This is a genomic window from Pseudomonadota bacterium, assembly GCA_011049115.1.
Classification (GTDB): Bacteria; Desulfobacterota; Anaeroferrophillalia; order Anaeroferrophillales; family Tharpellaceae; genus DSCM01.
This window is the reverse complement of the sequence record DSCM01000051.1, coordinates 1-56,641: the sequence shown is the minus strand read 5'-3', so window position 1 is coordinate 56,641 and position 56,641 is coordinate 1. Positions and strand designations below refer to the sequence as shown.

The 56,641-nt window shown below is 51.7% G+C and carries 57 protein-coding genes, 1 tRNA gene and 2 pseudogenes; 54 read left to right on the top strand and 6 right to left on the bottom strand.

Annotated features, from left to right (window positions below):
• Positions 1-550: 550 nt before the first annotated feature.
• The 6 genes from ENN66_04375 to rpoD all read left to right on the top strand — a co-directional run bounded on the left by ENN66_04375 (position 551) and on the right by rpoD (position 9,292).
• On the top strand, positions 551-1,555 hold the full coding sequence (locus tag ENN66_04375; protein ID HDS15842.1) for a DmsE family decaheme c-type cytochrome: 1,005 nt from the start codon (positions 551-553) through the stop codon (positions 1,553-1,555).
• 1 nt (position 1,556) lies between these two features.
• Entirely contained in the window at positions 1,557-3,482 is a 1,926-nt protein-coding gene (locus ENN66_04370; GenBank protein ID HDS15841.1) for a hypothetical protein, read from the top strand.
• A gap of 45 nt (positions 3,483-3,527) precedes the next feature.
• Positions 3,528-3,905, top strand: coding sequence for a hypothetical protein (locus ENN66_04365; protein HDS15840.1), 378 nt, complete (start codon positions 3,528-3,530; stop codon positions 3,903-3,905).
• Positions 3,906-4,452: 547 nt separating this feature from the next.
• On the top strand, positions 4,453-5,325 hold the full coding sequence (locus ENN66_04360) for a DUF2520 domain-containing protein (protein HDS15839.1): 873 nt from the start codon (positions 4,453-4,455) through the stop codon (positions 5,323-5,325).
• 24 nt (positions 5,326-5,349) lie between these two features.
• Positions 5,350-7,194 (top strand): DNA primase, encoded by a 1,845-nt coding sequence (dnaG, locus tag ENN66_04355; protein HDS15838.1) that lies wholly within the window; start codon positions 5,350-5,352, stop codon positions 7,192-7,194.
• Between the two features lie 142 nt (positions 7,195-7,336).
• Complete coding sequence (rpoD, locus tag ENN66_04350; GenBank protein ID HDS15837.1) at positions 7,337-9,292, top strand: RNA polymerase sigma factor RpoD; 1,956 nt, start codon at positions 7,337-7,339, stop codon at positions 9,290-9,292.
• A 157-nt stretch (positions 9,293-9,449) separates the two neighbouring features.
• Here the strand turns inward: rpoD and ENN66_04345 are convergent, their stop codons facing one another.
• Both ENN66_04345 and rsmB read right to left on the bottom strand, forming a co-directional pair.
• Positions 9,450-10,103, bottom strand: coding sequence for a ribulose-phosphate 3-epimerase (locus tag ENN66_04345; GenBank protein ID HDS15836.1), 654 nt, complete (start codon positions 10,101-10,103; stop codon positions 9,450-9,452).
• Positions 10,104-10,126: 23 nt separating this feature from the next.
• The gene (gene rsmB, locus ENN66_04340) at positions 10,127-11,575 is read right to left on the bottom strand and encodes a 16S rRNA (cytosine(967)-C(5))-methyltransferase RsmB (GenBank protein HDS15835.1); all 1,449 of its coding nucleotides are present in this window, start codon (positions 11,573-11,575) and stop codon (positions 10,127-10,129) included.
• A 205-nt stretch (positions 11,576-11,780) separates the two neighbouring features.
• Here rsmB and ENN66_04335 point away from each other — a divergent pair.
• The 31 genes from ENN66_04335 (at position 11,781) to ENN66_04185 (ending at position 39,139) form a co-directional block, all read left to right on the top strand.
• A tRNA-Thr gene (locus ENN66_04335) sits at positions 11,781-11,856 on the top strand.
• A 661-nt stretch (positions 11,857-12,517) separates the two neighbouring features.
• Positions 12,518-12,979: a DUF1285 domain-containing protein gene (locus tag ENN66_04330; protein ID HDS15834.1), complete on the top strand. Its 462-nt coding sequence runs from the start codon at positions 12,518-12,520 to the stop codon at positions 12,977-12,979.
• Positions 12,980-13,105: 126 nt separating this feature from the next.
• Positions 13,106-13,861 (top strand): cytosolic protein, encoded by a 756-nt coding sequence (locus ENN66_04325; protein HDS15833.1) that lies wholly within the window; start codon positions 13,106-13,108, stop codon positions 13,859-13,861.
• A gap of 3 nt (positions 13,862-13,864) precedes the next feature.
• Positions 13,865-14,380 carry a hypothetical protein gene (locus ENN66_04320; protein HDS15832.1) on the top strand — a complete coding sequence of 172 codons (516 nt, stop codon included), beginning with the start codon at positions 13,865-13,867 and terminating at the stop codon, positions 14,378-14,380.
• Entirely contained in the window at positions 14,380-15,552 is a 1,173-nt protein-coding gene (locus ENN66_04315; GenBank protein HDS15831.1) for a hypothetical protein, read from the top strand. The genes ENN66_04320 and ENN66_04315 overlap by 1 nt, the downstream gene beginning before the upstream one ends.
• A gap of 149 nt (positions 15,553-15,701) precedes the next feature.
• On the top strand, positions 15,702-17,114 hold the full coding sequence (locus ENN66_04310; protein HDS15830.1) for a dephospho-CoA kinase: 1,413 nt from the start codon (positions 15,702-15,704) through the stop codon (positions 17,112-17,114).
• Positions 17,115-17,230: 116 nt separating this feature from the next.
• A complete protein-coding gene (locus ENN66_04305) occupies positions 17,231-17,935 on the top strand; it encodes a hypothetical protein (protein HDS15829.1) in 705 nt (234 codons plus the stop codon).
• A 219-nt stretch (positions 17,936-18,154) separates the two neighbouring features.
• Entirely contained in the window at positions 18,155-18,358 is a 204-nt protein-coding gene (locus tag ENN66_04300; GenBank protein ID HDS15828.1) for a 4Fe-4S dicluster domain-containing protein, read from the top strand.
• Between the two features lie 9 nt (positions 18,359-18,367).
• Positions 18,368-19,447, top strand: a complete 1,080-nt coding sequence (vorB, locus tag ENN66_04295) for a 3-methyl-2-oxobutanoate dehydrogenase subunit VorB (GenBank protein HDS15827.1) — start codon at positions 18,368-18,370, stop codon at positions 19,445-19,447.
• Between the two features lie 2 nt (positions 19,448-19,449).
• Positions 19,450-20,202, top strand: a complete 753-nt coding sequence (locus tag ENN66_04290; protein HDS15826.1) for a 2-oxoglutarate oxidoreductase — start codon at positions 19,450-19,452, stop codon at positions 20,200-20,202.
• Between the two features lie 152 nt (positions 20,203-20,354).
• On the top strand, positions 20,355-20,897 hold the full coding sequence (locus ENN66_04285) for a 2-oxoacid:ferredoxin oxidoreductase subunit gamma (protein HDS15825.1): 543 nt from the start codon (positions 20,355-20,357) through the stop codon (positions 20,895-20,897).
• Positions 20,898-20,951: 54 nt separating this feature from the next.
• Positions 20,952-21,515 carry a cupin domain-containing protein gene (locus ENN66_04280; GenBank protein HDS15824.1) on the top strand — a complete coding sequence of 188 codons (564 nt, stop codon included), beginning with the start codon at positions 20,952-20,954 and terminating at the stop codon, positions 21,513-21,515.
• Positions 21,516-21,799: 284 nt separating this feature from the next.
• Positions 21,800-22,573: a motility protein A gene (locus ENN66_04275; GenBank protein ID HDS15823.1), complete on the top strand. Its 774-nt coding sequence runs from the start codon at positions 21,800-21,802 to the stop codon at positions 22,571-22,573.
• Positions 22,574-22,587: 14 nt separating this feature from the next.
• Entirely contained in the window at positions 22,588-23,340 is a 753-nt protein-coding gene (locus ENN66_04270; protein HDS15822.1) for a hypothetical protein, read from the top strand.
• A 12-nt stretch (positions 23,341-23,352) separates the two neighbouring features.
• The gene (locus ENN66_04265) at positions 23,353-24,102 is read left to right on the top strand and encodes a hypothetical protein (protein HDS15821.1); all 750 of its coding nucleotides are present in this window, start codon (positions 23,353-23,355) and stop codon (positions 24,100-24,102) included.
• 38 nt (positions 24,103-24,140) lie between these two features.
• Positions 24,141-24,644 (top strand): flagellar basal body protein FliL, encoded by a 504-nt coding sequence (locus ENN66_04260; protein ID HDS15820.1) that lies wholly within the window; start codon positions 24,141-24,143, stop codon positions 24,642-24,644.
• 193 nt (positions 24,645-24,837) lie between these two features.
• Positions 24,838-25,812, top strand: coding sequence for a flagellar motor switch protein FliM (fliM, locus tag ENN66_04255; protein ID HDS15819.1), 975 nt, complete (start codon positions 24,838-24,840; stop codon positions 25,810-25,812).
• 10 nt (positions 25,813-25,822) lie between these two features.
• The gene (fliN, locus tag ENN66_04250) at positions 25,823-26,359 is read left to right on the top strand and encodes a flagellar motor switch protein FliN (protein ID HDS15818.1); all 537 of its coding nucleotides are present in this window, start codon (positions 25,823-25,825) and stop codon (positions 26,357-26,359) included.
• Between the two features lie 31 nt (positions 26,360-26,390).
• The gene (locus tag ENN66_04245) at positions 26,391-27,575 is read left to right on the top strand and encodes a hypothetical protein (GenBank protein HDS15817.1); all 1,185 of its coding nucleotides are present in this window, start codon (positions 26,391-26,393) and stop codon (positions 27,573-27,575) included.
• 14 nt (positions 27,576-27,589) lie between these two features.
• Complete coding sequence (fliP, locus tag ENN66_04240) at positions 27,590-28,339, top strand: flagellar biosynthesis protein FliP (GenBank protein HDS15816.1); 750 nt, start codon at positions 27,590-27,592, stop codon at positions 28,337-28,339.
• A 55-nt stretch (positions 28,340-28,394) separates the two neighbouring features.
• The gene (fliQ, locus tag ENN66_04235) at positions 28,395-28,664 is read left to right on the top strand and encodes a flagellar biosynthesis protein FliQ (protein HDS15815.1); all 270 of its coding nucleotides are present in this window, start codon (positions 28,395-28,397) and stop codon (positions 28,662-28,664) included.
• A gap of 28 nt (positions 28,665-28,692) precedes the next feature.
• Positions 28,693-29,487, top strand: coding sequence for a flagellar type III secretion system protein FliR (fliR, locus tag ENN66_04230; protein HDS15814.1), 795 nt, complete (start codon positions 28,693-28,695; stop codon positions 29,485-29,487).
• A 2-nt stretch (positions 29,488-29,489) separates the two neighbouring features.
• Positions 29,490-30,563, top strand: coding sequence for a flagellar biosynthesis protein FlhB (gene flhB / locus ENN66_04225; GenBank protein ID HDS15813.1), 1,074 nt, complete (start codon positions 29,490-29,492; stop codon positions 30,561-30,563).
• A gap of 60 nt (positions 30,564-30,623) precedes the next feature.
• Entirely contained in the window at positions 30,624-32,747 is a 2,124-nt protein-coding gene (gene flhA, locus ENN66_04220; GenBank protein HDS15812.1) for a flagellar biosynthesis protein FlhA, read from the top strand.
• Complete coding sequence (gene flhF / locus ENN66_04215) at positions 32,737-33,945, top strand: flagellar biosynthesis protein FlhF (GenBank protein HDS15811.1); 1,209 nt, start codon at positions 32,737-32,739, stop codon at positions 33,943-33,945. Before flhA ends, flhF begins: the two co-directional genes overlap by 11 nt.
• Before the next feature lie 18 nt (positions 33,946-33,963).
• Positions 33,964-34,833: a MinD/ParA family protein gene (locus ENN66_04210; GenBank protein ID HDS15810.1), complete on the top strand. Its 870-nt coding sequence runs from the start codon at positions 33,964-33,966 to the stop codon at positions 34,831-34,833.
• 22 nt (positions 34,834-34,855) lie between these two features.
• On the top strand, positions 34,856-35,581 hold the full coding sequence (locus tag ENN66_04205; protein HDS15809.1) for a FliA/WhiG family RNA polymerase sigma factor: 726 nt from the start codon (positions 34,856-34,858) through the stop codon (positions 35,579-35,581).
• Between the two features lie 181 nt (positions 35,582-35,762).
• Positions 35,763-36,140: a response regulator gene (locus tag ENN66_04200; GenBank protein HDS15808.1), complete on the top strand. Its 378-nt coding sequence runs from the start codon at positions 35,763-35,765 to the stop codon at positions 36,138-36,140.
• A 101-nt stretch (positions 36,141-36,241) separates the two neighbouring features.
• Positions 36,242-37,327, top strand: a complete 1,086-nt coding sequence (locus ENN66_04195) for a PAS domain S-box protein (protein ID HDS15807.1) — start codon at positions 36,242-36,244, stop codon at positions 37,325-37,327.
• The gene (locus ENN66_04190) at positions 37,324-38,712 is read left to right on the top strand and encodes a sigma-54-dependent Fis family transcriptional regulator (GenBank protein HDS15806.1); all 1,389 of its coding nucleotides are present in this window, start codon (positions 37,324-37,326) and stop codon (positions 38,710-38,712) included. Before ENN66_04195 ends, ENN66_04190 begins: the two co-directional genes overlap by 4 nt.
• Positions 38,713-38,815: 103 nt before the next feature.
• Positions 38,816-39,139 carry a hypothetical protein gene (locus ENN66_04185; protein HDS15805.1) on the top strand — a complete coding sequence of 108 codons (324 nt, stop codon included), beginning with the start codon at positions 38,816-38,818 and terminating at the stop codon, positions 39,137-39,139.
• A 14-nt stretch (positions 39,140-39,153) separates the two neighbouring features.
• Here ENN66_04185 and ENN66_04180 read toward each other — a convergent pair whose 3' ends face one another.
• Positions 39,154-39,573: a metal-dependent transcriptional regulator gene (locus tag ENN66_04180; GenBank protein ID HDS15804.1), complete on the bottom strand. Its 420-nt coding sequence runs from the start codon at positions 39,571-39,573 to the stop codon at positions 39,154-39,156.
• A 285-nt stretch (positions 39,574-39,858) separates the two neighbouring features.
• Between ENN66_04180 and ENN66_04175 the strand changes: the two genes are divergently transcribed.
• The 14 genes from ENN66_04175 (at position 39,859) to flaF (ending at position 52,330) form a co-directional block, all read left to right on the top strand.
• Entirely contained in the window at positions 39,859-40,635 is a 777-nt protein-coding gene (locus tag ENN66_04175; protein HDS15803.1) for a flagellar hook-basal body protein, read from the top strand.
• 60 nt (positions 40,636-40,695) lie between these two features.
• Positions 40,696-41,484: a flagellar basal-body rod protein FlgG gene (flgG, locus tag ENN66_04170; protein ID HDS15802.1), complete on the top strand. Its 789-nt coding sequence runs from the start codon at positions 40,696-40,698 to the stop codon at positions 41,482-41,484.
• A gap of 24 nt (positions 41,485-41,508) precedes the next feature.
• Positions 41,509-42,252, top strand: a complete 744-nt coding sequence (flgA, locus tag ENN66_04165; protein HDS15801.1) for a flagellar basal body P-ring formation protein FlgA — start codon at positions 41,509-41,511, stop codon at positions 42,250-42,252.
• Positions 42,253-42,404: 152 nt separating this feature from the next.
• On the top strand, positions 42,405-43,142 hold the full coding sequence (locus ENN66_04160) for a flagellar basal body L-ring protein FlgH (GenBank protein HDS15800.1): 738 nt from the start codon (positions 42,405-42,407) through the stop codon (positions 43,140-43,142).
• 30 nt (positions 43,143-43,172) lie between these two features.
• Entirely contained in the window at positions 43,173-44,279 is a 1,107-nt protein-coding gene (locus ENN66_04155) for a flagellar basal body P-ring protein FlgI (protein HDS15799.1), read from the top strand.
• Between the two features lie 100 nt (positions 44,280-44,379).
• A complete protein-coding gene (locus ENN66_04150) occupies positions 44,380-44,727 on the top strand; it encodes a hypothetical protein (GenBank protein HDS15798.1) in 348 nt (115 codons plus the stop codon).
• A gap of 84 nt (positions 44,728-44,811) precedes the next feature.
• Positions 44,812-45,129 (top strand): flagellar biosynthesis anti-sigma factor FlgM, encoded by a 318-nt coding sequence (gene flgM / locus ENN66_04145; protein ID HDS15797.1) that lies wholly within the window; start codon positions 44,812-44,814, stop codon positions 45,127-45,129.
• A 153-nt stretch (positions 45,130-45,282) separates the two neighbouring features.
• Positions 45,283-45,768: a hypothetical protein gene (locus ENN66_04140; GenBank protein ID HDS15796.1), complete on the top strand. Its 486-nt coding sequence runs from the start codon at positions 45,283-45,285 to the stop codon at positions 45,766-45,768.
• Positions 45,769-45,802: 34 nt separating this feature from the next.
• Complete coding sequence (flgK, locus tag ENN66_04135) at positions 45,803-47,572, top strand: flagellar hook-associated protein FlgK (GenBank protein ID HDS15795.1); 1,770 nt, start codon at positions 45,803-45,805, stop codon at positions 47,570-47,572.
• A gap of 32 nt (positions 47,573-47,604) precedes the next feature.
• Positions 47,605-49,326, top strand: a complete 1,722-nt coding sequence (locus ENN66_04130; GenBank protein HDS15794.1) for a hypothetical protein — start codon at positions 47,605-47,607, stop codon at positions 49,324-49,326.
• A gap of 450 nt (positions 49,327-49,776) precedes the next feature.
• Positions 49,777-50,631, top strand: a complete 855-nt coding sequence (locus ENN66_04125) for a flagellin (protein ID HDS15793.1) — start codon at positions 49,777-49,779, stop codon at positions 50,629-50,631.
• A gap of 286 nt (positions 50,632-50,917) precedes the next feature.
• The gene (locus tag ENN66_04120; protein ID HDS15792.1) at positions 50,918-51,556 is read left to right on the top strand and encodes a hypothetical protein; all 639 of its coding nucleotides are present in this window, start codon (positions 50,918-50,920) and stop codon (positions 51,554-51,556) included.
• Between the two features lie 14 nt (positions 51,557-51,570).
• Positions 51,571-51,966 carry a flagellar protein FlbT gene (locus ENN66_04115; GenBank protein HDS15791.1) on the top strand — a complete coding sequence of 132 codons (396 nt, stop codon included), beginning with the start codon at positions 51,571-51,573 and terminating at the stop codon, positions 51,964-51,966.
• Entirely contained in the window at positions 51,950-52,330 is a 381-nt protein-coding gene (gene flaF / locus ENN66_04110; protein HDS15790.1) for a flagellar biosynthesis regulatory protein FlaF, read from the top strand. The genes ENN66_04115 and flaF overlap by 17 nt, the downstream gene beginning before the upstream one ends.
• Before the next feature lie 42 nt (positions 52,331-52,372).
• On the opposite strand, the gene ENN66_04105 is transcribed toward flaF, so the two are convergent.
• The 3 genes and pseudogenes from ENN66_04105 to ENN66_04095 form a co-directional block, all read right to left on the bottom strand.
• Positions 52,373-52,912 (bottom strand): tetratricopeptide repeat protein, encoded by a 540-nt coding sequence (locus tag ENN66_04105; GenBank protein ID HDS15789.1) that lies wholly within the window; start codon positions 52,910-52,912, stop codon positions 52,373-52,375.
• 345 nt (positions 52,913-53,257) lie between these two features.
• Positions 53,258-53,545, bottom strand: a pseudogene (locus tag ENN66_04100) (glycosyltransferase).
• Positions 53,546-53,581: 36 nt separating this feature from the next.
• Positions 53,582-54,592 (bottom strand): tetratricopeptide repeat protein, encoded by a 1,011-nt coding sequence (locus tag ENN66_04095; GenBank protein HDS15788.1) that lies wholly within the window; start codon positions 54,590-54,592, stop codon positions 53,582-53,584.
• A 253-nt stretch (positions 54,593-54,845) separates the two neighbouring features.
• Between ENN66_04095 and ENN66_04090 the strand changes: the two genes are divergently transcribed.
• From ENN66_04090 to ENN66_04080, 3 genes and pseudogenes are all read left to right on the top strand, one after another.
• Positions 54,846-55,967 (top strand): glycosyltransferase, encoded by a 1,122-nt coding sequence (locus tag ENN66_04090; GenBank protein ID HDS15787.1) that lies wholly within the window; start codon positions 54,846-54,848, stop codon positions 55,965-55,967.
• Positions 55,963-56,448 (top strand): annotated as a pseudogene (locus ENN66_04085) (NAD-dependent epimerase/dehydratase family protein). The gene ENN66_04090 and the pseudogene ENN66_04085 overlap by 5 nt, the downstream one beginning before the upstream one ends.
• 63 nt (positions 56,449-56,511) lie before the next feature.
• The coding region (locus tag ENN66_04080) for an IS256 family transposase (GenBank protein ID HDS15786.1) at positions 56,512-56,641 on the top strand (130 nt) is incomplete at its 3' end.

Here is a 56,641-nt window from a genome sequence, read left to right as displayed (position 1 = left end):
CTTAGCAAAAATAGACGGGGAATACAAGCGAAAGGTTGACTTGTATGATCAGGGGATGGCGGTCCCGAAAGGAGCGAACGGCCTTTGACTGCGAAGCGGTTGCAGTGGTGTTTTGAGCCCCTTGGGGTGGCCGGCAGTTGGTGGCGACGAGTCTATAGCGTAGTGTAAATATTTGAATATAAAGATGTTGTAGTGAAAAAAAATTCACAACAAGATTAAGATCAGACTAATTTTAGTGATTGACAGAAGGTATAAAATAATTTAATACAATCGGTGCGGCCGATGACGAAGCGGAAGCTTTTGCAATGATATTCAGCTGTGTGACGCCTGTCTGAGATGTATTTGTCATGCATTTATAATGTATGGTTCGCAGCGGCTGGTCGAGAAAAAATAAAATGTATTCCAGTTAATTTTATTCTGAAAGGAGGTGACGGGTCCTGCTGTATGCTGCCGAAGATTTCCGGGAGGGAAATCGGTTTCGGACAGGCCTGTTTCGCGAAGCGGGCGGGAATTTTTTTTCTAACGAAGGAGGAAGAGAGAGGTTATGAACATGAGAAAGCATTGGATTCTGCTGGGTGCAGGACTGCTGATGGCCTTGGTCATGAGCTTTGCCGCCTGTACTACTTTGAGTAATCAAAGAGCCAGCGTTCTCAAACTGCCGGTGCCCGTTGACGGGGCGCAGTTTGCCGGTAGCGAGTCTTGTGCTGACTGCCATGATCAACTGGCGGCAGCTTTCAGCGGCTCGATCCATGATCGAATTCTGGCGAAAGAGACGGCAATCGGCATGAAGGGTTGTGAAACCTGTCATGGCCCGGCCAGTCTGCACACTGAATCCGAAGATCCGGGCCAGATTATTTCTTTTAAGGAGCTGGAGCCTGGAACGGCGTCTGCGGTTTGTTTGCGCTGCCACAGCGATGGCGCTCATTTTGACTGGGCCGGTACGGCGCATCCGATGAACGATGTTGGTTGTCTCAGCTGTCATAAGATTCATGCTCCCGCCGTGGCCGAGAATCTGCTTGAAAAAGCCGAACCCGAACTCTGCTATGAATGTCATGCCCTGGAGCGGGCAAAAATGTACTATCCTTCCCACCATCCGGTCAAGGAGGGCAAGATGGTCTGCAGCGACTGCCATGCCAATCACGGTTCGATGGTCAAGAATCTGAAGACCGATGAGCGGCTCAACGATCTTTGCCTCAATTGCCATGCCCGTTATCAGGGACCCTTTGTTTTTGAGCATTCCCCGGTTTCCGATGACTGTACCATCTGTCATGATCCGCATGGCACGGTTTCCAATAATCTCAAGAAAGCCAATGAACCTTATCTTTGCCTGCAGTGTCATGAGCCGCATTTCCACGCCGGTCGGACCTCGAGTCCGTCGGGTATGATTACTGACTGGATGGGCAATCCGGTGGATGCGGATGCGACCTTCAATGGCAATAAGAATCTCTGGGCCCAGGCTTACGCGACCAAATGTACGCAGTGTCATTCCCAGGTTCACGGTAGTGATCTGCCATCCCAGACAGTTCCCGGACAAGGTCGGGCTTTAACCAGATAATATGACGGAAGGAGAGATCATGAAACGTTTTGCACAATGCACGATTCTGGCCCTCTGCCTGGCGCTGGTACCGGTTCTCTCGTGGGCGGGACAGACTACGGGCAGCGTCGGGATCGGGATTCAGGGGGTTGATATCGACGACTCGCGGGAAGGTGCGGCCGAGTACCTGACGGCGGATCAGGGCGGCAATGCCACCTTCGAGATGTCGATTAACGGCAATCAGAGCGGTATCAAGTACGATTTCGGAATCAACTATCTGCATGAGGATGATCTCGGCGGACGGGTGGATCTCGATTTGAAGCGCTATTTCCGCACCAAGAACAGCTACCAGAAGTTTATTCACTGGCTCGAAAACGATGACATGGTCAACTACAATGTCGACCCGGATTTTACCTTTCCGACCGGGATGTCGCTGACTCAGCCGTTGTACACGGCGGCCGGGACGAAGGCGGCTTATGGGGCTCCGACCAAGATGGGGGCCAACGTCGCCGTGGTCAGGAACGAATCCTGGGGCGATGATCTGTACGTGACCCGGGAAGAGCTGGTGTCCGAGAACGAGTTCCTGATTCCCGGGGCCGAGTTCATCAAGATTCATGCCAAATACCGGATGGAACAGCGCAAAGGCTACGAGCAGACCCGCACGAGTAGTAAATGTGGCGGCTGTCATCTGGCGGCCGACAAACACAAGATCGATGAAAAAACCCAGGATTTTTCCATCGGGGCGACGGCTCACTTAGGTCTGGTCACCCTCGATTACACCTTTCTGCGTCGGACCTTTGACGAGAATTCGGCTCCGCCGGTTAATCAGTATGTGACCGTCGGCGCCATGGATTCAAAGTTTACCTACTTCGGGAATGAAGGCGATATGGTTTATTCGTCGACCCCGGATTCGGAAAAGGATTCGCATATCGTCAAGGCCCAGGTGGCTCTGCCGCTGAACACCACCCTCTTCGGCAGCTATGTGCATACCCAGATCGACAATAACACGGCTACCGACAATGTCGTTGGTGAGGATCTGGCGATCAGTGACGACCCCAGTTACGATTACGATGCCTACGCCTTACGTCTGACCTCGTCGCCGGTGTCCTTTATGACCATGTCGTTCAAATATCGGCATGAAGATCTGGATGCCGACGACGTGGTTATCAGCTACGACGACAGCAGTTACGATCCTCTGGGGGCCGATTCCCAGGCGGTCGATCCCACCCTCTATGGTCTGCATGGTTATTCACAGGAGCATGACGGCTGGCCCTGGACCCGGGAATCGACCTTGTCGCGTGACACCGATACCTATGGGGCGGAATTCAAGTTTAAACTCTTTAAGCGCACCAATCTGGTGGCCGGGTGGGAGCGGGTGGTCGATGATCGCGACGCCGAGTGGAAAACCACCACGGATACCTATTCGCTGGCTTTGAACAGTCGGGCCGTCAAGAATCTGAGCCTGCGTCTGAAGTATGAATATGAGAATATTGACGATCCCTTTATGCACGAGCATGCCGCGTACGCCGATCCGGTGGCGATGATCGCCTGGCTGAAAGCCAACGTCGATCCGGTGGGTTGTACGCCGACGACCTGTTCGGTGCCGAACATGGCTCTTTCCGGTTCGCCGAAATCGGCGGAATACTATGTCATGTACAACAGCCGTAGTCTGGACCTGACTTCCGAGCCGGAGAGCGCGCATAAACTGAAGGCTCATCTGACCTACAATCTCAGCCCGAAGATCACGCTCAGCGGGCATGCGCACTATACCCTGGAAGAGGTCAAAATGGCCGTTCCCGGACATGGTGATAACTTCGACAAGGAAATGTACGCTTTGGGAGCCGATCTCTTTTTCGCTCCGCTTGACAATCTGACTTTTACGATTGCCTACAATTACATGGATATGGAGGACCAGGCCTTTCTCTCGGCGGTGGCCTATGGCGGCTGAGCGGGCTCCTTCGCGTCCCCAAGTTTTGGGTACACACTGTCGGATATGGAGTACAAGACCAACGTTCACACCCTGCTGTTCGGCGCCGATTTTGAAGCCAGCAAAAAGCTGAAGTTCAATGGCGGAATTATCTTCAACTGGGGCGAGGCCGAGATGGACAATCTCAGCGCCGCCTATTTCGAAGGCAAACAGCCGGCGACCTTTGGCTATGATCACGGCCTGGCTTTCAGCGTCTGGGAAGACAACAGCGATCTTAAAATCAAAGAGGTTGAGTACTATCTGGGTTGTTCCTATGATTTCAATGAACGGCTGACCCTTAATCTTAATGCCTCCTACACTGATTACAATGATGACGAGCCCTATCTTTACGATACCAGCGGCGACCTGCTTCTGGTCAATGCCGGGCTGACCTTCCGTTTCTAGTGAAGGGGCGCCGCCTTTTAGAGGGCGGAGTAATCAAAAAAGGTACCGAAGCGTAGGCTTCGGTACCTTTTTTTTGTGCCCGCGGGTCTGGCGACCGACCGGGAAGAAGCGATGTTTTTAGATCACTACCTTACAGGTTGTTTTCTTGTTTTTTTCGACATTTTTTCAACCACAACAACAAGAAACTTATCCAGCTCTGCTGGGCCAGATAAGAGCACTTCATTGTGACCAAAGGAAATACCTTTTGGTACGGGCCGTGAAGGACATTTTGGGTTGCGGGATTATTCCCGCAGTAGCGATTTGTAAATATTTTGCGTTCCGCAGCTTGACAGTCTGATGCTGGCCGGTTATCTTATACTCAGTTTTAACCTTGAAGATCAAACTCGGTCCGCGGGTTCGCGCTTCATGAATCCGTAAAATTATTGTACAAGGGAGCTTCCTTGCCTGATTTTATTGGGGATGAAGGATCACGGATTACCATCAGCCGTCGGCAAGGCCGGCGGCTCTTGTTTTTTATGCTTAGTAAGTATTTCATGGCGGCTGAAGCTTGAAATCAATCGCGATCATCGGATTAGGGCGGGTGGGCCTGGCATTGGCGGTCTTATTGTGGCGTCAGGGTTGGACCGCGCTGCGGGTTTACGATCGCAATCCTGAGAAAGTACAGCTTCTGAACCGGTGGATAGAAGGGGTCCCGGTGCACTGCGGCAGCCCGGCCGCCGCAGTGGCGGAAAGTTCCCTGGTGTTTCTGGCGGTGCAGGATCGCAATATCAAACCGTTGGCGCTGGCTTTGGCGGCCTCGCAACCGGCCGCGAATTTCTCCGGAATCTTTTTTGCTCATCTCAGTGGGGCCTTGACCTCGCTTGAGCTTTCCTCCCTGCAGGCTCTGGGGGCTTCGACCTTTTCTCTGCATCCCCTGCAGAGTCTGGCGGATCCCGCCGGCGCGATCAAGGCGTTGCCGGGAAGTTTTTTTTCCTTTGAAGGTGACGAACGGGCTTTGCCGCTGGCGGAGGAACTGGTGCGCGCGCTTTCCGGTCACTTGGTGCGCCTGGCGGCCGAGGATAAGGTTCTTTATCATGCCGCGGCGGTGGTTTCATCTAATTTTTTTATCGCTCTTGAAGGCATGGCCATCAGCATGATGGCCGGGATCGGGGTTGATGAAAATACCGCCAGACGGATGCTGTTGCCCCTGATTCGCGGCAGTTTTGAAAATCTGGAGCGGGTTTCTCCGGCCGAGGCTCTGACCGGACCGATTGTGCGGGGTGACGACGCCACGATTAGGGCTCATCTGGAAGCCTTGCGGCGGCAGTTTCCCGATTATCTTAAGGCTTATCGTCTGCTGGCCGGACTCAACCTGGAACTGGCCATGCGGCGGGGCCGGATTACGCCGGCTGATTTTCCTTCACTCGAACCGGAAGCGTGAGTTGCAGCGCCGGATTTTTCAATAATGACGTCATATTTTTTTCCACCTGAATTTGTCAATGATCTCAGGGCTCGCATTGATATTGTCGAGCTGATCAGGGACTACGTGGCTTTGACTCAGGCCGGAGTCAATTTTAAAGGGTTGTGCCCCTTTCACAGCGAAAAAACACCCTCCTTCACAGTCCATCAGGGAAAAGGGATCTTTCATTGTTTCGGGTGCGGGGTGGGAGGCGACGCCATTGCTTTTCTGAAAAGGATTGAAAATCTCTCCTATCCCGAAACCCTGGTGCGGCTGGCGACTCGGACCGGGATTGATATTTCCGTTTATGAGCAGCGCAGAGGCAGCGCCGAAGAACAGGCCCGGGCTCGTAGTGAACGGGAAAAACTGAGCCAGGCCGTGGCCGCGGCCCACGCTTTTTTTGTTCGTCAGCTGCAGGATAATTTATCCGGCAAGGCCGGGCATTATCTGGTGAAGCGAGGTATTACCCCAGCTCAGGCGAAAAACTTCGGGCTGGGTTTTGCCCCGGATACCTGGTCGGGATTGAAAGATGAGCTGCGTCGGCGCAAGGTTGCGGAAGCGGTCGCCGTCAGGGCCGGACTTTTGGTGCTCAAGGAGGGCGGCAGCCATAGTTACGATCGTTTTCGTGATCGTTTGATGTTCCCGATTCGGGATGTTTCCGGACAGGTTATCGGTTTTGGCGGGCGTTCTTTGGGTGATGCCGAGCCTAAATACCTTAACAGTCCGGAGTCTCCGTTGTTTAACAAGCGGCGTCTGCTTTATGACCTGCACCACGCTCGTTCGGGGATCGCCACGCAGGGCATGGCCTTTCTCGTCGAAGGTTACATGGATGCCCTTTCCCTCTACCTGCGGGGGATTGATAATGTCGTGGCGACGTTGGGCACGGCCTTGTCGGAGGAGAACGTCGCCGCGGTAAAACGTTATACCGGTCGGGTGGCGGTGTTTTTTGACAATGATAAAGCCGGCCGGGCGGCGGCATACCGGGCTCTGCCTCTGTTTATGGGGGTCGGTATCATGCCCGAGATTGTGCTGTTGCCGGAAGGTATCAAGGACCCGGATCAGCTCGCCCGGGGACGGGATGTCTCCGGGTTGATCAGGGCCCTTGATTGCCGGAGTTCCCTCTTTGATCTTTATCTTGAGGAAAAAGGGGCGGCGCTGAATGCTTATAATGACCGCTTGCAGTTTCTGACTCAGGTTCTGGAGATGATTATGCGGCTGCCGGATAACTCGTTGCGGGGGATGGCTTTGCGGACCGTGGCGGAGAAATTGCGGATAGCCGAAGAGATTGTGCTTGACGAATATCGTCGAATCAGGCAGAAGCGGCCGTTTCCCGGGGCTGATCCTTTCGGGGCCGCAGGGGAGAGCGCCGTATCGGGTGGCCGGGGCTCGAACCTTGCCGCGATCCGCCTAAAGACAGCGGTTTTGCCCGAGGAGGAAATTCTCGCCGCCTTGTTGCGTTACCCGCAGCTTCGGCAGGAGGTCGCCGGAGAATATCTGGAAATTGTGGAAAATCAGCCGTGTCGTCGTTTTTTTAAGGTCCTGGCTGATTATGAAGACGATCGCGAAAATGCTGATTGGCTCGGGCGACTGGCGGCTGAGGGTGAAGATGATGAGCTGGGCTCTCTGTATGCCCGGTTGGTACATCTTCCGGTTCAGGCCGAAGACGCGGAAATGGCCCGCAAGGTTGTGGCAGACTGTTTTTACAGTATGCGGCGGCGTTTGGCCCGGGATACGGGGCGTTCGCTTGATCGTGAGTTGCTCGGTTGTCGGGACGAAGAGCAGATGTTCGCCCTTCTGCGCCGTAAAATGGAGTTGAAAAAAACCTGCTGGGAACAGGCTTCCAAGGTTTGAGGTGATTTTTAATCCAGGGCCTGAATTTATTTTGGGATTTGGGGCTTGAACCTGCAGGTTTGCTGAAAAATGATTTCCTGTTAAATCTAATTCGGGCGCCGCTTTCTCGAAGCAGATTATCAACCATGTTGGTGAGGTGAAAATGTCGGTAATATTAAAAGGCGCCGTAGCGCTTGCCGGTAAGGCGAAGGGTTCGGAGACGATTATTAATTCGGATGATATCAGAAACTTAATCATCCAAGGCAAGGAGAATGGTTTTCTTTCCTATGCCCAGATCAATGATGTTCTTCCGCCTGAAGCCGTGTCCCCGGAAAAGATTGACGAAATGCTGATGCTCTTTGCGGAGATGGGTATTGAGATTATCGATGGAGAAAAGTCTCCAAAGCTCTTGGAGGCCGGAGACCGTGAAGGTAAAAATGAGCTGGGTGTCGGAAACTCGGATTCGGGCTCCGACGGCTCGTCGGAGCGTCATCATGATCCGGTGCGCATGTACCTTTGGGAAATGGGCTCGGTGCCGCTTCTGACCCGCGAAGGTGAAGTGGATATTGCCAAAAAGATTGATGAAGGCGAAAGAGAGGTAATCAAAGCCCTGCTGAAATCCGTACTGACGGTGAACAGCCTCAAGTATTTTGGTGAGTTGCTTAAAGCGGAGAAAATCAGTGTCAAATCAATCAGTCGTGATATCGAAGAGGAAGTGGAAATCGAAGAAGACCTTGATGTGATGGTCTCGCTTGATGACGAGGAAGTTGATGGTGACAGCACGGTCACGACCGACGATGATGAAGCTCTCGAAGAACAAAAAGGGGTCGCCGAACTGATTGCTTCGGAAAATGAAGCTGATCAGGATGATGAAAGTCTGGCTCAGAGAATTATCAGCGGGATTGAGAGCATAACGGAGCTTTTCTATGAGAATCGCAGTCTGCGTAATCGTCTGAAACATCCGGATGGAGATCTGCGTTATTCCGTGCAGAGAAGCTCAATTCGAGGGCGTTTGAAAGCCAATGAGCGTGAGATTATGGCCCAGTTTTACGCCATCAAGCTCAGGCCCGCGGTGATTGAAGATATTATTGCCAGCCTCAAGAGTTATGTCGACATGGGGCGTAATCTGGAGAAAATGATTGATCGGCTTGAAGCCCGCTATCAGACGCGTTTACGTAACCTGCGGATTCTGTGCCGCAATTGTCTTAAGGACGAAAGCCAACGCCAGTCTTTTTGCCGGCAGTACAAGCTGGATGCGGACAGTTTTGATGATCTCTGGTTCAGGATCGATAATCTCAGTGCCAAACTGAAAAGAATCAGCGACGAAACCGGTTTGAGCCTGGCAGATCTGAAGCGGGTGGATCAGCAGATTTCGGTGGGGGAACGCAAGGCGGAAAATGCCAAAAACCAGCTGATTAAAGCCAACCTGCGACTGGTAGTCAGTATTGCCAAGAAGTATACTAACCGCGGTCTGCAATTTCTGGATCTGATTCAGGAGGGTAATGTCGGCCTGATGAAAGCGGTTGATAAATTTGAGTACCAGCGGGGCTACAAATTCAGCACCTACGCCACCTGGTGGATTCGTCAGGCCATTACCAGGGCTATTGCCGATCAGGCGCGCACCATCCGGATTCCCGTCCATATGATTGAGACGATTAATAAATTGATTCGGACCTCCCGGGTTCTGCTGCAGGAACTGGGCCGGGAACCGACTCCGGAGGAAATCGCCGAACGTATGGATATCGCCATTGACAAGGTTAAAAAAGTCCTGAAAATCGCCAAGGAGCCGATTTCCCTGGAAACCCCGATCGGGGAGGAAGAGGATAGCCATCTGGGTGATTTCATCGAGGATAAAAAGGCGATCAACCCTCTGGATTCGGTGGTCAGAGGGGATCTCGCGACGCAGACCCAGCAGGTTTTGGGCAGCCTGACTTCAAGGGAGGAAAAGGTTTTGCGCCTGCGTTTCGGTATCGGTGAACGTTGCGATCACACCCTGGAAGAGGTGGGCCAGGATTTTGAGGTGACGCGGGAGCGGATTCGTCAGATCGAGGCCAAGGCGCTGCGTAAACTCAGGCATCCCAGCCGCAGCCGCAAACTGCGTGGTTTCCTGGAGTATTAGTCTGGTCGGTGGCTGCGAGGGCAGCGTCTTCCGCGTGGATGACCAAGGGATTGAGTTCTATCCGCAGGCCAACCCAACGTTTTCAGCTTAACGGTTTGGGGTCGATTATATGGGGTAGCCTGTTAAAGGAGAAGGCCAAACTATAAAAGGCTGGGGTTTACAACCCGGCTTTTTTTAGTTTGGCGATATTGGTTTCGTAATCAGGAGAGCTGAAAACTGCGGAACCGGCGACGAAAATATCGGCGCCGGCGGCTTCGGCCCGAGCGATATTTTCGGCGTTGATGCCGCCGTCAACCTCGATCAATAGGGGCTTCTCCCGGTTCTCGGCCAGTTTTCTGAGCCGGGAAATTTTGTTGAGGGCGGCGGGAATCATCTGCTGGCCGCCAAAGCCCGGATTGACGGTCATCACCAGGACCAGGTCGATTTCGGCGATGACATCCTCCAGCATGACGGCCGGAGTCGCCGGGTTCAGTGAAACTCCGGCTTTGAGCTGGTGGGCTTTTATCATTTGCAGCAGCCGGTGCAGATGAACCCCGGATTCCTGATGGACCGTGAGAATGTCGGCTCCGGCCGCCGCGAAGTCATCGATGTAACGCTCTGGCTCGGAGATCATCAGGTGCACGTCGAAGAGAAGTTTGCTGTGGGGGCGTAAAGCTTTGACGACCCCGGCGCCGATGGTCAGATTGGGGACGAAATGGCCGTCCATGACATCGATATGGATCAGATCCGCTCCGGCCTGGTCGAGGGCCCGAATTTCCTCGCCCAAACGACTGAAGTCGGCCGATAATATAGAAGGGGCGATCATGCGCATAGTTTTTACCTTGAAGTCTGGTTTTAGCAGGTTCTGATCAGCCGGGCGGCAAAAAAACCGTCCATGCTTTCTTCGTCGAGAAAGCTGGTTTCAAGAAAACCCTGCCGGCTGATCAGCCGACGCAGGTGGGCCGGCTCAATTTCATCGCGGCTCTGCAGTCGAAAAGCGGGGTTGCGAGCTAAAAATCTCTTCAGATTATCCTGGTTCTCCGGCTGGCTGACGGTACAGGTGGCATAGATCAAACGCCCTCCGGGGCGCAGATATCTAGAACAATTTTCCAGAATTTGCAATTGAATTACGGCCAGTTCGGCGATTTCCCGAGGACTTTTGCGCCAGCGCAGATCGGCGCGCCGGCGGATGACGCCCAGGCCGGAACAGGGGGTGTCAAGTAAGATGGCGTCATAGCTTTGCGGCCATGCGGCCGGCAACGGTTGAGTCAGATCAAGGGCCGCCGGCGTGATGGACGAGAGCTGCAGACGCAGGTTGTTTTCTGAAATCAGGCGCAGGCGTTTCCGGTCTCGATCGGCCGCGAAAATATGGCTTTGGTCCCGGCTGAGTTCCGCCAGATGGGCGCTTTTGCCGCCGGGAGCGGCGCAGGCGTCGAGAATGGTTTCTCCGGGTTTCGGGTTGACCAGTTCGCCGATGAGCTGGGCCCCCTCGTCCTGCACACTGATAAATCCCTCTTTAAACCAGGGTGAGTCGATCAGGGCGGAGGCCTGCGTGGTGCTGAAAGCGCCTGCGCTGCAGGAACCGCGGCGCAGCCCGCTGGGGCCTGCAGCGACCAGCCGGTCTAACAGCTCCGCGCGTGAAATTTTGAGCTGGTTAACCCGAAAAGTGGTGCCGGCAAAGATATTGGCCTGGCGGCAGAGCCGGCGGCATGGTTTTAGGCCGAATTCTTGTTGCCATTTTTCGACCAGCCACAACGGCAGGGAATAGTGCAGAGAGAGGTTTGCGGCCAGGTCGTTGTCTTCCGGGAGTAGTTCGGCGCTGCCCCGGCGCAGGAAGTTGCGCAGGATCGCGTTGACATAACCTTCCCGGCCCGGGGCTATGATTTTGCACAGGTTGACCGCTTCCGACACGATGGCGAATGATGGGCGGGGCCGCGCTCCCTGAGCCTCGAGTTCAAAGAGCGCCAGGCGCAGGAGGTTCTGCATGCCCGGCTGGTTGGCGCCGCCGGTGCGGCTCAGCCGGGCAATGAAATGATCAAGGCGCAAACGCTCGCGCACAACCCCGGCGATCAGGTTGGTGGCCATGGTTCTCTGGGGTGGGTTGAGATTCTTTTTCCCCAGGCGGAGAAAGTTTTCGAAGCTCGGCGTCAACGGTTGCGGTTGTTTTTCCCAGGCGACCAGAAAAAGGCAGATAGTTTGGCGAACTTCCTGGTCGCTCATGGTTGTCGGCATGGGTATGGTTTTCGACACAAAAAAACAATCGTTTGAGGGGTTGGCGGAAAATCCAAGAGAGGCGCTCTTCATAACACATTGTCGGCGTCAAGAGAAATGAATAACCGCGATTTTCGCGCGGCGCGCAGGAGGATTTTACTTTTAGCTTGCATTTTTGCCGGAAACCAACTAGAAAATCGCCCCTGAGCACGGATACAGTCCGCCTTCTGTTTTTTTGATACGGATCAGGTTCAGGTGGGTTGACTGTGACCGGGTGCAGCAGAATGATTGGTTTCCTGCCGGTGTAGCTCAGGTGGTAGAGCAACTGATTCGTAATCAGTAGGTCCGCGGTTCGAGTCCGCGCATCGGCTTCAGTAAAATCAAAGGGGTTAGGCGAAATCAACGCTTAACCCCTTGTTTCGTTTTTGGCGTTTTCTCGCCCCATCGACTGGGCGTTCCTCGGCGGGGCCGCGAAGTATCCGGATATCGGATTGCGAGGTGCCGGTTTTTTAGAGTGTGATACCTGAAAAACCTGATAAATTATGTTGCAATACTGGTAAAAGTCTGGTAATTTTCCCCCATGCAACACCCTTAATATCAGAAAAAAATCGGGCTGGTAAACCGAAAGGTTAATTTGCGTTCGCAGTTGCTTATATACTGAAAATTTTCAATTAACGGCCATGTAACCCCGTTGCTATCAAAGCCAATCAATAAATTGACTAAGATAGCTGTCCTGTGCGTTGAGCGCTTTGTCGCTGGCCCTAATGTGTGGCCGCGGTAGCGGTCTTAGGGCGCTATTCAGCGCAGATAGTTTCAGCTTGTGTTGAGACGTGAACATCAGGAAAATCGGGGACATGTCCTGATCTCTGCAAAAAATCGGGAAGGAATCGGGATCGTCCCCCCTGATTTTCCGGATTGGCTGAATAGTAACTTTTCGTTCTTCAATCTTTAAAATTAGTTGATTGATAGATCTTGCCCAGTTTAATTAGGGTTGTGCTTTGCGGGATTTATATATATTAACTCAAGAAGGTCAGCATGGAACAGACAGAGGATTATATCTTGATCGATGGTCAGGGACAATGGTGGTATGAAGGCAATCAGATTATTCATCCTGAGGTTCTTGCTCTCTTTAAGTCTTCGCTGATTGTCGATCCGGCCGGCGGCAATTATTTTATTGATTATAAGGGTAAGCGAGCTCCGGTCAGGGTTGAGAAAACCCCTTTCTTCATTCATGATATCGAGGTGAAAAGAAATGGTGAGGGCGACCCGCTTGAAATCATCCTGGTTTTGGATGACGGCACCCGGGAAATCCTCGTTCCGTCGACTTTGGCGCTGGATGATTCAGGGGCTCTGCGGGCGCGGGTGAAGAATGATCGTTTTGCCGCCCGTTGTCTGCCGACGGCCCATTTTCGTCTGGCAGAGCTGTTGCGGGAAGATGAGGGCGTCTTTTTTTTGGTTTTGGCGGGCCATAAATACCGATTGGAAAGCCGTACTTGATTTTGGGACCGAGGCGCAGCCCGGGGCTGATTATGCGTGCTTGAACCGGAGTAAAAATGTTTTGGCAAACAGATAATCAAAGGCTTGCAAAAGTAATATTTCTTTAAAAGTAAAGGGAGGTTGGCGATGAACGACATGAGTAAAATTATCAACGAAGCTGACGATGCGTTGCTGGTCAAAATGGTGATTGATTCCTTTCGTCGGACCATGGTTCACTACGGTTGCTGGTTTGCCGAGGTTGAACATCAGCTTGGAATGGAAAAGGCTCTGGCGGTGGAAAAGAAAGCCTGGGCAGGCAGTTTCAGTAATCAGCTCAGTCGTCTGGCCAAGATTTTTGGGTTCGAACTCAAAGACGGGGTGCCGGCCCACTTGTCCGGACTTTCCCGGGAAGCTTTGATTGATCTGTTGAAGAATCTGGGGGTCAACTGGCTGGCGAACGATGGCATCTGGTTTCAGGCGGTTGAAAGTGAGTTTGGCATGATTGATGCCAAACGCTGCAATGACACCTGCTGGACCCGCTATTCCCCTTATGAGGCGGAGCGTGTTAAGGAACTTCTCGGTTTGCCGGATAACGGCGGCATTCCTGCTTTGAAACAGGCCTTGGCATTTCGTATGTATGCCTTGATCAATAAACAGTCGATTGAGGATGTTGATGCGAACACGATTATTTTTCGCATGAATGAATGCCGGGTTCAGGTCGCCCGGCAGCGCAAGGGACTGGAAGATTATCCCTGCAAATCGGCCGGGATGGTTGAATACCCCTATTTCGCTCGGACGATCGATTCCCGGATCGCAACCGAGTGTCTTGGTTGTCCGCCGGACAAACATCCGCAGGAGTGGTTTTGTGCCTGGAAATTCACGCTGAGCGAGCAGGTAAAGTAATCCATGGCCAATAATATTCTTAAATATTCCATGAATCGCGGCACCAGCGTCGAGAAAATAAATGAAAATGATTTACTTTCGGTTTGTCGCTTACGTGATACTCTGACCGATGCCGAGGTCAGGCTTGAGGTGAAAATGCCGGATCTTGAAATTGTCGGCATCTCTGGTCATTATACGCACGCATATCATGATGAAATAGCCGATCTGGATCAGCGGCTACAAAAGGTCCTGGGGGTGCGAGTGGGTACCGGCATGCTGAAAATCATCAAGGGTCTGCTGGGAGAAGATAAAAACTGCGACGAGCTGGTCTATATGGTCGAGGAATGTTGTCATGGGATTATTCTGACCTTGACCAAGAAGGTACTGCTCAAGGCGCCTGACGACGAGGCCGGCAAGATCGTTTTTTACTCGGAAATGGTCAAAAAAAACATTCGTCTTTACGATCGCTGTGCAGCTTTTGCCAAAGGGACGCCGTTGGTGGCCGAGCTTGAGGCGGAATCGGCGGGAGGGCAGGGCTGATGTTGAAATTTATGCGCAACAAGATTGTGAATGTTGCTCGTCTGGATCAGGAAACCCTGGCTGTACATGGAGTTCTGGATGATTCAATCTACAGCCTGGAGCTCAATTTCAAGGCCAGGATCAGCGATCTGGTCTGTTTCGAGATCGAAGGGCGCTGGCTGCGCTGGACGACGCCGGAATGTCCCAGGGCGCTCAATTTTCTGGATGAGGCCGAAGGTTTTTGTCTGGCGGAGGGGATCGATAATACAATTCACAAGACCATCGGTCGCCGGGCTTGTCGCCATTTTGCTAACCTTTTTATCGACTGTGCCGGGGCCCTGCGGGAAACCGTTAAGCTGTTGCAGTGGGAGGCGGCCCGGGAGCATGATCCGGAGCTGACTTTTCGACAGTTTAGGCTGAATTCGGAAACCGGAGCGTGCACAGGGGATGGTTCAAAGGGGACGACTTCCCTGGCTTTCGGGGCCGACGCGGAAAACTGCAGCTCTGAACAAAAATCTAGCCAGGCAAAGATTCTTGCCACGTCGCCAAAGGCGGACGCGGCGTCGTTTGTGGTTGACCTGCATGTGCATACCTCGCCGGCCTCGCCTTGTGCTTCAGATAGTGTCGATGAGATGATTATCGAGGCCAAGCGCATCGGGCTCAACGGAATTTGTCTGAGTGATCATAATTTTCTCTGGTCTGCGGAAGAAATCGCAAGTCTGCGCCGAAAACATGATTTTCTGGTTTTGCGGGCTAATGAGATCGTAACCGAGCAGGGAGACATGCTGGTTTATGGTTTTTACGAGGATATTCAGGGTATTATTCGTTTGGCTGAGCTTAAGAAACGGGTTGCGACCGTGGGCGGGTTTATCGTGGCCGCTCATCCTTTTCGTGGTTTTCTGACCTTTGGGGCTGACGATGTCGGTTTGACCCCGGAAAAAGCCATGACCCGGGAGATGTTTAAGTGGGTGGACGCGGTGGAAACCATGAATGGCAAGGTTACGGCCACCGAGAATAATCTGGCCCGGGAGGTTGCTTTGGGTCTGGGGTTGCCGGCGATCGGCGGCAGTGACGCGCATGATGTATCATCGGTAGGCATCTATGCTACCGCCTTTACGCGGAGGCTCAGGAATGAGGAGGATCTGCTCGCGGTTTTGAAACAGGCTGACTGTCGTCCGGTCAGCTTTCGTTGATTATTGAAACATTGAAACTCTGAAGGGATAGCCGGATTCAGGCTTGGTAGGATATTGAGCCTGCATCCGGCCAATCAGTTTCCGACCTGCTTAAAGAGCCCGGGGGCGCCGGGATTTGGGCCGGAGATGATTTTTAAGGACTATGGATTATGAAAACTGAAAAGGATTGGGAAAGAATAGTTAGGCGTTTTGAGCGGTTGTTGCGCTTGAAATCATTCCCTGTAGCCTTTAAAATGCTGGAAAGCCGAAAAGAACTAGAGGTTATCCCTTTTCTGCGTCGGCCACAGAATAAAATGACCATGTGTCAGATGATTAATCTGGTGCGCAACTTTGACTGGAGTGTCGGAGCTGAAATCAAGGATTTTCTTTTTGCCTCCTGTTCTTCCATTCTGGGTCTGCAGGAGTTGCCCGAAAGTCATCGGGATGGAACCTTTCGCAACATTGTCTGGGTTGCCACCAAAGAGGACGGCCGTAAGTTTGAACGGTCGATTCCCAGGCTGCCGGTTGGTCGTTATCAGGCGCTGGCCATGGCGCCGCTGGTGTATAATCCGTTTGATCCGGATATCGTTTTGATTTACGCTAATCCGGCCCAGATGATGTTGTTGGTCAACGCTCTGCAATTTGTCGATTACGAGGTTATGCAGTTTTTTTGTGTCGGCGAGTCTTCCTGCGCCGATGCGATTGTGCGCTGTTATCGGGACCAGAAAGCCTCGCTGGCTTTGCCTTGTTACGGCGAGCGTTGTTACGGTCACACTCAGGATGACGAACTGGTGATGGCTCTGCCAGCCGCTCTGATGGAGAAAGCTTTGTCCGGTCTTGAAGCTCTTTATCGCCGGGGGGTGCGTTATCCGATCAGTTTTGCTGGAGCCAGTTGTGATTTGACTTCAGTCTTCCCGCCGGCATATCTCGGGCTGGAAGAGATGATGAAAAAGGTCAAAGGTGACGGACGGCATTTTCTTCTCGGGGTTACCGGGGGGATCGCCAGTGGCAAAAGTACGGTTTCGAAGATGCTTGGCGAGCTGGGTTCACCCTTGATTGACTTTGATCTGATTGCCCGCCAAGTGGTTGAACCTGGGACCTCGGGTCTGGCCCGGATTGTCGATTATTTTGGGCGTCAAGTGCTGGCGGAGGACGGCAGCCTGGATCGTAAAAAACTTTCCGATATCGTTTTCGGGGATATGGAAAAACGCAAAAAACTAGAAAGTTTTACCCACCCGCCTATTTACGAGGAATTTTTTCGTCAGACTGCTGCCATTGCGGCCAGGAACCCGGACGCCGTTATTCAGGTAGCCGTACCTCTTTTGATAGAGCTGAATCTGCAGTATCTTTTCGATAAGATTCTGGTTATTCATGTGCCGGCTCAGATTCAGGTTGAGCGCCTGGCGCAGCGTGATGGAATCAGTGAGGCTGAAGCCGCAAACATTCTTAAGGCGCAGCTGCCGATTGATGAAAAATTGCAATTTGCCGATTTTGTGGTTGATAATACAGGAGATCTTGCGTATACCAAAAAACAGGTTGCGAAGATCTGGAATGATCTTCAGGAGGGTCGCTTGGCTTCTTAAAGAAAGGCTGGCGCAAGCGGGGCGACCATGATTTCGTTTAATCCAGCCGCGGTTGCTGTTGTCTGGAGCAGCTCGTTCGCGGTGGAACTTTTCTGGAACAGGAGGTTCCCTGAGAAATGCCAGAGAGCTTGCCGTTTGCCCCCTACCAGCTAGTGGAAGTCGCCAAAATCCTGGCCGGCGAAAAATATCAAAGTCATTTGCTGACCAGGGTTGGGGATACCATTATCATAGACCGCCCCAAGCGTCAGGCCAAAAGCGGTGGTTGGCGCTATTTCGACTCGGTTTATGTTAATAATCTTCTTTACTTAAATTATGAACACAAAGGTTTCAGCTATCAGTTCAAAACCTCGGTTCTCAAGGTCAGTTATATTCCATTTTATCACCTTTGCTTGAAAACACCCGAACTGCGAGAGATCAAACAGGTCAAAATCTGGAGTGCCCCCCGTTATCAGAGTTACACGCCGGTAACTCTGAGTGGTATGCACAAGGATGGTTACAAAGTGCTCTTGTCGCCATGTTCTTACGTGGTGGATATTGGTCCGCAGGGTGTCGGAATTCTGAGTCGGCACCGGGTTCCGCGTAATTTTCTTCTGGAAATGAGTCTGGCCGCCGATAGTCGTTTGCAGATTCAATGCCGCCTCAAAAATGTCAAGTCCGGGCGTCCCGATGGTTACTACTGTTACGGTTGTGAGATCGAAAAGGTCAGTGATCCTCAGGGCTTTGCCGAATATCTGGAATTTTTGGCGGCGGCGGCTGACTTTTTCTCGAAAATTCCGACGGATGTCGGCACGGACGATTTTTCCTTTTATACCTTTGTCTGAGCCGGTTTGAAGGCGGATTTTTTAGATTGACAAGTATTGAAGTAAGCCATTATAAAGTTTCCTTATCTGAGTGGTAAAACAGTAGTGACAGGTTTGTTTTTGAACTGAGCGCAGGGCTTAAAATGCGTAGGAGCGACCAGGAGTTGCGGGAGAAACCTGCGGCGCCGCTGAGCTTGCGCGGAAGTCAAAAACGCCGGTTCCCTGGAGAAATAAAAGGTTATGGCGAAAATTGAGATTGATATCGAGCGCTGTAAAAGTTGCGGGCTCTGTGTTGAGGTCTGCCCGGAGGCAATTCTAGAAATTGGAGCAGGGATTAATCTGGGAGGTTATCAGTATGTGGTGGCGATGCGGCCGGAAGCCTGTGTCGGTTGCTGCCGTTGCGCTGAAATGTGTCCTGATGTGGCGATAGCTGTCTGGAGGTAAGAGGGTTAGATGAACAAGCCGAAGAAGGTTTTTGCGAAAGGTAATGAAGCGATTGCGATGGCCGCGATCAATGCCGGGTGTTTTTATTATTTCGGCTATCCGATTACCCCGCAGAACGAGATCCCTGAATATATGGCGGAGCATCTTCCGGCGGTCGGCGGTGAATTTCTGCAGGCTGAAAGTGAAATAGCGTCAATCAATATGTTAATAGGGGCAGCGGCCACCGGGGCACGGGTTATGACTTCGTCAAGCGGCCCGGGGATTTCTTTGATGCAGGAAGGTTTTTCCTATTTTGCCGGGAACGAACTGCCCGCCGTAGTGGTCAATATGAGCCGTCAGGGACCGGGGCTGGGTGGTATTAACGCGACGCAGGGAGATTATTTTCAGTCGGTTAAAGGAGGTGGGCACGGAGATTATAAACTGATCGTCCTGGCTCCTCACACCGGGCAGGAGCTTTACGATCTGACGATCAGGGCCTTTGAGTTGGCTGAGAAATATCGGATGCTGACCTTGATTTTAGGGGACGCGATTTTGGGCCAGATCAAGGAACCGATTATTCCCTGGTTGCCGGAAAAGACCAGCGGAGGAGAGGATCGTGATTGGTTGATTACCGGCGCCAAAGGGCGTCCGGCCCGTTTGATCAAATCCTTGTTTCTTGCCGACGGGGAAATGGAAAAGCACAACTGGCATTTGCAGGCCAAATATGAGCTCCTGGAGCGCGACGATGTCATGGTCGAGGAACTTGATACCGAGGATGCAGAACTGGTGGTGGTCGCCTTTGGCAGTGTCGCGCGAATTGTCAAGACCGCCGTGGCTCAGGCTCGGGCCGAAGGTATGAAGGTGGGTTTAGTTCGGCCGATCACGCTCTTTCCTTTTCCCCGCCGGGTCTTGTTTCGGACCGGTGGCCGGGTCAAAAAATTTCTTGTTGCCGAGATGAACACCGGGCAAATGGTTGAGGATGTCCGGCTCTCTTTACCGGGGGATTGCAAGGTGGATTTCTATGGACGTCCCGGAGGTTCAGTGCCGACGCCGGAGGACCTCTACGTCAAAATTCGTGAAACTTGCGAAAAAAATAAACAGGAAAGCTAATCATGAAGCAGATTTTCAAACGACCCCGGTCGATGACGGATAAACCGTTTCATTTTTGTCCGGGATGTCATCACGGCATTGTTCACCGGCTGGTGGCTGAGGCTTTGGACCATTTTTCCCTGCGCGAAAAAACGGTTGGAATTGCTTCTGTCGGTTGTTCAGTCTTTCTCTATGACTATTTCGATGTTGATGTGATCGAGGCCCCCCATGGTCGGGCTGCGGCGGTGGCCGCCGGCACCAAAAGGGTTCTCAAGGAGAATATCGTTTTTACTTATCAGGGGGATGGCGATCTTGCCGCGATTGGGACGGCCGAGGTGATCCATGCGGCCAATCGTGGCGATAATATCACTATCATCTTTGTCAACAACGGGATTTATGGGATGACAGGGGGACAGATGGCTCCTACGACCATGCTGGGCCAGCGCAGTACGACCTCGCCCTATGGCCGCGACAACAATCGCGATGGCTATCCGATCAAGATGACGGAAATGCTGGCCGCTCTAGAAGGCCCCTCGTTGGTTGCCAGGGTTGCGGTCAATACTCCCGGAAATGTCAAAAAAGCCCGGAAGATCATACGCCAGGCTTTTCAGATGCAGATTGAGGGTCGAGGTTTTTCCTTTGTCGAGGTCCTTTCCACCTGCCCGACCAACTGGGGGATGACTCCGCAGGCAGCCAATAAACGGATTGCCGAGGAGATGATTCCTTATTTCCCTCTGGGTATCTTGAAACAGAAAGATGTTGTTGACGTTCTTTAGTGCCTGACAGTTCATTTTCGGTTTGAAAAAAACAAGAAAATGAACTGATGAAAGTACTTATTTGCGACCATCGGTAGCGCCGTCAGGTGCGGGCTGACAAGGCCGCTTGGGTTGCGGGGCTTATTCCCGCATTAGAGACAGGTTAGGATATTATGTATAATGATGTAATCATGGCTGGTTTCGGCGGCCAAGGAATCATGTTGATTGGTAACCTGCTGGCCTATGCGGCTATTCATGAGGATAAAAATGTTACCTTTCTGCCCTCCTATGGGGTTGAAATGCGGGGCGGCACCGCGAATTGCTCGGTGGTGATTGATGAACGTCCGATTGGCTCGCCGGTGGTCGGGAGGCCGATGTCGCTGATTATCATGAATCGCCCTTCCCTGATTAAGTTCGAGTCCCGAATCAAAGCCGGAGGGATTGTCATCTTGAATCAGACCTTGGTTTCCCCTGATGCCTCGGAACGCGATGATATCGATTTACTGGCTCTGGATCTCAATGCCCTTTCTGAAGCTGCGGCGGGCAATAACCGGCTTGCCAATATGGTGGCTTTAGGGGCCTATGTCCAGAAAAGCGGGGTCGTGGCCGTGGCCTCGGTGACGGCGGCTTTGGCGGATGCCCTGAATCCTAAATATCATAAAATGATTCCAGCCAATCAAAAGGCCATCGAAGCCGGCGCCGCTGCGGTCGCCTGAGCGGTAGCTCTTCAGTCAACGGAGCGGGACCGGTAATTTGTTGAGGTGATATGCATGGAAGAAGTAAAGGTCGGAGAAAAAATAAAATCACTGCGTCAGAAGGCGAAAATTTCTTTGCAGGAGCTTGCGGAAAAGAGTGGTTATTCCACGGCAGTGCTTTCGCAGATTGAAAATCATCTGGTTTCACCTTCGCTGGGGGTGTTGGTTCATCTGGCCAAGGCCATGGGGGTCAGCATCGGTACCTTTTTCGGTCAGCATGAGACCGAGCCCTTCACCCTGATTCGTAAAGGGGAGGAACATATTGTTTCCCGCTTTGCCTCCAAGGAGGGGGTGCGCTACGGTTATACTTATCAGTCTTTGGGGGCTGGTAAAAAAGACCGGCGCATGGAGCCGTTCATTGTCACGCTGGAACCTGCGACCATTAAAAATGATAAGTGTTACGGGCATGAGGGGGAAGAGTTTATCTATGTTCTCGAAGGGCGGATAGATGTAACTCTGGGAGATCATACTGATGTGTTGGATGAGGGTGACTGTATTTATTATGACTCAATGATTCCGCATCGGGTCCAGTGTCATGGCGGGACAACCGCACGGATTCTGGCGGTTGTCCATCCATAGTTTACGCAAGTCGCGACAAAGATTTTTAAGGCGGACCCTGGGCTGAGGGCCGCCTTTTTTTTGCTTATCGGCATGATTTTATGACAACTGTCAAGGTCTTGACACCCGGTTCCGGTCGTGAGAAAATTTATTTTCTTTTTTCCCGGGTTAATGATACTGTTTTGGGCAGGGAATTGCTTTTCAGATAGATGGCATGATCATTGCTGCGCTCTTGGTTGAGTTAAGCATACTCTTGAGTTAACAGAACAGGCTTGGCCCGGAATCTTTCAGGAAAAAGGGAGTCCATGGATTTCGCTACAATTTTGGGAGTGTTCTCAGCTTTTTCCCTGGTGCTTGCAGCGATTGCCGGTGACGGTGGTTTGCTGGTTTTCTGGAACCTGCCCTCGTTGTTGATTGTTATCGGCGGCACCTTCGGGGCGACTTTGATTAATTATCCTCTGGTTGAGTTTGCCAATCTTTTACGTTACCTCAAAAACGCTCTTTTTACAGATCGAATGCCTTTAAGTGAGGATATTGAGTTTCTCGTTCAATTAGTTAGAGACTCGCGCAAGGATGGTATCCTTGCGCTTGAAAATCACAGCAATGATGTTACGTTGGATCCCTTTATGCGCCAGGGACTGGTTCTGCTCGTAGATGGTCTGAAGGCGGACATGATCGAGGAAATCCTCTCGCTTGATATTGACAGTATGCGTGAACGGCATGAACTCGGGGCCAATATTTTTACCACGATGGGGACCATCGCGCCGGCCATGGGGCTGGTGGGAACTCTGATCGGACTTGTGCAGATGTTGCAAAGAATGAATGACCCCGAAACTATCGGACCAGCCATGGCCGTGGCCCTGCTTACCACTTTTTACGGGGCGGTGCTGGCCAATTTTATTTTTCTGCCTTTAGCCGGTAAGCTGCGGCGGCGCAGTCAGCGGGAACTTTTTTCACGCCGATTGATTGCTGAAGGTCTGGTGGCCATCGCCCGGGGTGATAATCCCCAGATTTTACAGTACCGTCTTGAAGCCTTCTTACCACCTACCTGGCGTAAATCTCGTGTCGTTAAGGTGTAAGTCTAGGTTCGCAGATGATTAAAACACGGTTTTCGGCGGGTTCAGATAACGGGAACAATCCTATCCTGGCGCCGTTGATGGCCTCGTTGAGCCTTATTCTGATTGCGTTTTATATTCTTTTTTATTCGATGACGGCGATTGACGAAAGCAAGAGGGCAGCCGCAGTAGGTTCTCTGCAAGGAAGTTTTGGAGGTATTGACGGTGGTTTTAATAGTCAGGAGCCGGTAAGCCCGGAAGCCCGGTTGCTGGATGCCTCGTTGCTGGAGGAGAGAAGTTCTGATCTTAGAGCTAAAATAGACAGTTTTTTGCATCGTCGGGCTTTGCGGAGCGGAGCGGTAGATGTCTTTGCCGAAGATCAGGGCATCATGATTAATTTGCCGCATGCATTGCTTTTCCATGAACAAAGCGATCGTCTTAGCGAAACGGGAACAGCCTTATTGCTGAAAATCGCGGAATTTCTAAGGGGACTGACCCAGGTTCGCTTCGAACTGTACGATTTTACCGCTCCCGGGGGAGGCTCTGCAGAGGTTTCGCGACAGTTGTCCTTGGCGGCGCTACGGGCAGGCAGGGTCTATAATCTGATGACGATTCAGGGAGGGTGGCCGGCTGCTCGGGTGCTGGCTTTCGGGCGTGTGGCCCCGGTTGCCGGGGAGAGCGCCGGGAGCTTGCCCGGAGATACTCTGCGGATCAGGGTGATTGGCGGTGTGCCGGCTTATGGCATGGATGGTCGGCCCGCTAAGCTTCGGGTTGGAGATTTCACTTTTTAAGGAGCTGTAAAGATGGGGCGGCTGAGGCGAGGAACCGGAAGCTTGATTTCGCGTGAACCTTGTGCTGGTGATGGCTGGATGGTGACTCTATCGGACATGCTCCTCTTGTTGCTGACTTTTTTTGTGCTCCTGATCTCCATGTCATCTTTTGATAAGGACTTGCTGCAAAAGGTTTTTGGTGGTCTGCTGCCCGCGGCTTCGGGGGTTTTGAATCGAGGCACAAGTCTTAATCTGGATGTTCCGGTAGCAGAGATTCACGGTTTGTCGAGGGTGCGCGACCTGAACTATTACGAAAAGCTTTCCGAACCACTTTCCCGTCTTTTGGATCAACTGGAAAATCAACTTGGAAAGACGGGTTTGGCGGTGGAAGTTGTCGATCAGGGACTTCGGCTGGAGCTTGCCAGTGATCAGCTTTTCGGTACCCTGGATGATGATCTGAAAAGCCAGGGCAAGGTCGCTTTGCGTTATCTTGAGAAATTTTTCCGGACGTGGGCTGGCCCCATCGAAATTGAAGTTTATACGGATAATTTCCCTTTGCAGACCGTACGGTTTCCCGACAACAAGGTGCTGGCCGCCGCACGGGGCGGTCGCCTGACGGAGTATCTGATCCACGCAGGTTTTAAACCGGAGCGTTTTTCACTGGTGGCATATGGTTCGGACCGGGGTTTAGTTGCCAATGATACTCCGGAGCATCGGCGACGTAACCGAAGGGTTGTTTTTTATTTGCCTGAATGGCTGGCCGCGTCGGATGGGGAAAAATGAAATATTGATTGAAATATCAGTTTGGGGGAGGAGATGAAGTGGCCATAAATAATTCTGAAAATACGGAAGCGGTCAGTGAAGGTAAAAAATCAAAAAAAGGGCTTCTGATAATTATTCTGCTGCTGTTTTTTTTGCTTGGTGGCGGAGGCTTCGGCGCGTGGTGGTTCTTTTTACGGACTCCGGTGCCAACGGCGGAGGAGCTGGCGGAGCTTGAGGCCGCCAAGAAAAACGAACCTAAAATTCTACCGGTTTTTGCTCTGAAGCCGTTTGTCGTTAATCTGGCTGACAAAAAGTCGCGGCGTTATCTGAAGGTAACCATGAAGCTCGAATTGAGTGATGAGGTTTTGCTCGAAGAAGTGGATAAGCGGCAGGCTCAGATCAGGGACGTGATCCTGACCCTGTTGAGCTCCAAGACCGCTGCTGAAATCAGCACGATGGAGGGTAAATTCCTGTTGCGTCAGGATATTATCAAGCGGGTTAATGTGTATCTGGTTAGTGGACAGGTCACCAAGGTGTACTGGGAAGAGTTTGTAGTTCAGTAAGGCAAGTGGTTGTCCGCCGCTCAAGTAACAGCTGTCAAGCAAGGATTATTGCCTTGTAGAGGAAAGGCTGTGCTGTATCGGCTGGCTCTAGCTTGTTAGGTAATGAGGGGTTAAGCTACTTTAGCAACGGTGAGAAAATGGCCGGAATGTGAATTTCGGCAAGGCGGTCGCGGACAGCTTCGGGTGGAAATGTATGGGTCAGGTTCTTTCGCAGGAAGAAATTGATGCTCTCTTGCAGGGCGTAGGTGACGGAGAGGTTGAAACCGAAACTGATCAGCCTCTGGCTGAAGATGAGTTCAGGTCTTATGATCTGACCAGTCAGGAGCGGATTATTCGCGGCCGCATGCCCACGCTGGAGATTATCAACCAGCGTTTTGCCAGGACCTTCAGGACTTCACTTTCGACCCTTCTTCATAAAGTTATCGATGTCTCTCCTCTGGTCTCGGATATGATGAAGTTCGGTGAATTTCTCAAAACGATTCCGGTGCCGGCCAGCATTCATCTTTTCAAGATGGAACCTTTGCGGGGCATGGCCCTGGTGATTGTCGAAAGTAAATTGGTTTTTTCCCTGATTGACATGTTCTTTGGTGGAGGTGGCCGGGATACCGTCAAGGTCGAAGGCCGCGATTTCACGGCAATTGAAGAACGGGTCGTGCGGAAGGTGGTTGAGGCCGCGCTGGTTTGTATGGAGGACTCCTGGAGTCCGATCGAGGATATCCGTTTCAGCTTTATTCGCTCCGAGATAAATCCTCAGTTTGTGACGATCGTTCCTCCTAGTGATGTGGTAATCCTTTCTACCTTTACCCTGGAAATGGAGGAGTTTTCCGGGGCGATTACGATTTGTATCCCCTATTCCCTGGTTGAACCTTTGCGTAATAAACTTTATACCGGTTTTCAGAGTGAGCGCTTGGAGGTCGATGTCGCATGGTTACGGCGTCTGGTAAATCGTCTGTTGGCGGTCGATGTCGGGCTTTCGGTGACCCTGGGGACGACGGAAATAACCGCGCGCCAGCTCATGGCGATGAAAGTCGGAGATATCGTTCCCTTGCGTCAGGATGCGACTGAATTGATGCAGGTCTTTGTTGAGGGGCATCTCAAATATCGAGCCCTGGCCGGAACCTCAAAAGGTTCCAAGGCGATAATGTTAAAGCAGAAAGTGAGAAGATGAGAGGTGCTAGATGGATGATCTTTTTGATCAGGTAAAAAAAGAACTCGAGGAGAGTGGCGATCTGGAACACTCTCCGGCGGCGAAAAAGAGCGTGGCTCCCAGCAACCAGGATCTGATTGATGATATTTCCTGGGATGATGTGGCCGGTGAGCTCGAAGAACAGCGCTCCCTGATCAAGGGCGAAGCAGCCGCTAAGGCTTCCGTGGGCTCTGCTGCTGATAAAGGTCGGCAGAGCGACGACGAGGGTCTGCTCTCAACTCTGAATAGTGAACAGCGGCGTCAGCTACCCGCCAATATCGGTTTCATCCTGGATATTCCATTGCAACTTTCAGTGGAAATTGGGCGAACCCGGATGATCATCAATGATCTTCTGCAATTGGGTCAGGGGTCGGTGATTGAGCTTGAAAAACTGGCCGGAGAACCTTTTGATGTCCTGGTTAACAACAAGTTGATTGCCCGGGGCGAGGTGGTGGTTGTCAATGAAAAATTCGGCATTCGTTTGACGGATATTATCAGTCCGACCGAACGGATAGAACAGCTAAAATAGATCGAAAAGAAGAGGTGTTTGGTTGATTGTTATGACCAGTATAAAGCAACCGTTATCCTGGGTCTTGACCAGGCGGGCGGAATACTCGGGACAGGCATCCTGCTTTGAAAAAAGTGCTTTGTCTCAGGTTTGCTTAATTTTTTTTCTGTTCGTCTGTATCCTTGGTCTCGATCTTCAGAAAGAAGGCCTGACTCGTTCAGCCGCCGCCGCCGCCGAGCTGACCTTCTCCGAAGCTGAAAAAAGGATGATTTTCACACTTCCTTATGAAGAAGCTGCTCCGCCGGTAAACGCCTTGTTCGCGGAGCAGGGGGCGCTGATTGTTTTGCCCTTGCCCGATTCGGGGTTGATCGGGGAAACTCAGGAAATTGTTCTTGATGATGATTGGGTGACGGGATTTGGCGTGGTTAGGAAGGCGGGCGACTCATACTGCTATCTGAGGAAACGCGATCCGGAATTAAAAATGAAAGCTTTTCTTGCCTTGGAGCGCCTGCCGACAAACTTGCAGATAGTTCTTTTAAAAGAGTACCGTCCCTGGAAGGAAACTTTGGCGGCAAGCCCGGTCATGGATCCGGATGATGCCGGCAAGGTTAAAATGGCGCGTCTACAAATACTGCTTGCCGGCGAGGATCGCCAGCCTGCGTCTGCTTTGGTCCCTTCTCGGGAGGTGGATGCTCCGCCTTCTTTACTGAAGTCGAGTTTGAGAAGTCTGCTGGCGTTGCTGGTGGTTGTTTTTATGGTTGTGGCAATGGTCGGATTGCTGAAACGTTTTCGTCGTGGGCGCGGGGTTTCCGGTCGGTCCCGCTTGATAAAAATTCTTGGGATTGAAGTCATTTCCGGAAAACAGCAGATTATGTTTCTGGAGCTGCTGGGAGAGGTTCTCGTGGTGGGCACAAACGGAGATCGGATGACGATCCTGACGACGATCAAAGATGCGGAAAAGATCGAGGAATTGCGACTGCTGCGGGCCGAACAAGATCGGGTCCGGCGCTTCGGCAGCTACCTGGAAGGTTTCCTGCGGAAAGGTAATGATTCTTCTGGTAATGATATTCCTCCTTCCGAAGGCACCGGTGGCAGTGTTGTTCAGGGGAAAACGGCCATGATGACGGTGGCAGATGAGATGAAAGAGGTGGAATTACCGGATAATTACCGCGAGGTCGTCAGCCAGATAAAAAATCGTCTTCAGGATAATAATGGAGAGCGGAGTCGGCGAGGATGAAGCGATTTGGCAAGTTGTTTCGGTTGACCTTCCTGGGTGTTTTTCCGGCCTTGTTCTGGTTGCCGCTTAACGCCGCGGCGGCTGCGGAAATTGCAATTCCAACTCTGCAGATCGGGGTTGGTTCGAGTACGGAGCCCGCTCAGGTATCGGTTGCCATTCAGGTTCTGCTGCTATTGACGGTGCTGGCCCTGGCGCCGTCAATCCTTATTCTGATGACTTCCTTCACCCGTTTGGTGATTGTTTTTCATTTTCTTCGCCAGGCCGTCGGGACTCAGACCATGCCGCCCAATCAGGTGATTGTCGGCCTCAGTCTGTTTTTGACTTTTTTTATCATGTATCCGGTTTTTGAACGGATCAATCGGGAAGCCTTTCAACCTTATATAGCTGAGACTATTGGTCAGGAGGAGGCTTTCTCCTTGGCCCTGGAGCCGTTGCGCCAGTTTATGTTTAAACAGACTCATGAAGACGACCTGGCCATGTTTATTGCCATGGCCAGGGTGGAGAGACCGCGGACGGTAGCTGATATTCCCACTCACGTGCTGATTCCTTCGTTTATTGTCAGTGAGCTGAAAACCGCTTTTCAGATCGGTTTTCTTATTTATATTCCTTTTTTAATGCTTGATATGGTGGTTGCCAGCGTTCTGTTGTCGATGGGGATGATGATGTTGCCGCCGGTCATGATTTCTCTGCCTTTCAAGTTGATTCTTTTTGTCATGGCCGATGGCTGGCGCCTGATGGTTGGTTCTCTGATGCAGAGTTTTTGACGCGCCGCCTCCGGCGGCGGGAAAACGGATCGGAAAAAATTAAAGGAAATCAAAAATGACCCCTGAATTTATTGTCGCTCTGGCCAAAAGTTCGATGGAGACCACCCTTTTGATCTGTGCGCCGATGCTGGGGACCGGGCTGGCAGTCGGTTTACTGATCAGCATTTTTCAGACTGTGACCTCGATTCAGGAAATGACGTTGACCTTTGTCCCGAAAATTGTGATTGTTTTTCTGGCGGTTATCTATTTTTTCCCGTGGATGCTGCAGTATATGGTTGACTTCACCACCCGGCTCATAATTTCGATTCCAGCGGTTATTCATTGAATTATAAACCAGTTGAATTCGGTCCTAAATGAATTTCTCTCCGATTATAACGGTTGTCGAGCTCAGCCATTTCTTTCTGTTGTTGACCAGGATCGCGGCGTTGCTTTTTTTCTTTCCGGTGTTAAGTAATCAGGCCGTGCCCTCGCGCTTGAAGATTGCCTTTTCTTTGTTGCTGGCGCTGCTTTTTTTTAACCTGGTGCCGCCCCTTCGCGGAGAACCGCTCTTTGCCAGGGGCCTGCCGGAAATTGCACTGGTCCTGTTGAGCGAGATGGTCATCGGTATGCTGGTCGGCTTGCTCGCCGAACTGGTTTTTGCCGCAGTCCAGACCGCTGGTCAAATGGTTGGCTTTCAGATGAGCTTTGCGGTCGCCAATGTGGTTGATCCGGTGACCAGTCTGCAGGTTCCGTTGATGGCCCAGTTTTATTATATGTTGGCGATGCTGTTGTTTCTGGCCTTTGGAGCGCACCGCTGGATTTTCAAGGCGCTGGCGGAAAGTTTTTCTTTGATTCCGCTGGCTGGTTTCAGACCGGGAGAGGGCTTGCTGGAGCTGGTGCTGCGTTATTCAAGTGCTATTTTTGCCACGGCGGTTAAAATCTCCGCCCCGCTGATGGCGGCCCTGCTTCTTAGTGATGTCAGCCTCGGAGTGGTGGCCAGAACCGCGCCGCAGATGAATATTTTTATTGTCGGGATGCCTCTGAAAATTCTATTGGGAATGTTTTTGATCGGCTTTTTTTTTCCTTATCTGGCAAATCTGCTGGCTGATTTATATCGCTTGCTGTTTAATGATATTATGTTGCTCTTGAGCGCGGCACGGGGACTCTGACCATGGCGAAAGACCCCAGTAAAACAGAAAAGCCGACCGGGAAAAAGCTGGGCAAGGCTCGGGAAGAAGGGCAGGTTGCCAAGAGTCAGGAAGTGGCGTCGGCTTTTATTCTTCTGGTGGGGCTGGCGTTCTTCTTTTTCGCGGGAGGGGGTTTTTTATCGTCCCCGGCCGAGCTGATGCGCTATATTCTGGGCGATGCCCTGCTTTTTGAGCTGACTCCGGCCATGGTTTATAATCTGTTGCTCATGACCATTCGACAGATGTTTCTGCTGCTTGCGCCGCTGCTCATTCTCCTGCTGGTTGCCGGTCTGGCCGCCAATCTTATGCAGGTGGGCTTTAAGATAACACCAAAGGTCTTAAAACCAAAACTATCCAAACTGAATCCGGTAAGCGGGTTTAAAAGCCGTTTTCTTTCCCTGCGGCCGTTGGTTGAACTAGTTAAATCATGCCTTAAGATCGGCCTTCTCGGTTATATCGCCTATGTTGTTTACAGGCAGAACTTTCTCGGTTTTTTTGAGCTGTTAAACCAGCCGGTCAGTGTTATTCTGGGTTTTATAGCTCGGATTTCATTTCAGATTCTGTGGCGTTGTGGTTTGCTGATGCTCCTGCTGGCTTTTTTTGATTATCTCTATCAGCGTTGGGATTTCATGGAAAATCAGAAGATGAGCAAGCAGGATATCAAAGACGAAATGAAACAGCAGGAGGGTGATCCTCAGGTCAAGTCCCGGATTCGCAGTATGCAGATGAGTGCGGCCCGGCAGCGGATGATGCGGGAGGTTCCTCGGGCCGATGTCGTAATTACCAATCCGACCCATATTGCCGTTGCTCTGATTTACGATCAGGAGCATTCGGAGGCCCCGGTGGTGGTGGCTAAAGGAGCCGGGTTGATTGCGGAAAAAATCAAAAAAATTGCCCGAGAACACGGCGTTCCGGTGATTGAAAACCGGGCTTTGGCCCGGCTTCTTTTTAAAACCGTCGATCTCAATCAGATGATTCCGGAAACCCTTTATCAGGCTGTCGCCGAAGTGCTTGCCTATATTTATCGCCGCGACGGGGCGGCCCGGGCGCATACCTGAAACTTGTTTTAGAACACGAACCCATCAATGGTATTCAGGCCTTCGGCCGAAGTGAATTTTATGGCGGACACAGCTGAGAAATCAACTTTTTTGAACCTTTTTATGGGTCGCGACGCGATCATGGCCTTGGCGGTAATCGCTATTCTGATGGTCATGATTGTGCCCCTGCCGACGATCATGCTGGATGCGCTGCTGGCGATGAACATCAGCGTATCCATTATCATCCTGTTGATTTCGATGTATCTGCTGAAGGTTCTCGAATTCTCGATCTTCCCCGCTCTGCTTCTGGTGACCACCCTGTTTCGACTTTCCCTGAACGTCGCCTCGACCCGCCTTATTCTGCTGAACGGGGATCAGGGAACCGATGCCGCCGGGCAGGTGATCAAGGCTTTCGGGCAATTTGTGGTGGGGGGCAACTATGTCGTCGGAACCATTATCTTTGCAATCTTGGTGATTATCAATTTCATGGTTATCACCAAGGGTTCCGGGAGAATCGCCGAAGTTACCGCCCGCTTCACCCTGGATGCCATGCCCGGGAAACAGATGGCGATCGATGCCGATCTTAACGCCGGAATGATCAGTGAAACCGAAGCCCGAGCGCGGCGTTTGGAGATTCGCCGTGAGGCAGATTTCTTTGGGGCCATGGACGGGGCCGCTAAATTTGTCAGCGGTGATGCCATCGCCGGTATCGTGATCACGTTGATCAATATCATGGCCGGGTTTGTGATCGGAGTTATGCAGCAGGGGATGTCTATGGCCGAGTCCGCCGCTACCTATACCACCTTGACGGTTGGCGACGGCCTGGTCAGTCAGATTCCGGCCCTGATTATTTCGACGGCGTCCGGCATCATGGTTTCACGCTCGGCTGCGGAAGGCAGCATGGGCAGCGATCTGGTCCGCCAGGTGACCGCCTATCCCAAGGTTCTGAGCCTGGCGGCGCTGGCGCTTTTTATCTTCGCACTGATTCCGGGCCTGCCTAAACTTTCGTTTTTTTCTCTGGCCCTGCTGGTCGGATTTATTTCTTTTCTGCTTCATCGGCAGCAGGCTGCCGTGAAACAGGCCCAGATAGTATTGCAGGAGCGTGAGCAGGAACAGGCGGTGGCGGCCGGCAAGGCCACGCCGGAAGCGGTCGAGAAACTGCTGGTTATGGATACTATGGAGCTGGAGGTGGGTTACGCTCTGATCGCCCTGGTCGACGAGACTCAGGGTGGTGATCTGCTCGAAAGAATAAAATTGATTCGCCGCCAGTTTGCGCTGGATCTGGGAATGGTCATGCCTTCAATTCATATTCGTGATAATCTGCAGCTTAAACCGAACGCCTATTCTTTTAAAATCAAGGGCAGTGTGGTGGCCGAAGGCGAGGTTATGATCGGTTATTGCCTGGCTATGGGAGGAGAAGGGATGACTTCCGAGCTCCGCGGCATTGCGACCACGGAACCGGCTTTCGGCCTGCCTGCGTTATGGATTGAGGAACGCCAGCGGGAGCGGGCTCAGCTGGCAGGTTATACGGTGGTTGATCCCTCGACCGTGGTGGCCACTCATCTGGTGGAAAAGATTAAACTCCATTTGCATGAACTGCTCGGTCGTCAGGATGTGCAGAAGTTGGTTGAAAATCTGGGCCAGCGCTATCCCAAGGTGGTTGATGATCTGGTGCCGGCAGTGGTGCCTTGGGGGACCTTGCAGAAGCTTCTGCAGAATCTGTTGCGGGAGCAGGTTTCCATTCGGGATCTGATGACCATTCTTGAAACGATGGCCGACTACTCGACTCAGGTTCGTGATATTGATGTTTTGACCGAGTATGTGCGTCAGAATCTGGCCCGAACGATTGTGGGGAATTATCTTGCCGACAAAAGTCGTTTGTATGTGGTGACCCTTGAACCCGCGCTCGAAGAGCAGGTCAATGCTTCAATTCAGAGAACTGACCATGGAGCGTTTCTCACTCTGGATCCGGGTGTGGTTTATGCTCTGGTCGACCAGCTTCGCAAGTTGCACGAAAAATTCGATAATGTTTCGGCCCGGCCGATTCTTCTTTGCGTGCCGATTGTCCGTTTTCATTTACGTCGACTTTTGGAACGCTTTATTCCGGGGCTGGTGGTGCTCTCCCATAATGAAATCCCGGCGCAGGTCATAGTTCAGGCTCTGGGCCGGATAGGACTGAAGTCCGGAGGCGAGGGTGCGGGTTAAACGATTTTATGGTCGGGACAGCGCCGCGGCCATGAACGCCGTCAAGCTGGCTTTTGGCGAGGAGGCGGTTGTTTTAGAAACGACGAGAAGGCCGGAAGCGAAGCCAGAGGTCCAAATTGAAATACTGGCGGCGATTGATTATGATCCGACTCTGAAGATTATCAGGAAAAAGGATGAAGTGTCGCTTGCGGGTGAAAACGCGGCGTCCATGCTTTTCTCCGCCGGTGGCCGGAAGGCGTCGGGCGTCGTCGGGGCTCGATCCGGCCGGGAACAGGACCGCTGCGATTTTAGGGATGGTTTTGTCGGGAAAGCGGAGTATGAGCTTTTGCGGCGAGAACTTTCATCGGTAAAACGGGTAATGGATCGGTTGGTGGCCGGCAGTGGTCTGGACGAAGACTGGGATGACCCCGCTTGCGCTGAATTGATGGCCGTTTTGCTGGCACGCAAGGTAACTTATGAGCTGGCTCATAAGTTGCTCTCTGAAACTTGGTCGGCGAGTGCGAACCTGTTGTCCCGGAAGAAGAACGCCCTTTGGATCGTGGCGGAGCTCAAGGCCGCCCTGGCTCAACGTCTGATGCGTAAAGTCAAGGTTCTGCCGGTTACGGAGATGGCGCGGGTGCTGACGTTACTGGGGCCGACCGGAGTCGGCAAAACCACAACTTTGGCAAAACTAGCGGCTTTTCTGCGCTCGCGGGGAGAACGCCCGGCCCTGCTCTCGCTCGATACTTATCGCCTGGGAGCGGCCGAACAGATTCAGGAATATGGTAGACGGCTGGAAATGCCGGTTGCCGTAGTCACGAATCGATCGCAATTGTCTGAGGCCCTGCGCCGATTTGCCGGTCATGATCGAATTTTGCTTGATACTATGGGGCGGAGTTCCCGTGACCACGAAGGGCTGGCGACCCTGCATCGTTTTCTGAAGGGGCTTGCCGGCGACACCTTGCTGGTGCTGCCGGCTTCTCTGCAGGAGGAGGATCTACTGGAAAACCTGGTGCGTTTTCGTCCTTTTCTCATTCGGGCCTTGCTTTTCACAAAACTGGATGAAACCAGTTGTTACGGCTCTATTTTAAATGGTTTGAGCTATGCTCGGCTGCCCTTGAGTTTTTTTACCGATGGGCAGAGGGTCCCGGATGACTTCGAAGAAGCCAGCCCTGAGCGCCTGGCGAATCTGTTACTTGATCTGGTTGCAGATGATTGACGGTTGCTAAAGCAAGTTATGAAGACGACGAGAGAGGATATAGTTATGGATCAGGCCTCGGCATTGCAAGGTTCTGGTAAGCAGGTCAAGGTTATTGCCGTTGCCAGCGGCAAGGGGGGGGTGGGAAAAACCAATACGGTAATCAATGTGGCCGCTTCTCTGGCGGCGGAAGGGGCCCGTGTGATGGTGCTTGACGCCGATCTTGGTCTTGGTAATCTTGATGTCATGTTGGGTTTGGCGCCCCAATACAATTTGCAGCATCTTTTTGCCGGCGAAAAAAAATTGGCTGAAATCATCGTTGAAGGTCCGCATGGGGTCAAAATTATTCCGGCGGCTTCCGGAATCCAGGAGGTTACTCGTGGCGGTACCCGGGAACAGCGGATTCTGATGGAGCAGCTGAATCAGTATGCCGACCAGATCGATTTCCTGCTGATTGACGCCGCCGCCGGAATCTCGGATATGGTTACCAGTTTTGTCATGGCCGCCGATGTGGCTCTGATTGTGGCCACCCCGGAGCCGACCTCGATGACGGATGCCTATGCCTTGATGAAAGTGCTCTGGAATCGCTATGGAGAGAAGAAATTTTATCTGCTTTTGAATCAGGTTTCGGATGAAGCTCAGGCTCGTCAGGTGTATTCCCAGTTGAGTCGGGTTGGGGAGAAATTCCTTGACATAACCTTGGTCTTTTTGGGATACGTGCCCAAGGACAAGGCCGTGCCCATGGCGGTCTGTCGGCAGCAGGCGGTGGTTATCTACAAGCCGGAAGCGGCCGCCAGTCGGGCTTTTGTCGAGGTCGCTCGCCGGCTTAAACGTTTGCCGTTCAAGGTTAGGGGCGGCGGGCTTAGTTATTTCTGGCAACGTTTGCTCGGTGGCGAAAGTCGTGAGTGACTTTGAAACAGAAAATCTTGTTTTGTCCGATGATGTTCTGCTGAAAGAATATCTGCCTCTGGTGCGTCGTTTGGCCTATCGTCTGGCTTCTCGTCTCCCGGAAAATATAGAGGTTGACGATCTGATTAACAGCGGGGTTATCGGTTTGCTGGACGCCGTTGGCAAATATGACCGGACTCGCGAGGTTCAGTTTAAAATCTATGCCGAGTTTCGCATTCGCGGGGCCATGCTTGACGATCTGCGGAGTCAGGACTGGGCGACGCGAGGTTTGCGCCAGGAGAGCAACGCTCTGGAAAACGCCTACGCAGAACTGGAGCATAGGTTAGGGCGACCGGCTGAAGATCATGAGGTCGCTGCGGCCATGGGTCTGAGTTTGGAGGAGTTCCATAAACTGTTGGGTCGGGCCCGGGGGATTTCCCTGGTCAATTTCGAAGACCTGAGTTCACCGGCCGTCAATAATCCGCGCGACCCTTTGGAACTGATCTCGCTGATTGAGAATGAAGATCCTTATGTTTTATGTCGGGACCGGGAAGCCCAGGAAATGCTCGCGTTGGCGATTGACAGTTTGGGCGAGCGGGATCGGTTGGTTTTGCAGCTTTATTACTTTGAAGAGCTGAATCTGAAGGAAATTGGTCTGGTTCTCGAGGTCAGTGAGTCCCGGGTTTGTCAGATGCGGACCCAGGCGATAATCCGTTTACGTAACCGGATAAAAAACTTGCGCCGCAAAAAATTTTCGGTTACAAGCTAAATTGCAATTCGGCTAGCAAGGTTTGGTTGGTCTGAATCTCGCCTTCCGGAAATCAGTTGCGGGTGTGTATTCCGCAGCCCAAGCGGACTATCGGCCCGCGGATAAGTGTTCTTAACCGTTCATTTACTTGTTTTCTCAAACTGAAAATGAATTGTTAAGGTAAAAAGTTTCAGAGGGGTCTATGGATAAGAATATGAAAATCATCATTGTTGATGATTTTTCGACAATGAGGCGGATTATTAAAAATATTCTTCGTCAGCTTGGTTTCAACAATGTTCAGGAGGCTGATGATGGAGCGACGGCCTGGCCTAAAATTCAGGCGGAGAATTTTGATCTTGTCATCACGGATTGGAATATGCCGAAAATGTCGGGACTGGAGTTGCTCAAGAATATTCGTAATGATGAGGACCTGAAACATATTCCGGTTCTCATGGTTACCGCCGAAGCTCTGAAGGAAAATATTATTGAGGCCGTTAAATCCGGAGTCAGTAATTATATCATCAAGCCTTTTACGGCCGAAACCATGCAGGAAAAACTGGAAAAAATATTTGGCGGTTGAGTTTCTTTCCGCTGTCCGTGAACAAGATTGAAGGTGAGGGCTGAAGGTGACAAAGGTTGCCGCAGCTCTCACCTTTTTTTGGTTGAGGCGGTTACTTTTTTATGGCGGAATTTTTTACAGTCGAGCACTTTCGCTCTTTTTTTGAACTTTTCAGTGACCCGGTCTGGGTTGTAAACCGGGATTTGCGTTTGGTTTATCTGAATCCGGCGGCGATGGCCAAGTTTGGCTGTAAGGCTGATAACGCGCTCGGCAAGCGCTGTCACCAGGCGCTTTTCGAAAACCATGGTCGTTGTCCTTTCTGTTCTTTTGAGGAGGTGTTTGCCGGTAGGGAAGCCAGGGTTTCCAACTTTACCTTGCTTGACACCGATGGTCGCAATCATGTTTATGCATTAAGCCACTATCCCTGCGCGGGTTATCTTGGGGTGGTTGATTATGTCGTGGCCGTTTGCGTTGACAAAACCGAGGCGGCCGATCTTTTTTCCGAGATTTCCCGTTTGCAGGGACTTGCCGCTATGGGCGAATACAGCGCTGAGCTGAGTCATGAGATTCGCAATCCTTTAAATTCAATTGCCATTCAAATGTCGCTTTTGCAAAAAATGGCGGGACGTCTTGATTCCGAAACGGCAGCCTCTTTTTTGCGTGTGGTGGAAGTTGTACGGGCGGAAAGTGATCGCCTTAACACCTTGGCCGGAGATTTTCTTAAGATGCAGAAGAGTCGGTGCCTGCGTCTGGAGGACTGTAATCCTTTTGTTGAGGTGGCCGGGGTGGCCGAACTGCTGGCGGAAGAAGCCCGCCGCGTCCGGATTGATATCCGTTTGTCTTTTGAAGGTGAGGGGCCATGTTTACGGGCCGATCGGGATAAACTCCGGCAAGCCTTCATGAACTTGATGAAAAATGCGGTCGAAGCTTTAAGCGAGAGTGAAACGGCTGATGCCTTTCTTGAAATCAAGGGTTATTATGACGACCGCCTGGTGTCTCTGAGCTTTGCCGACAATGGTCCCGGAATTCCTTTTTCCCGGCAGGCTCGAATCTTCGACCTTTTTTATACGACGAAAACGTGTGGTACCGGGATCGGTCTTCATCTTTGTCGCGATATCATTCGGGCCCATGATGGTGAAATCAGCTTTGTCAGTGATGATCAGGGTACGGTTTTTAAGGTAGTGCTTCCCGTGGGGGCAAATCCATGAATAAAGCTGGGCAATTTTGTATCGTGGTGGTTGACGATGAGGAACGGGCCGTAACCGGGTTGGTAGAGCTCCTGCGCCTGGAAGGATTCGTGGTTGATGGTTATAGCCGACCCCAGGCCGCTCTGGATCATGTGCGGCGGCATCCGGTTGATCTGCTGCTGACTGATCTCAGGATGCCGGAAGTCGATGGGCTTGAACTTCTTCGTCTGGTTCGGGCCGTAGATCCTGGTCTAAGCGTGGTGATGATAACTGGTCAGGGAGGCGTCAGGGATGCTGTGGCCGCGATGAAAGCCGGAGCGGATGATTATCTGATCAAGCCGATTAACCTTGAGGAGCTTGAGATTACGATAGCCCGGATTCGGGAAAAAAGAGAGCTCCTGGCCCAGAACCGGCTTCTGCGGGAGGCGGCCTTGAGGGGCAGTACGGAGTTCGATTTTATTGGTAGCAGCCCGGCCATGGAAAAAATTTTCCGAGCTATTCGTGATGTGGCGCCGACCATGGCCAGTGTTCTGATTGAAGGAGAAACCGGGACGGGTAAGGAACTTGTCGCCAGATCATTGCACCGTTCTGGTTTACGTTCGGAAAAACCATTGATTACGATTAACTGCGCGGCCCTGCATGAAGGTCTCCTGGAGAGTGAATTGTTTGGTCATGTCAAGGGCGCCTTTACCGGGGCCGTGCGCAATAAGCTGGGGAAATTTGCGTTGGCGGACGGGGGGACCATTTTCCTCGATGAAATCGGGGATATGGCCATGTCGGTGCAGGCCAAGCTCTTGCGGGTTTTGGTTTCAGGTGAATTCCAGCAGGTTGGCGGCGAAAAGACTCACTATGTTGATGTTCGGGTTCTGGCGGCGACCAATAAGGACTTGCGGGCCGAAGTCGCTGCCGGCCGTTTTCGAGAAGATCTTTATTATCGTCTTAACGTGGTTCAGTTTATTTTGCCTCCTTTGCGTGACCGTTCCGGAGACATTGTCATGCTGGTAAAATATTTCTGCGAGAAAATTTCCCGTCGTGATCAGCGCCCCTTGCTTTATCCGGAAAGCGAAGCCATGCGCCTGCTTGAAAATGCTCCGTGGCCGGGTAATGTCAGAGAGCTGGAAAATGTCATGGAGAGGGCTTTCATCTATGCTAAGGATCGTCCGATTGGAGTCGATGATCTGCCTCTCTATTTACAGGAAAACCGTTATGTTCAAAAAAAAGAGGGAGGTTCCGAGGAGCCCGGTGAAAAATTTACTCTGGTTGGTCTGAGTCTTAAGGAGATGGAGAAAAGAATGATTCTCGCCGCTTTGGAGCGCTGTCCGACGAAGACCCAGGCGGCCCGTGAACTGGGGATCAGCGTGAGAAAAATTGAGTATCGTCTTAAGGAGTGGGGACGGTCAATGTAAGGGTTAAAGTTTTTTTTACTTTTGCCGAAAACTACGTGGAGAGTGGCAGGGGCATGGGGTAGAAGCGGAGGCATAAATTAAAGCTTGTTTGGGAGGTTTTTTTATGTATGAAGTTAAGAATTCAATTTCTCAAATGGTCCTGCCTCCGGTGGTGGCGGCTGAGAAAATGAGAGCTGAAACCAGAATCCCCAATCGGGACGCGGATGTCAGGGGGCGTATCCTGAATGTTCGCAGCGGTCGAATTCGGCCGCGCCGCTATTCACCGATGCCTTACGGCGGGGTTAACCGGCGGCAACCGCGTGACCAGCGCCGGATGACCCAGGGTCCGGATGGTCTTGAAGACCGGGTCGTGACTTTGTTGGTTCCGGCCGGGACCAGACTGGATCGTATGGCCGGAAAAGAGGTTTTGCTGAAGTTGCTGCCGTGATTCGATCGGAACAGTCAGCTGGGTTTAGTTTTATTTCCCGGTGGTTGGTAGTGGTCGGTAAAATCCTTGATGCGGATAAAGGTTTTGCGGCTGGTGGCATGTTCGAGGCGGCAGGCATCAAGTTCAGCGGTTTCGTGATCCAGATCGAGAACTCGTGTCAGGAAATTATAGAAAGTTTTATGACGTTCGCCAATCTCCCGGGCGATCTTTTCTCCGGCCTCCGTCAGGGTCAGAAAGCTGTAGCGTTCGTAATTGACCAAGCCTTTTTCGGCCAGCCCTTTCATTGCCCCGGTGACGCTCGGCATCTTTACGCGAAGCTGCCTGGCGACATCCTTGACCCGCGCAACTCGTTGTTCTTTTTGGATGTTCAAGATGGTTTCAAGGTAATCCTCCATGTTTGACGTCAACCCTTCCTGCTCTTCCTGGTTGCTCATGGCCGTGCTCCTTTCTGCTTGTCAGGGCCTCGCTTAAGTTTCTTAGTCTTACATAAGTCGTATAGTTTCCCGGGTCGAATTTGTCAAATTATTGCTGCGGATTTACGCTTTATATCCTCTCTGGTCATGGTATGGTAATTGCTGTGTATTGAGATGGCGGCTTGAAGTCGGTATTTTCTGCCTTTGGGCGTAGAGTTTTTTTAATGTTTTACCGAAGGGGAATAACTGCAAAACTCTGTTCAGGTAATCTTTTAACCTCATCATGTGCCGTCCTTGGAGAACCCGATGAACCATGAGATGTATTCGGCTTTGAGCGGGGCATTAAGCAACGAGAGGCGTCAGGAGATCATAGCGAATAATCTGGCTAACGTCAGCAGCGGTGGTTTTCGACGTGATGTGCCTTTGTTTGCCACGGTCTACGATCGGATCAGCGGCCCGGCCGTCCTGCCGAGCGGGCGGGAAACGCTCGAATATAACAGTTTTGCCGTATATGACGGCAGCTGGATTGATTTTCAGACCGGAAACATGCTGGAAACCGGCAGTTCTCTGGATGTGGCCCTGGATGGAGAGGGTTTTTTTGCGTTCAAGCGAGCTTCCGATGGCAAAATTTATTATGGTCGGGATGGTCACTTTCGTCTTAATGAGAAGCAGGAACTGGTTGCCATGAATGGCGATCAGGTTCTGGCGGCCGGGGAAGGGGATGAACCGTTGGTTGTGGCCAAAGAAAATTTTCAACCGGGGGATCTGAAGTTCGGCAAGTTGGGTGACCTGGTGTTGGCCGGGGAGCCGATTGGTGCCTTGCGTCTGGTTACCTTTGCTAATCTGCAGTGTCTGGAAAAGCTGGGGGATTGCGGTTTTCTCGAAACATCGTTTTCAGGAGAGCCGCTACCGGCCGATAAGCTGGTGGTCAGGCAGGGGGTACGTGAACTGTCCAATGTCAATCTGATCGAAGAAATGGTCAGTATGATCGAAGTTGCCCGGCAGTATGAAAATCAGCAAAAAATAATTATCAGTCTGGACGAAATCAACAAGCTGGCGGCCAAGGGGATTGTCGCGGCCTGATCCGGGTCACCTGGCAAAGCTTGGTAAAATAAAAATTGGTTATACCGAATTGGGGGAGATATGATTAGAGGGTTATTTACATCGTCTACCGGGATGACGGCTCAGCAGCTCAATATTGATGTGATCGCTAATAATCTGGCCAACGTCAACACCGCCGGATTTAAGAAAAGCCGGGCTGATTTTCAGGATTTGATGTACCAGACCATGGTGCGGGCCGGAACGACCTCTGCTACCGGAGAGGAAATTCCGACCGGGGTCCAGGTCGGTTTGGGGACCAAACCGGCGGCAGTGTACAAAATTTTTACCCAAGGCAATTATCAGGAGTCCGGTAACGAACTGGATATGGCGATTGAAGGTGATGGTTTCTTCCAGGTGTTGCTTTCCGATGGAACAACCGGCTATACCCGAGCCGGGGCGTTTAAACTGGACAGCACCGGCAATCTGGTGACTTCAGATGGCTACCCCATGCAACCGGCGATCAATATTCCCAGTGATACGACCCAAATCACGATTACCGCCGACGGTACGGTATCCGTGATTCAGGCCGGTCAGGAGACTTCGAGCCAGGTCGGTAATGTTGAACTCGCCAGTTTTCCCAACCCTTCCGGGCTTGATGCCATCGGTCGCAATCTATTTCGCGAAACCGATGCTTCCGGAGTTTCGACAACCGGAACTCCGGGAGCCGATGGCCTGGGCACTATCAGTCAAGGCTTTCTGGAGATGTCAAATGTGTCAGTAGTTGAAGAAATGGTCAATATGATTGTTGGTCAGCGCGCTTATGAGGCCAACTCCAAATCGATTCAGACCTGTGATGAAATGCTCAAAACCGCAGGGACGCTGAAGCGCTAAGGTATTTTTAACGAGGGGTGTGTTATGGATGGGATTGATTTTTTCGTCGGCCTTTCGCGGCGTCTGGGGTGGTTGTGTTTCAGTCTGCTGTTGGTCTTTGCGTCCTGGGCGGAGGCCGGGGAGGGAATTTCCGCGGAAATCAGGTCGCGCCTGGAAAGTGAGATTTTGGCTGAGGTGGCAAAGGTTAATCCCGGGATAGAGCAGCTTCAGGTCGCTGAGGCAGACGAACTCGCGGCCTGGTTGACTGAAAATCAGGATGTTGAATTTTTTACCCTCAGTCAGGTCGGTTGCTGGAATCGGAGAAACGGTCTGCTTCCGGTACAGCTGGAAGCTGGAGCGAAGAATGGTTCCAGGCGTCGTTGGCTGAAAATAGGCATTAAAGGAAAAGAGCCGGTCTTGCTGGCTGGGCGCAATCTGGTGCGCGGTGAGCCGGTGCAAAGTTCTGATTTTGAATCCCGGTTGATTGATTGCCAAGATATCAAGATGGAAGCGGTTAATAATCTGCCGGGAGGAATGTTTTATCAGCTGGCCGTGGGTTTGCGGACCGGAGAGCCTCTGCTGGCCCGGCAACTGAGGCCGTTTATCTTGATCAAGCGGGGCGAGCTGGTTCAGGTTGTTCTGGAAGATGGCGGAGTTAGAATCAGAACCAAGGGCGTCGCCATGAAAAACGGCACCCTGCAGGAGGTTATTCCGGTTAAAAATCCCGCATCGCTGAAGCTCTATCAGGCTCGGGTTGTGGGCTCGGGTGAGGTCACGGTAGTTTATTAGGGCCTGGTGGTTTTATCGCTCTCTTACAGTTCGTTTTCAGGTTTTAATGACAGCCTTTATTCTGGCTGAAATAAAATGAACTTGCAAGAAGGCTTGATAATCGCAAAAAAAAACAGGATGGCTCAGAAACCGTTTCAGATAGGTGTAAAGTTATGGCGAGGATAAAATTGAGTCTGGTGCTGGGGGGCTTGGGGTTGATTTTCGGCTTGCTGCTGGGGGCCTGCGGTCATGATCAGGGTCTGCGGCCAGGCGTGGTGCCGGTGGTCCGCCCTCAGGAGCCTTTGCCGAGTTCGCATTCCCGTGGGGCGACGGAATCCTCCTATCAGAACGGATCCCTGGTTAACCTGAATGCCGGTGGCCGGGATGAATTCGTGCATATTTTTAGTTCCCGTCGAGCGCGCTGCGTCGATGATATTGTTTATGTTCTGGTTAACGAGGAGTTCAAAGGAAGCGGAACGGCCACAACTTCCAGTGACGGAAAAAACAGCACGAAGTATTCGGTTCCCGGACTTTTCGCGTTAAAAAAATACCTCGGAGATCTGGGCCAGACGGATGATTGGCTGGAAACCGAACGCAGTAATCAAACTTCGGGTGCCGGGGCCACCAGTCGCAGTAATAAGCTGACCGCGAGGATTGCGGCCCGGGTGACCGAGGTTCTGCCAAATGGTGATTTTCGTATCATGGGGACTCATTTTACTCAGGTTAACCATGAAGATCATTTTGTCACGGTAAGCGGCATTATCAGGCCTACGGATATTTCGGCGGACAACTATATTCTTTCTTCCGCGATTGCCGAGGCGCGGATTGAGTACAGCGGCAACGGCACCATCGGCACCAAGCAGGGCGTCGGCTGGGGCACTAGAATCATGGATGTGGTCTGGCCTTTTTAACGGCTGAAAACAACAAGGAGTTTTGCCGGAATGCGAAATTTTACCGGGCGGTTGCTGATTGGTTTTTTGCTGGTTCTTCTTTTCTGGGCGAATGGCTGGTCTGCTCGACTGAAGGATATTTCTCATATCAAGGGAGTGCGCAGTAACCAGTTAGTCGGTTACGGTCTGGTAGTAGGGCTCGGTGGCACCGGTGATGATACCAAAAAGGGGAAGTTTGCCAGTGAAGCGATGGCTAATATGCTGGATAAATTTGGAATTTCCGTGGATGCTGCGACTATCGACCTGGACAATGCGGCGGCCGTGATGTTAACCGCGGAACTGCCGCCCTTTGCCCGTAATGGTTCTCGGCTTGATGTTTTGATTTCATCAATCGGCGATGCCGAGAGCCTTCAGGGGGGGACTCTGATGTTGACCCCGCTGCGCGGTCCTGACGGCCAGGTCTATGCCATGGCTCAAGGGCCGATTTCAGTGGGAGGCTTCAGCTTGGGGGGCGGCGGTGGACGACAGGCGAAAAATCATCCGACGGTTGGTCGCATCGCTAATGGTGCCATAGTTGAGCGCGAACCACCTTCGACTATGTTCATCGATGGTAAAATTGTCCTGACCCTGAACCAGCCCGATTTTATGACGGTTGCCCGGGTTGCGAAAACCGTGAATGAAACCTTTGAGAAGGATATCGCCGTTCCGGTTGATGCCGGAACCATAGAAATAGTTCCTCCGAGCCGCGAGAGTCAGATCCTGATTCCATTTCTTGCCTTTGTCGAAAATCTTCAGGTAGCTCCCGACAGTCGTGCCCGGGTGGTGATTGATGAGCGGACCGGGACCGTGGTGGTTGGACGCAATGTGATGCTGGATGCGGTCGCGGTGGCCCACGGTGATTTAAGTATTCAGATTACCTCGATGCCGGTGGTTTCTCAGCCGTCGATGCTTTCCGAAGGGAAAACCGTGGTCGCGCTGGAGAAGGACACAAAGGTTGAAGAAAAAACCGGCAAGCTGATAACCGTCTCTCGTGGGGTCAATATTGATGATCTGGTCAAGGCCCTGAACGCTCTTGGCGTGTCGCCGCGTGATTTGATTGCCATCTTTCAGGCCATCAAGGCTTCCGGATCGCTGCATGCCGAGCTTGAAGTTATTTAGGTCGGGGTTGGTTTCGAGGCAAAGACTATTTCGGACCCCGGTTTGTTGTTGGCATAAGGGTTGCAAAATACAATTCAGGAGTTCCTGAAGGAGGAAAAAAATGCCTACCAGGCTGCTCCCGGCGTTTTCGCCGAGTAATGCGGAATCAGAAAATATCGTGAATCGACTGGAAAGCGCTGCGACCGTGAAGCGAGGAGTCGAGCGGCAGGCCAAGCTGAAGAATGCCTGTCAGGGTTTTGAGGCTATCTTTTTGAATACGATTCTGCAGGAGATGCGAAAAAGCCTTACCGATGACGGGATTCTGCCGACCAGCAGCGCGATGCGAACCTGGCGGCAGCTCTTTGACAATCAGTTAGCTGAGTCCCTGGCTTCTCGACAGGAGATGGGGGTGGCGAAAATGCTTTATCAGCAGCTTCGAGAGATGGAGGGCGATAAAAACTTTAGATAAGGCAAAAAAAACTAAAGTTTTTTCTCGCGGAGTCGATAAAAGAAGGCGAATGGTTTTTCCCGTCGATTTCAGCGAGGTGTAAAAATGAGTATTACCAATGTAGGTTCGGCTCTCTATGCGAATGCGGCGCGGGCGCTTGAGGCTGCCCGCAAAGGCGCTGAGGCAAAGAAGACCGAGGCGGCAATCAGCGCCGGTTCTCCGGATGAGGGTGACAAGGTTACCATCTCATCCCGAGGCAGCGATCTCGGACGCTTGGTGGAGTTAAGCAAGGCCGCTCCCGAAGTAGATGGTGCCCGGGTCGCCGCATTGAAGAGTTCTCTTGAAAATGGGTCGCTCAGGGTTGACAGCCGTGAACTGGCGGCTAAGATGTTTCAGGAAATGAGTCTCGAGTCTCTGTTCTGAATGGTACCTGGGTAAATTTTACTCGTTTGTTAGCAAGTTCTTTCTGTCGGCCCGAGCGGTTTCTGCTCGGGTTTTTTGTTGGCTGACTGTTTGTCCGCACACTCCCGTTAATCTGTGGATTAAGTTTATTTTATGATCTTTCCGGAGGGGGAAATGCAAATTCACTATCAGAGCCTGGTGCGACTGTTGGAAAAAGAACTGGAAGCTTTCAGTCGGGTGGCGGTGTTTTATGAAACTCTGGCTGCCGGTCTGGCTGAGGGTGCCTTACCGGAGGTGTCCGAGTTGCTTGCCGGTGGGGCTGCTTCAATTGATAGCCTGGCTCGGATAAAAGAAGAAAAACGCCTTTTTCTGGAGGCTTCCCAAGTTGGCGCGCTGAGGGATTTGTTGATTGTGGAGACTCCGTTTAAGATCCGCCAACTAATCGGTAACCTGGGGTCTGAACTGGTTCGTTTACGGCGCAGGATCGAAGAAAGCAGCCGAAAGATTCGCGGTTCGCTGGATGCCTTGCAAATGATTAACCGGCGGCGGCTTGATTTTTTTCAGCAGCTATGCCCGGCGGCGATCGGCTATCAGGGGCGTGGCCAGGTGTCCGGCAAGACGATTCCCTGTAGCGGTTTAAACTATTGTGGCATGATCTGACTGTTAGCGGCTATTTTATTGATTTTCGGAGGCTTTGCCTGAGATGGTAGTCGGTCTTTCCAATGCTTTGAATACGGCCAAGGTCGGTTTGATGGCGAATATGACCTCGATTGATATCGTCGGGCATAATATCGCCAATGTCAATAACCCTGACTATCGCCGTCAGGTGGCCACGCTTGAAACCACCAATCCGATACCCAGCGCCGAGGGACCTCGGGGTACCGGGGTGCAAGTCAGTCGGATTGAATCCCTCTATGATCGTTTTCTTTTTCGCCAGATCAGTTATGAAACCGCGAATCAGGGACGCTGGGAAGCCCTGGCCGGCAGTCTCGACAGTGTCGAACGGGTGTTCACCGATCTGGATGATAATGGTCTGGCGGCCCAGATGGCCGAATTCTGGGGAGCCTGGGAAGATCTCGCCAATCAGCCGGAAGGCAGCATCGAACGCGCCACGCTGGCTGGTAAAAGTCAGGTTGTGGCCGCGACTATGAACTCCATGGGTGAGGATTTGGCTTTTCAGCGGCAGGTTGTGAACCGCTACATAGAGACCGGCATCAGTGACATCAATGGTCTTGCCGACGGTCTTAAGGATCTGAATCGGGCCATTCTCAACACCGAAATCAACGGCGGTCAGGCCAATGACCTGCGGGATAAACGTCTGGCTCTGCTTTCCGATCTTTCGGAGCTGGTCGACATTGATTATAACGAGGATAACAGCGGGCAGATGAACATCATGCTGGCCGGGGGAAAACCGTTGGTGTTGGGTAGCGAGGTTTTTCATCTGCAGAGTCGACTCGATGACGAGGGTGATGTTCATGCCTATTTCGGAAACGAAGGGGTTCCGATTGATGATCTGATCGGCAGTGGAAAGTTAAAAGGCTGGATGGATGGAAGAAGCGAGTTGGCCGCAGCTCAGGACGGGCTTGATCAAATGGCCGGGGCCCTGATTTTCTCAGTTAATCAGGCGCATTTTCAAGCTTATAATCTGGATGGTGAAAAGGGTCTGACCTTTTTTGAGCACGCGATCGAATTGAATGCCGGCAATGACAATGTGGGTGCCGCCCGTATTTCTTTCTTCGTCGATGCAACCAGCGCCACGGCGCCGGAGGGTATCGCCTGGGCGAGCTTGGCCAATTACGATGATTTCGAAATTCGTTTCACGGCCGATTACGTCAGTGGCGGCGGTGCCGATGAGTTCGTTGTCGTTAATACGACGACCGGAGTGGAGCTGGATGCCGCCTCGTACTCGATTGATGAGAGCAATGCCGCAAGCGGCCGTCTGGTCATCAGCTTTAACGACAGTACCGATACGGCGCTTGCTCCGGATAAAGGTTATCATCTGGAACTTGATTTTGGTTCTGATACCGCGCCTCGGGCCGGTGATACCTTCTCCCTTTCCTTTTCCGGTAACGCGGCCTGCACGATCGAATTCAATCAGGATCTGAAAAATCCCGACAAAATCGCCATTTCCGATAATTATTTTGAGGTGCCGGGCAATAACAAGGTCGCCCTGGAAATCGCCCAATTACAGCATCAACGAATTATTGAGGGCAGTTATACTTTCAGCGAATATTATACCGGTCTGGTCAGTCGGGTGGGCTCGGCCTCCTATACGGCCCAGTCGCGGCAGAGCCAGTCGGAAATGGTTCTGCAGCAGCTTAAAATTCGGGAGGAAGCCGTTTCCGGGGTTTCGATTGACGAGGAGATGGTCAACCTGATCAAATTCCAGCAGGGTTATAAGGCCACGGCGCGGATGGTGACCGTGATCGATGAATTGATGCAGGTTCTTAATGATATGCTCTGATTCAGGGGAGCCTGGGCGATGAGGTATGAATTATGATTCGGACGACGCAAAACCATTTTTTCATGAGTGTCGACAGCAATCTTTCTCGGATTATGGAGGAACGCGATCGCTATCTGCAGCAGATTTCAACGGGTAAAAATTTCAGCAAGGTTTCCGAGACTCCGGTCAGTGCCACGGCGGTGTTGACCTATAAGGCGGAAGAGGTCAAAATCAGTCAATTGGGACGTAATCTGGTGCAGGGGGATATTCAGCTGATGGCGGCCGGCACGGTGGCCGACGAGGTGCATGGCATGCTTTACAATGCCAAAAGCGCGACGACCGCCTGGTCGAGTACTCAGGACGAGGGTCAGCAGCAGACCATCATTCAGCAGCTGCGCCAGTTTGAGGACCAGCTTTACGGTCTGGCCAATACGATTAACAACGGAGGCTCACTGTTTGCCGGTTATCAGCGGCGAGCGGAAGAAACCTACAGTAAGATTTCGACCTCTGATTTTCATCTGGGCGCGGTTTATAACGGTGACGGCGGCACGATTGCCATGGAGGTCGGTATTAAGCAGACCCTGCAGTTGAACGTGGTCGGCGGCGGCTATACCCTGGATGGTCGGCAGATAGAGGGTTTTTTCAGTCAGGAAAAAACCCGGGACAGTGATGCCCGTGATGTTTTTGAGCTTTTTTCCCGTCTGATTGCCGGCATGGAAGATGGCAGCAATGAGCGCTATTTGACTGCCAGTGAATATCCGTTGACAACGCTGCGCAATCTGGCGGCGGGAGAACTTGAAGTGGTCGCGGCCGATGGCTCAGCCACGGCCATTCCGGCCACCCATACCGGGGCCGCAGCTGGCGCCGAGGCCGCTTCTTATAATGCCTGGAATATCAATGATGCGGGTACGTCGGTGACGGCTCACCTGCGAGCCGAGGTGACGGCGGCCGCGGCGGTGCCCAATTTTACCATGGGTGATTCACTGGTGCTGGCGGCCGGTGATCTGAAAATCAATGATGTCGAAATCGGGGCGGTTACCTTTGCCGAGGTTTCGAACAGCGATGTCGAGGCCGGAAACAACGCGGCCTTGCAGAATATCCGTGCCTTGGCGAGCGCGATTAATTCAAAAAGCGATGAAACCGGAGTCTGGGCCACCTATGTTCCTGAAAGTGATACCTCGTACCCCCACGAATACAGTCTGGTTTTGACGGCTAATCAGGCCGATGGTGAAAGTCTCAGGATCGAACTGAATAACGACGCCCATCTGCAAACCGGTTTGGGTTCGGCCGCAGGAAGCGTGGACTATCATCCTGGGGCCTTGGGGGATGCCGAAAACACGGCGGCGGAGGTTGTCGGTCATGGCAATGTCTACAGCAGTAACAACGGGGCCGTGACCCTGGAATCCGCAGAAACTTTCGTGGTGCGGGAAGTTTCTGCCGGGGCTTTGACGGAAACCTTGGGTTTGTCCGTCAATGGGGGTCTGAATCGACATGAAACCAGCAGTGTACTTGATCAGAGATTGACGGAGATGACCGGTTATCTCACTCATTTCACCAGTGAACGGGCCGCGGTGGCCGCCCGCCGCAATCATATTGAATCAAGTCAGACAAGTCTGGATGTCCGCTCCGGTAATCTGAAGGACGCCATCGATAACCTCGAAACCGTAAATATGGCGGAAGCGATCATGAAGTATTACGCGGCCCAGAATTACTATGAAGCAACCCTGGCTTCGACCACCCGGGTAATCAATACGTCGATTCTTGATTATTTGTAATTTCCAGGTAAGCCGGCTCAAAGGCTGGTGGCTTTCACTGGAGTGGCCGCAATAGAGGTCTGTGAGTGCTATTCAGCTCAGACCTCTATTGATTTATAGAAATCCGGATATTCTGGGGAAACGATCCCGATTTCCTGTGGAAATTAGGTCATCTCCTCGGAATACCCGCCGGAATATCCGGGTGGGCTGAATGGTTATGGTATGGCATAGAAATAAGTAATGCGTCCGCAGTGATTTTTTTCTAAAGTTTCAGGGAAAGATGACGAAAAGCTAGTTGATTGTAGAGATAAACAGAATAAGACCGAAATAGAAGAGCCTGTCGATGAAGGAAAGGGGGGGCTGAAAAAGGCAGGTAAATGGTTTTGTTATAATTGATAAGAAGGAAAAGGTTCACCGGCAATTTAACCCCGGCAAGAAGTGCCGGGAACAAACCTAGAAAAGGAGAGTGTAATGAGAAATATTTCGTTAACCGCTGGCATGCGGCAGAATCTTTACAGTTTGCAGAGTACGGCGCAGTTGATGGATCAGACCGCGGGTCGTTTAAGTTCCGGAAAGAAGGTTGAAACCGCTCTGGATGATCCGATTAACTATTTTGCCGCCGAAGGTCATCGTCAGAGAGCCAGCGACCTCACCGCCCGTAAGGATGAAATGGGTGAAGCGGTGCAGACCGTGAAAGCCGGCAACATCGGCATTGAGTCGTTGGTCGATCTGGTGGCTTCAGCCAAATCGCTGGTCAATTCGGCCCTGTCGGCGGATTCTTCGGCCGATATCAAGAGCCTTGAGTCCCAGTACAATATCCTGATGACTCAGATTGACGAATTGGCGCTTGATTCGGGTTATAAGGGGATTAATCTGCTTGACGGTACCGATGACGAACTGAAGGTTTCCTTCGATGAAAAAGGCGATGCGTCGGTGACGCTGACCGGATTTGATGCTTCGCATGAAGGGCTTTCTCTGACGACCATTACCGAAGGTTCCTGGGTAGACGGCGGCACCGCCGGCGCCGTCGACGCAAAGGGTGATAAGTCAAATCTGAATGAAGCACTTGACCGTCTCGATAGTGCCAGATCGACGCTGCGTGATGAGTCCAAGAAGCTGGCCAACAATCTTTCAACAATCACGATTCGGCAGGATTTCACCTCCAACATGATCAGAACCCTTGAAGACGGGGCTGATAATCTGACCCTGGCCGATATGAACGAAGAAGGGGCCAATATGCTGATGCTGCAGACTCGGCAGGGTTTGGGAACCTCTTCTTTGAGCATGGCTTCGCAGGCGGCCCAATCGGTTCTGAGACTCTTCTAGACAACGGTAGTCTGAATTTATAGCCTTCGGTAGAGCTGGTTTTACCAAGGGATAAGACAGGAAAGGCGCCGGAAGGATATGGAACGCTTTCCGGCGCCTGCCGCTAGCGAAGGAGAGAGAGGAGGTTGTGAAGATGAAGGCTGTTAACCTAACTGTACAGAGTCTTGCCTCTGATTACGGTTCTCTACGGTCTTCAAGCCTCGGTTCGTCGTCCCGAGCGTCTAGAATTGCGGTTCGTGGAGCCGGCGGAGGGGAACAGGCTGCAGAAAAAACTTTCGCGGACGAAGTGAAAAGTGATAGTGATAGACTGGTTCGGAGTGCGGTCGGCCGGGTGGCAACCCGGGAATGGCGGGAGAATGTCGAGCTTTCGTATGGGGTTCGCGGGGCCGACCAGGCCATGGTTGAGATCGGTGAACGGCTGGGGGAAGCCAAAGCCGATTTGACGAAAATCGTCAAGATGTTTCCGCCCTATCCGCGGGATAGTGATGAACGAGTCGAGCTTTTAAACAGCTATCGTTCCCTGCGGGCGCAGATTGACAGGCTGACCTTCCCTCCGGATAATGAAAGCGCGGCCCAGATCATGAACGGCAGCGACTTGTTGCCGGTTGATTATCAAGGCTTTGCGGTGGTGCCCGGCGAGGAAGGCCTGGCCCTGATGGAACCGGCGGCGCCGCTGAATGAGCTTGAGGATGATGAGCTGGTGCCGCTGATTGATGATCTGACAAGAGCCGAAGCGATTCTTGCCGACCGGCGTCTTACCTTGCAGAAGACGCTGAGCGGTGGTGATGGGTCGGAGAGCGATGCGTCACTGTATGATGAAATGAGTCTTCGGGTGGGGAAGCGTATCGGCGAGGTCGCTTTTTCTCTGGGGCGGCAGGAAACCGGAATGCATGTTGATCTGCTGTATATCGATTGGCAGGAATAGATTGGTCCTTGGCGATGGCTTTAAAAATCAGCCTGCGTCCGCATGAGAAAATCGTCGTTGCAGGTGCCGTAATCAAAAATGGGGGTAAGCGCAGCGATCTGGTGATTGAAAACAAGGTCCCGATTCTGCGGGAGAAGGATCTGATGCGAGATGAGGATGCTGATACCCCATGTCGGCGGATTTATTTTGTGGTTCAACTGATGTATCTGGATGAGGCTAACCTGAAAAGTTATTTCCAGAATTACTGGCGTCTGGTGGAAGATGTGCTCGCGGCCGCCCCTAGTATGACAAAATATCTGGATCGCGTCAGTGAACATCTGGTAGCGGGTGATTATTACCAGGCCCTGCGTCGGTCCTGGGAATTGATTGATTATGAGAAGGAGGTGTTAAGCCGTGTCAAACCCCATTAACGCTTACAAAAAGATTGTGAAAGATACCCTGTCTGGCCGGGAGATTGAGGCTGCGGTACTGATTAAGGCCGCGGAAAAATTGCAGGAGTGCCAGCAGCATTGGAACAGTAGCGACCGCGATAAGAAGCTTGATGAGTCAATCAAATTCAATCAGCTGATCTGGAGTATCTTTCAAAGTGAGTTGGCGTCTGTGGATAATCCTCTACCCAAGGAATTGCGCGCAAATCTTTTACGGCTAAGTGCTTTTATCGATAAAAGATCCCTGGAGACCATCGCTTATCCAGCGTCTGAAAAACTGAATATTTTAATCAATATCAATCGGAATATCGCGGCCGGTTTGCGGGAACGGCCCCAGGCGGCCTAGACTTGAGATATGAAATTATCCTGTAGCTGTCCAAAAGCGACTTCAATCTGAGGAATCGGGCCCCATTGAAGTCGCTTTTTTGATTTTTTTCGCCGCTTGAGCGCGGTGGTTGTTCTTCAGAGTGGCGGCCAGCTCGCGGCCGGCGATCGCGATAACCTCCGGGGTCAGATTGTCGTCGTAAAGATCTGTGAAGGCTTTTTTGCCGAGGTTGACTCCATCGCGTAGGCAGATCGCGGCGGCGTGGAGAACCCGGGCGGCTTGATATTCCGGTACCTGCGCTAAAAGTTTTTTCAGACGGTCAGCCGCCGGAGCCGCCGGATATCCCAGGTGAAGTTCATAGAGGGAGCGGTTAAAATAGGGCTCTTTCATCAACGGTTGCAACCGGCAGGCTTGTTCGGCGGCGGCCAGTGCCTCTTTGGTGCGGCCCACGGCAAACAGGGCGCTGCCCAGATTCAGCCAGGCTTCCGCGTTATTCTTTTCCTGTTTGAGAAAACGCCGCCAGAGTTCGATTGCTTCCCGGTGTTTATCCAGCATGCCGGCCTGAATGGCAAGTTCTCGCAGGGCCAGGGGCGTATCTCCCATTTCTTGTAGTTTACATAAGCCCAGCTCTAAATATTTTTCTCCCTTGGCTCGATCGGCGGCCTGATCAAGCTTGCCGTAATGATGAATAATGATCTCGCAGGGTTCGGGTGTTATTGCAAGCTTTTCCAGGGATGGTTCAAGCAGTTCATGAATCGGGAATGAGAAACGGATTCGTTGGTCTCGGGTCCAAAGCCGGGTCTTCAGGCTGGGCAGCCAGGCTCGGCCCCGTTCGTTTTCTGGGTAACTGCCGCTATTGGCGCGGGCGCCGACGATGTCGTTGCGGCTTATGTAATTGCGGGTCAGAAGCTGAAACGCCCGAAGACGCTTTATTGGTGAAGTGACAATTTCTTTTAATTTATGCAGGTCGTCGGGGGCGATCAGTTCATCCGGGTCAATTACTAGAATCCAGCGGCCTCGGGCCTGTTCCAGGGAAAAATTGCGGGCCGCGGCAAAATCATCCCGCCACGGAAAAGAAAAAACCCGGGCGTCAAAACTTTCAGCAATCTCGCAACTGGAATCATATGAGCCGGTGTCGACGTAAATGATTTCATCTGCGACCGTCTTGACACTTTGCAGGCAGCCGTGCAGCCAGGCGGCTTCATTGCGGCCAATCAGGCAGACGCTCAGATTTATTGAGTGATCACCGCGTCCGGGGTGGAAGGGTGTCTTTCATGCCCCGGTCGCCTCATGTTTGTCGAGCATTTCCAGGCTGCGGCTCGCATCCTGATTCCAGGGCTCGATATCAAGGACCAGGTTGAAGAAAGAGCGGGCCTCTTCCGGAGCGTTAAGAGCCAGGCAAATGTTGCCGATCATCATCAGGGCTTCAAGATCTTTGGGCGCGCTTTTCAACACCTCGTGATAGTGCTGCATGGCTTCTTCCGGCTGCTGACGAACAACAAAAAGAAAGTCGGCCAGGTTTTTGCGAAAGGTGATATTCTGAGGGGCTAGGCGGACAGCCTCCCGGTAGTTGGCCTCGGCTTGGTCGAGTTTTTCCAGCTGATGGGAAATGACGCCAAGATCATTATGGGCCAGAGCGAAGCCGGGGCAAGAAGTAATAAAAGCAGAGATTTTTTTTTCCGTATCGGAGTTATTACCCGCAACGAAATCTGCGGCTATGCGTTTATATGTTTCAGATGGATCACCTGTGAAAACTTCTAAGACCCGTTCGGTATCGTTATCTGTGTCGGGCGAGAAGGAAGGCGATTGTCTGTCGGAAAGTTTTTTTATTTCTTCCTTCAGATTATTATTTTCAGGATTTATTTGTTTCGCTAAATCAAAAAAAGCAGTGGCTTCTCTTGTAAAATGACCTCCCAGATCTGCGCAGATGCGCCCCATAGCCAAGATTGCGTCAAAATCTTTTGGGTTTTCGACAAGGATTTGACGGTAATGGACTAAAGCATTTTCTGCTTCACCTTTGGCAAAATATAATAAATCCGCAAGATTTTTTCGGTAAACCACTTCTGTCGGATCAAGTCCCACTGCTAGACGATAATGGTTTAAGGCTTCTTCCTTCTTGCCTTTGCGCCAGGCAATTACCCCATAATCATTGTGGGCTCTTGCTCTCAGAAATTTCTCCTTACTAATGAAATCCGCCAATATGCGACCGGCCTCATCGAGATTGCCGGCAGCAGCGAGAGCTTCGCTTTCATTGAAAAACAGTTCGATAGTATTTTTCGACATATGCGGATCCCTTTTTTGAGGCTATTAAGTTGAGCTGTTCTGATACATTTTCGAGGTTAAAATATTGATGGCCGGTAAATTGCAAACCTGATGTCATTGAGCTGCTGATTTCGTTTCATTTACTTGGATACAGGACGTAGCCATAATGATGTTGACCTTGTTTGAACGGCGATGTTATATTCGCAAATAAATAGGTTGATGTTTCTATATCATAGCCAATCCCCCTATGCAAGTGTTGAAAAGAATTTAACTTATGCTGGTTAGCGCAGTGGTTTCAACCTATAACGCCGAGCGTTTTATTGAAGGTCGCTTGCGTAATTTATTGGCCCAGTCCTTATTTCGGAAAGGTCAATTAGAGATCATAGTGATTGATGCGGCTTCGCAGGAAGGCGAGAGCTCTATTGTCAGAGATTTCGCCCTAAATAATCTGGGCATTCGCTATTATCGATGCCAAACAAGGGAAACCGTGTATGCTTCATGGAATCGGGGGGTGAATCTATCTCGGGGGCAATATTTTATTAATGCCAACTCCGATGATCTTTTTGTAGAGGACGGTCTGGAAAGGTTAGTCGAAGTTTTGGAAAAACGGCAAGAATTGGGAGCGGTCTACGGAGACTGGTATTATACCGTGACTGAAAACGATTCTTTGGTTCCGAGTGCCACGAAAACTTTGCATCGCTACCCTGATTTTTATTCCCCGTTGCTGTTTTATTTACAGGTGACCTCGCATGCTCTCATGGTGCGACGTGAGTTGTTTGAGAAGATTGGTTATTTTGACGATAAGATGGTGGTTTGCGGAGATCGTGACTGGGTTTTCCGTTTTGCCGTAGCGGGATTTACTGCCTTTCATTTATCACAGCCGATCGGACTTTATTTGCACCGTGAGGACAGTCTTGAACGCTCTCAATCCGCCGTTGCCGCCCAGGAATTTGATCGCTTGTTAAAGTTGTATACAAAGCCGCGAGAGTTTGCCTCGCTGCATGGCCAGCGTTTAGAAGTGCCCGGTAATCAAGAGCTTGCCCGCTTGTTTGCGGTCACTGGCGCCCTTGGTATCCATTTCGCGACACGCGATAAAAACGGGAGTTTGCGCCTGCCGCAACAGACCATGATTTTTTTTCGTCGCGCTCTGGCGATGGATCCGGATAACTTTACGGCGGCTAATAACCTTGCAGTTTTGGCCGCCTTGCAGGGGAAAAAGGATTTTGCTATCGAGAGACTTGTTCGTTTGTCGGCATTGGCTGGTTTAAGCATGGAAAAGAAAGCGCAAGTCAGGCGCAATCTGGCGGCATTAAACCATGGCTGCCGTGACATCGACGATTTTATGTGGCATTCTGGTGATGGCCAATCGTTGAAAGGTGATCAGGATGGGGATTAGGAAAGTTGCACTTATTACCGGGATAACGGGTATGGTCGGCTCGCATCTGGTTGATTATCTGCTTGCCAGTACCGACTGGGATATTTATGGGATGTGTCGCTGGCGAAGCTCTTTGGACAATGTCAAGCATCTGCTCGATCGGGCCAATCGAAAGGATAGATTGATTTTTACCGATGGTGGTTTAACTGATTTCCTCTCTTTACAGAATGCGGTGGCGGAAAGTTGTCCGGATTTTGTTTTTCACTTGGCTGCGTAAAGTTACCCTTTGACCAGTTTTACTTCTCCTTTTTTGACTTACGACACCAACATCCTCGGAACGGCGAGACTGTTGGAAGTGTTGCGTAATTATGAGGGATTAGATCCTGTTATTCATGTTTGTTCTTCATCAGAGGTTTTTGGCCGGGTTCCAAGGGAAAAAATTCCAATCAATGAAGAGTGTTCTTTTCATCCTGCCTCGCCCTACTCAATTTCGAGGGTGTAAAAAAGATTGTGTAAATGGCCATTCAGGGGTGCACCGTGACCCCACCCATTAAAAGGAGCTCATATGGCCGTTGAAAAAGATCTACTTGACCGCCTGCTTGCTGACTATAAAAAACCCGATGATCTGATCGGAGGAAGCGGATTGTTGAAACAGTTGACCAAGGCCCTTCTGGAAAGAGCACTGGAAACCGAGT

What these genes read in the sequence shown, in the direction of transcription:
- ENN66_04140 (HDS15796.1), top strand. Translation starts at nt 45,283, where the DNA reads ATGCAAATTCACTATCAGAGCCTGGTGCGACTGTTGGAAAAAGAACTG.
- ENN66_04150 (HDS15798.1), top strand. Translation starts at nt 44,380, where the DNA reads ATGCCTACCAGGCTGCTCCCGGCGTTTTCGCCGAGTAATGCGGAATCA.
- rpoD (HDS15837.1), top strand. Translation starts at nt 7,337, where the DNA reads ATGTCGGTAATATTAAAAGGCGCCGTAGCGCTTGCCGGTAAGGCGAAG.
- ENN66_04190 (HDS15806.1), top strand. Translation starts at nt 37,324, where the DNA reads ATGAATAAAGCTGGGCAATTTTGTATCGTGGTGGTTGACGATGAGGAA.
- ENN66_04325 (HDS15833.1), top strand. Translation starts at nt 13,106, where the DNA reads ATGAACGACATGAGTAAAATTATCAACGAAGCTGACGATGCGTTGCTG.
- flgG (HDS15802.1), top strand. Translation starts at nt 40,696, where the DNA reads ATGATTAGAGGGTTATTTACATCGTCTACCGGGATGACGGCTCAGCAG.
- vorB (HDS15827.1), top strand. Translation starts at nt 18,368, where the DNA reads ATGAACAAGCCGAAGAAGGTTTTTGCGAAAGGTAATGAAGCGATTGCG.
- ENN66_04090 (HDS15787.1), top strand. Translation starts at nt 54,846, where the DNA reads ATGCTGGTTAGCGCAGTGGTTTCAACCTATAACGCCGAGCGTTTTATT.
- ENN66_04160 (HDS15800.1), top strand. Translation starts at nt 42,405, where the DNA reads ATGGCGAGGATAAAATTGAGTCTGGTGCTGGGGGGCTTGGGGTTGATT.
- ENN66_04275 (HDS15823.1), top strand. Translation starts at nt 21,800, where the DNA reads ATGGATTTCGCTACAATTTTGGGAGTGTTCTCAGCTTTTTCCCTGGTG.
- flgM (HDS15797.1), top strand. Translation starts at nt 44,812, where the DNA reads ATGAGTATTACCAATGTAGGTTCGGCTCTCTATGCGAATGCGGCGCGG.
- ENN66_04345 (HDS15836.1), bottom strand. Translation starts at nt 10,103, where the DNA reads ATGCGCATGATCGCCCCTTCTATATTATCGGCCGACTTCAGTCGTTTG.
- ENN66_04315 (HDS15831.1), top strand. Translation starts at nt 14,380, where the DNA reads ATGTTGAAATTTATGCGCAACAAGATTGTGAATGTTGCTCGTCTGGAT.
- fliR (HDS15814.1), top strand. Translation starts at nt 28,693, where the DNA reads ATGAATTTCTCTCCGATTATAACGGTTGTCGAGCTCAGCCATTTCTTT.
- ENN66_04155 (HDS15799.1), top strand. Translation starts at nt 43,173, where the DNA reads ATGCGAAATTTTACCGGGCGGTTGCTGATTGGTTTTTTGCTGGTTCTT.
- ENN66_04280 (HDS15824.1), top strand. Translation starts at nt 20,952, where the DNA reads ATGGAAGAAGTAAAGGTCGGAGAAAAAATAAAATCACTGCGTCAGAAG.
- dnaG (HDS15838.1), top strand. Translation starts at nt 5,350, where the DNA reads ATGACGTCATATTTTTTTCCACCTGAATTTGTCAATGATCTCAGGGCT.
- flhA (HDS15812.1), top strand. Translation starts at nt 30,624, where the DNA reads ATGGCGGACACAGCTGAGAAATCAACTTTTTTGAACCTTTTTATGGGT.
- ENN66_04185 (HDS15805.1), top strand. Translation starts at nt 38,816, where the DNA reads ATGTATGAAGTTAAGAATTCAATTTCTCAAATGGTCCTGCCTCCGGTG.
- ENN66_04285 (HDS15825.1), top strand. Translation starts at nt 20,355, where the DNA reads ATGTATAATGATGTAATCATGGCTGGTTTCGGCGGCCAAGGAATCATG.
- ENN66_04320 (HDS15832.1), top strand. Translation starts at nt 13,865, where the DNA reads ATGGCCAATAATATTCTTAAATATTCCATGAATCGCGGCACCAGCGTC.
- ENN66_04375 (HDS15842.1), top strand. Translation starts at nt 551, where the DNA reads ATGAGAAAGCATTGGATTCTGCTGGGTGCAGGACTGCTGATGGCCTTG.
- ENN66_04195 (HDS15807.1), top strand. Translation starts at nt 36,242, where the DNA reads ATGGCGGAATTTTTTACAGTCGAGCACTTTCGCTCTTTTTTTGAACTT.
- fliN (HDS15818.1), top strand. Translation starts at nt 25,823, where the DNA reads ATGGATGATCTTTTTGATCAGGTAAAAAAAGAACTCGAGGAGAGTGGC.
- ENN66_04310 (HDS15830.1), top strand. Translation starts at nt 15,702, where the DNA reads ATGAAAACTGAAAAGGATTGGGAAAGAATAGTTAGGCGTTTTGAGCGG.
- ENN66_04115 (HDS15791.1), top strand. Translation starts at nt 51,571, where the DNA reads ATGGCTTTAAAAATCAGCCTGCGTCCGCATGAGAAAATCGTCGTTGCA.
- ENN66_04245 (HDS15817.1), top strand. Translation starts at nt 26,391, where the DNA reads ATGACCAGTATAAAGCAACCGTTATCCTGGGTCTTGACCAGGCGGGCG.
- ENN66_04180 (HDS15804.1), bottom strand. Translation starts at nt 39,573, where the DNA reads ATGAGCAACCAGGAAGAGCAGGAAGGGTTGACGTCAAACATGGAGGAT.
- ENN66_04175 (HDS15803.1), top strand. Translation starts at nt 39,859, where the DNA reads ATGAACCATGAGATGTATTCGGCTTTGAGCGGGGCATTAAGCAACGAG.
- ENN66_04105 (HDS15789.1), bottom strand. Translation starts at nt 52,912, where the DNA reads ATGGGAGATACGCCCCTGGCCCTGCGAGAACTTGCCATTCAGGCCGGC.
- ENN66_04265 (HDS15821.1), top strand. Translation starts at nt 23,353, where the DNA reads ATGGGGCGGCTGAGGCGAGGAACCGGAAGCTTGATTTCGCGTGAACCT.
- ENN66_04270 (HDS15822.1), top strand. Translation starts at nt 22,588, where the DNA reads ATGATTAAAACACGGTTTTCGGCGGGTTCAGATAACGGGAACAATCCT.
- ENN66_04130 (HDS15794.1), top strand. Translation starts at nt 47,605, where the DNA reads ATGATTCGGACGACGCAAAACCATTTTTTCATGAGTGTCGACAGCAAT.
- ENN66_04305 (HDS15829.1), top strand. Translation starts at nt 17,231, where the DNA reads ATGCCAGAGAGCTTGCCGTTTGCCCCCTACCAGCTAGTGGAAGTCGCC.
- ENN66_04290 (HDS15826.1), top strand. Translation starts at nt 19,450, where the DNA reads ATGAAGCAGATTTTCAAACGACCCCGGTCGATGACGGATAAACCGTTT.
- flgA (HDS15801.1), top strand. Translation starts at nt 41,509, where the DNA reads ATGGATGGGATTGATTTTTTCGTCGGCCTTTCGCGGCGTCTGGGGTGG.
- ENN66_04370 (HDS15841.1), top strand. Translation starts at nt 1,557, where the DNA reads ATGACGGAAGGAGAGATCATGAAACGTTTTGCACAATGCACGATTCTG.
- ENN66_04300 (HDS15828.1), top strand. Translation starts at nt 18,155, where the DNA reads ATGGCGAAAATTGAGATTGATATCGAGCGCTGTAAAAGTTGCGGGCTC.
- flhB (HDS15813.1), top strand. Translation starts at nt 29,490, where the DNA reads ATGGCGAAAGACCCCAGTAAAACAGAAAAGCCGACCGGGAAAAAGCTG.
- ENN66_04200 (HDS15808.1), top strand. Translation starts at nt 35,763, where the DNA reads ATGGATAAGAATATGAAAATCATCATTGTTGATGATTTTTCGACAATG.
- fliQ (HDS15815.1), top strand. Translation starts at nt 28,395, where the DNA reads ATGACCCCTGAATTTATTGTCGCTCTGGCCAAAAGTTCGATGGAGACC.
- ENN66_04095 (HDS15788.1), bottom strand. Translation starts at nt 54,592, where the DNA reads ATGTCGAAAAATACTATCGAACTGTTTTTCAATGAAAGCGAAGCTCTC.
- ENN66_04210 (HDS15810.1), top strand. Translation starts at nt 33,964, where the DNA reads ATGAAGACGACGAGAGAGGATATAGTTATGGATCAGGCCTCGGCATTG.
- ENN66_04125 (HDS15793.1), top strand. Translation starts at nt 49,777, where the DNA reads ATGAGAAATATTTCGTTAACCGCTGGCATGCGGCAGAATCTTTACAGT.
- fliM (HDS15819.1), top strand. Translation starts at nt 24,838, where the DNA reads ATGGGTCAGGTTCTTTCGCAGGAAGAAATTGATGCTCTCTTGCAGGGC.
- ENN66_04365 (HDS15840.1), top strand. Translation starts at nt 3,528, where the DNA reads ATGGAGTACAAGACCAACGTTCACACCCTGCTGTTCGGCGCCGATTTT.
- rsmB (HDS15835.1), bottom strand. Translation starts at nt 11,575, where the DNA reads ATGAAGAGCGCCTCTCTTGGATTTTCCGCCAACCCCTCAAACGATTGT.
- ENN66_04330 (HDS15834.1), top strand. Translation starts at nt 12,518, where the DNA reads ATGGAACAGACAGAGGATTATATCTTGATCGATGGTCAGGGACAATGG.